General features: G+C 71.4%; 42 protein-coding genes. 9 read left to right on the top strand and 33 right to left on the bottom strand.

Features of this window, described 5'->3' with window-relative positions; genetic code table 11:
• Positions 1 to 283 precede the first annotated feature (283 nt).
• The 14 genes from CIB93_RS28235 to pyrR all read right to left on the bottom strand — a co-directional run bounded on the left by CIB93_RS28235 (position 284) and on the right by pyrR (position 16,953).
• Positions 284 to 2,449: a primosomal protein N' gene (locus CIB93_RS28235; protein ID WP_096630921.1), complete on the bottom strand. Its 2,166-nt coding sequence runs from the start codon at positions 2,447 to 2,449 to the stop codon at positions 284 to 286.
• A 168-nt stretch (positions 2,450 to 2,617) separates the two neighbouring features.
• Positions 2,618 to 3,826, bottom strand: coding sequence for a methionine adenosyltransferase (metK, locus tag CIB93_RS28230; RefSeq protein ID WP_096630919.1), 1,209 nt, complete (start codon positions 3,824 to 3,826; stop codon positions 2,618 to 2,620).
• A 232-nt stretch (positions 3,827 to 4,058) separates the two neighbouring features.
• Entirely contained in the window at positions 4,059 to 5,270 is a 1,212-nt protein-coding gene (coaBC, locus tag CIB93_RS28225; RefSeq protein ID WP_096630918.1) for a bifunctional phosphopantothenoylcysteine decarboxylase/phosphopantothenate--cysteine ligase CoaBC, read from the bottom strand.
• A gap of 143 nt (positions 5,271 to 5,413) precedes the next feature.
• The gene (rpoZ, locus tag CIB93_RS28220; protein WP_003970369.1) at positions 5,414 to 5,686 is read right to left on the bottom strand and encodes a DNA-directed RNA polymerase subunit omega; all 273 of its coding nucleotides are present in this window, start codon (positions 5,684 to 5,686) and stop codon (positions 5,414 to 5,416) included.
• A 44-nt stretch (positions 5,687 to 5,730) separates the two neighbouring features.
• A complete protein-coding gene (gene gmk / locus CIB93_RS28215) occupies positions 5,731 to 6,324 on the bottom strand; it encodes a guanylate kinase (protein ID WP_096630916.1) in 594 nt (197 codons plus the stop codon).
• 38 nt (positions 6,325 to 6,362) lie between these two features.
• The gene (locus CIB93_RS28210; RefSeq protein WP_031515413.1) at positions 6,363 to 6,686 is read right to left on the bottom strand and encodes an integration host factor; all 324 of its coding nucleotides are present in this window, start codon (positions 6,684 to 6,686) and stop codon (positions 6,363 to 6,365) included.
• 255 nt (positions 6,687 to 6,941) lie between these two features.
• Entirely contained in the window at positions 6,942 to 7,781 is an 840-nt protein-coding gene (gene pyrF / locus CIB93_RS28205; protein WP_096630915.1) for an orotidine-5'-phosphate decarboxylase, read from the bottom strand.
• Complete coding sequence (locus CIB93_RS28200) at positions 7,778 to 8,890, bottom strand: quinone-dependent dihydroorotate dehydrogenase (RefSeq protein WP_096630913.1); 1,113 nt, start codon at positions 8,888 to 8,890, stop codon at positions 7,778 to 7,780. Before CIB93_RS28200 ends, pyrF begins: the two co-directional genes overlap by 4 nt.
• 84 nt (positions 8,891 to 8,974) lie before the next feature.
• Positions 8,975 to 12,283: a carbamoyl-phosphate synthase large subunit gene (gene carB / locus CIB93_RS28195; protein ID WP_096630912.1), complete on the bottom strand. Its 3,309-nt coding sequence runs from the start codon at positions 12,281 to 12,283 to the stop codon at positions 8,975 to 8,977.
• Complete coding sequence (gene carA / locus CIB93_RS28190; protein WP_096630910.1) at positions 12,276 to 13,415, bottom strand: glutamine-hydrolyzing carbamoyl-phosphate synthase small subunit; 1,140 nt, start codon at positions 13,413 to 13,415, stop codon at positions 12,276 to 12,278. The genes carB and carA overlap by 8 nt, the downstream gene beginning before the upstream one ends.
• Positions 13,412 to 13,993 (bottom strand): hypothetical protein, encoded by a 582-nt coding sequence (locus CIB93_RS28185; RefSeq protein WP_096630909.1) that lies wholly within the window; start codon positions 13,991 to 13,993, stop codon positions 13,412 to 13,414. The genes carA and CIB93_RS28185 overlap by 4 nt, the downstream gene beginning before the upstream one ends.
• Positions 13,990 to 15,276 carry a dihydroorotase gene (locus tag CIB93_RS28180; RefSeq protein ID WP_096630907.1) on the bottom strand — a complete coding sequence of 429 codons (1,287 nt, stop codon included), beginning with the start codon at positions 15,274 to 15,276 and terminating at the stop codon, positions 13,990 to 13,992. Before CIB93_RS28180 ends, CIB93_RS28185 begins: the two co-directional genes overlap by 4 nt.
• A 2-nt stretch (positions 15,277 to 15,278) precedes the next feature.
• The gene (locus CIB93_RS28175) at positions 15,279 to 16,265 is read right to left on the bottom strand and encodes an aspartate carbamoyltransferase catalytic subunit (RefSeq protein WP_047175695.1); all 987 of its coding nucleotides are present in this window, start codon (positions 16,263 to 16,265) and stop codon (positions 15,279 to 15,281) included.
• Between the two features lie 103 nt (positions 16,266 to 16,368).
• Positions 16,369 to 16,953 carry a bifunctional pyr operon transcriptional regulator/uracil phosphoribosyltransferase PyrR gene (gene pyrR / locus CIB93_RS28170; RefSeq protein WP_096630906.1) on the bottom strand — a complete coding sequence of 195 codons (585 nt, stop codon included), beginning with the start codon at positions 16,951 to 16,953 and terminating at the stop codon, positions 16,369 to 16,371.
• A 221-nt stretch (positions 16,954 to 17,174) separates the two neighbouring features.
• Here pyrR and bldD point away from each other — a divergent pair, with 221 nt between their 5' ends.
• Positions 17,175 to 17,675: a transcriptional regulator BldD gene (gene bldD / locus CIB93_RS28165; protein ID WP_003970358.1), complete on the top strand. Its 501-nt coding sequence runs from the start codon at positions 17,175 to 17,177 to the stop codon at positions 17,673 to 17,675.
• Between the two features lie 231 nt (positions 17,676 to 17,906).
• Here the strand turns inward: bldD and nusB are convergent, their stop codons facing one another.
• The 13 genes from nusB to CIB93_RS28095 form a co-directional block, all read right to left on the bottom strand.
• Positions 17,907 to 18,338 carry a transcription antitermination factor NusB gene (gene nusB / locus CIB93_RS28160; RefSeq protein ID WP_032768166.1) on the bottom strand — a complete coding sequence of 144 codons (432 nt, stop codon included), beginning with the start codon at positions 18,336 to 18,338 and terminating at the stop codon, positions 17,907 to 17,909.
• 2 nt (positions 18,339 to 18,340) lie between these two features.
• Complete coding sequence (efp, locus tag CIB93_RS28155) at positions 18,341 to 18,907, bottom strand: elongation factor P (protein ID WP_096630904.1); 567 nt, start codon at positions 18,905 to 18,907, stop codon at positions 18,341 to 18,343.
• A gap of 50 nt (positions 18,908 to 18,957) precedes the next feature.
• The gene (locus tag CIB93_RS28150) at positions 18,958 to 20,064 is read right to left on the bottom strand and encodes a M24 family metallopeptidase (RefSeq protein ID WP_096630903.1); all 1,107 of its coding nucleotides are present in this window, start codon (positions 20,062 to 20,064) and stop codon (positions 18,958 to 18,960) included.
• A gap of 212 nt (positions 20,065 to 20,276) precedes the next feature.
• Positions 20,277 to 21,236 (bottom strand): AAA family ATPase, encoded by a 960-nt coding sequence (locus tag CIB93_RS28145; RefSeq protein WP_096630901.1) that lies wholly within the window; start codon positions 21,234 to 21,236, stop codon positions 20,277 to 20,279.
• Positions 21,237 to 21,377: 141 nt separating this feature from the next.
• The gene (aroQ, locus tag CIB93_RS28140; protein ID WP_096630900.1) at positions 21,378 to 21,818 is read right to left on the bottom strand and encodes a type II 3-dehydroquinate dehydratase; all 441 of its coding nucleotides are present in this window, start codon (positions 21,816 to 21,818) and stop codon (positions 21,378 to 21,380) included.
• Positions 21,815 to 23,452 (bottom strand): 3-dehydroquinate synthase, encoded by a 1,638-nt coding sequence (gene aroB / locus CIB93_RS28135; RefSeq protein ID WP_096630898.1) that lies wholly within the window; start codon positions 23,450 to 23,452, stop codon positions 21,815 to 21,817. Before aroB ends, aroQ begins: the two co-directional genes overlap by 4 nt.
• The gene (aroC, locus tag CIB93_RS28130) at positions 23,449 to 24,633 is read right to left on the bottom strand and encodes a chorismate synthase (protein ID WP_096630897.1); all 1,185 of its coding nucleotides are present in this window, start codon (positions 24,631 to 24,633) and stop codon (positions 23,449 to 23,451) included. Before aroC ends, aroB begins: the two co-directional genes overlap by 4 nt.
• Positions 24,634 to 24,776: 143 nt before the next feature.
• Positions 24,777 to 25,604, bottom strand: coding sequence for a shikimate dehydrogenase (locus CIB93_RS28125; protein ID WP_096630895.1), 828 nt, complete (start codon positions 25,602 to 25,604; stop codon positions 24,777 to 24,779).
• Entirely contained in the window at positions 25,601 to 27,376 is a 1,776-nt protein-coding gene (mltG, locus tag CIB93_RS28120) for an endolytic transglycosylase MltG (protein ID WP_096630893.1), read from the bottom strand. Before mltG ends, CIB93_RS28125 begins: the two co-directional genes overlap by 4 nt.
• A 101-nt stretch (positions 27,377 to 27,477) precedes the next feature.
• Positions 27,478 to 27,951, bottom strand: coding sequence for a Holliday junction resolvase RuvX (ruvX, locus tag CIB93_RS28110; protein ID WP_179500277.1), 474 nt, complete (start codon positions 27,949 to 27,951; stop codon positions 27,478 to 27,480).
• 8 nt (positions 27,952 to 27,959) lie between these two features.
• On the bottom strand, positions 27,960 to 30,629 hold the full coding sequence (gene alaS, locus CIB93_RS28105) for an alanine--tRNA ligase (RefSeq protein WP_096630890.1): 2,670 nt from the start codon (positions 30,627 to 30,629) through the stop codon (positions 27,960 to 27,962).
• Entirely contained in the window at positions 30,629 to 30,970 is a 342-nt protein-coding gene (locus tag CIB93_RS28100) for a DUF6167 family protein (protein WP_096630888.1), read from the bottom strand. The genes alaS and CIB93_RS28100 overlap by 1 nt, the downstream gene beginning before the upstream one ends.
• 7 nt (positions 30,971 to 30,977) lie before the next feature.
• Positions 30,978 to 31,439 carry a DUF948 domain-containing protein gene (locus CIB93_RS28095; protein ID WP_096630887.1) on the bottom strand — a complete coding sequence of 154 codons (462 nt, stop codon included), beginning with the start codon at positions 31,437 to 31,439 and terminating at the stop codon, positions 30,978 to 30,980.
• 227 nt (positions 31,440 to 31,666) lie between these two features.
• On the opposite strand from CIB93_RS28095, the gene CIB93_RS28090 reads away from it, so the two are divergent.
• Positions 31,667 to 33,871 (top strand): AAA family ATPase, encoded by a 2,205-nt coding sequence (locus CIB93_RS28090; RefSeq protein WP_096630885.1) that lies wholly within the window; start codon positions 31,667 to 31,669, stop codon positions 33,869 to 33,871.
• Between the two features lie 17 nt (positions 33,872 to 33,888).
• On the opposite strand, the gene rpsD is transcribed toward CIB93_RS28090, so the two are convergent.
• Positions 33,889 to 34,503, bottom strand: coding sequence for a 30S ribosomal protein S4 (gene rpsD / locus CIB93_RS28085; RefSeq protein WP_003970343.1), 615 nt, complete (start codon positions 34,501 to 34,503; stop codon positions 33,889 to 33,891).
• Positions 34,504 to 34,694: 191 nt separating this feature from the next.
• Here rpsD and CIB93_RS28080 point away from each other — a divergent pair, with 191 nt between their 5' ends.
• Positions 34,695 to 35,396, top strand: coding sequence for a DUF2470 domain-containing protein (locus CIB93_RS28080; protein ID WP_096630883.1), 702 nt, complete (start codon positions 34,695 to 34,697; stop codon positions 35,394 to 35,396).
• A 28-nt stretch (positions 35,397 to 35,424) separates the two neighbouring features.
• On the opposite strand, the gene CIB93_RS28075 is transcribed toward CIB93_RS28080, so the two are convergent.
• Positions 35,425 to 36,804, bottom strand: a complete 1,380-nt coding sequence (locus CIB93_RS28075) for a replication-associated recombination protein A (RefSeq protein WP_096630882.1) — start codon at positions 36,802 to 36,804, stop codon at positions 35,425 to 35,427.
• 66 nt (positions 36,805 to 36,870) lie between these two features.
• Positions 36,871 to 37,509: a vitamin K epoxide reductase family protein gene (locus CIB93_RS28070; protein WP_096630880.1), complete on the bottom strand. Its 639-nt coding sequence runs from the start codon at positions 37,507 to 37,509 to the stop codon at positions 36,871 to 36,873.
• A 136-nt stretch (positions 37,510 to 37,645) separates the two neighbouring features.
• Here CIB93_RS28070 and CIB93_RS28065 point away from each other — a divergent pair, with 136 nt between their 5' ends.
• Genes CIB93_RS28065 through CIB93_RS28050 form a run of 4 tightly spaced genes read left to right on the top strand, consistent with a single transcriptional unit; the run spans position 37,646 to position 41,179 of the window.
• Positions 37,646 to 38,503, top strand: coding sequence for an ABC transporter ATP-binding protein (locus CIB93_RS28065; RefSeq protein WP_096630926.1), 858 nt, complete (start codon positions 37,646 to 37,648; stop codon positions 38,501 to 38,503).
• The gene (locus CIB93_RS28060) at positions 38,500 to 39,309 is read left to right on the top strand and encodes an ABC transporter permease (protein WP_096630879.1); all 810 of its coding nucleotides are present in this window, start codon (positions 38,500 to 38,502) and stop codon (positions 39,307 to 39,309) included. The genes CIB93_RS28065 and CIB93_RS28060 overlap by 4 nt, the downstream gene beginning before the upstream one ends.
• Positions 39,267 to 40,559 carry a sensor histidine kinase gene (locus CIB93_RS28055; protein ID WP_179500276.1) on the top strand — a complete coding sequence of 431 codons (1,293 nt, stop codon included), beginning with the start codon at positions 39,267 to 39,269 and terminating at the stop codon, positions 40,557 to 40,559. Before CIB93_RS28060 ends, CIB93_RS28055 begins: the two co-directional genes overlap by 43 nt.
• Positions 40,559 to 41,179: a response regulator transcription factor gene (locus CIB93_RS28050; RefSeq protein ID WP_096630876.1), complete on the top strand. Its 621-nt coding sequence runs from the start codon at positions 40,559 to 40,561 to the stop codon at positions 41,177 to 41,179. The genes CIB93_RS28055 and CIB93_RS28050 overlap by 1 nt, the downstream gene beginning before the upstream one ends.
• A 61-nt stretch (positions 41,180 to 41,240) precedes the next feature.
• Here the strand turns inward: CIB93_RS28050 and hisS are convergent, their stop codons facing one another.
• Both hisS and CIB93_RS28040 read right to left on the bottom strand, forming a co-directional pair.
• Positions 41,241 to 42,503, bottom strand: a complete 1,263-nt coding sequence (gene hisS / locus CIB93_RS28045; RefSeq protein ID WP_096630924.1) for a histidine--tRNA ligase — start codon at positions 42,501 to 42,503, stop codon at positions 41,241 to 41,243.
• 15 nt (positions 42,504 to 42,518) lie between these two features.
• On the bottom strand, positions 42,519 to 43,208 hold the full coding sequence (locus tag CIB93_RS28040) for an MBL fold metallo-hydrolase (protein WP_096630875.1): 690 nt from the start codon (positions 43,206 to 43,208) through the stop codon (positions 42,519 to 42,521).
• A 157-nt stretch (positions 43,209 to 43,365) separates the two neighbouring features.
• Between CIB93_RS28040 and CIB93_RS28035 the strand changes: the two genes are divergently transcribed.
• Both CIB93_RS28035 and CIB93_RS28030 read left to right on the top strand, forming a co-directional pair.
• Positions 43,366 to 44,157 carry a peptidylprolyl isomerase gene (locus CIB93_RS28035; RefSeq protein ID WP_096630873.1) on the top strand — a complete coding sequence of 264 codons (792 nt, stop codon included), beginning with the start codon at positions 43,366 to 43,368 and terminating at the stop codon, positions 44,155 to 44,157.
• A 191-nt stretch (positions 44,158 to 44,348) separates the two neighbouring features.
• Positions 44,349 to 45,578, top strand: coding sequence for a DUF349 domain-containing protein (locus CIB93_RS28030; RefSeq protein WP_096630872.1), 1,230 nt, complete (start codon positions 44,349 to 44,351; stop codon positions 45,576 to 45,578).
• 69 nt (positions 45,579 to 45,647) lie between these two features.
• Here CIB93_RS28030 and CIB93_RS28025 read toward each other — a convergent pair.
• The coding region (locus CIB93_RS28025) for a bifunctional (p)ppGpp synthetase/guanosine-3',5'-bis(diphosphate) 3'-pyrophosphohydrolase (protein ID WP_373558814.1) at positions 45,648 to 48,047 on the bottom strand (2,400 nt) is incomplete at its 5' end.

The raw sequence follows: 48,047 nt of genomic DNA, 5'->3' as shown, positions 1-48,047 counted from the left end.
CTCCGTAGGCGCCGGCCTGTCCGGTGGCCCCGCCGCCGGGTCCGGCGCCCCGGTGCCCGCGGTGCCCGCGGCCCGGTCGAGGCCGCCGCAGCCGCCGACGGCCCAGCCTCCGGCCCGCGAGGAACTCCGCCCCGGAGCCTTCCCGGGCCCCCGCAACGGCTGACACCGGGCCGCTCCTCTGCCCCACCGTGCGTGCCGCACGGCGGGGCAGTGTCGCATGGGGGGGCGAGGCAGCGCCGCGTGGGAGCGGGGGTCGCTGGGGTCCTGGGGCGGAAGGGTGGCCTCAGCCGATGTCCGGCGGGTCGATCCGGATGCGCACCTGGTCGCCGCCGCCCTTGGCCGTGCGCGCCGCCTGTGCCGCCTTCAGGGCGCCTGCGAGGGCCGCGCCGCGGCCCGGGACCACCCGGATGAGGACGCGCTCCCAAGTCTCGCCCGGTGGGGCCTCTCCCGGCCTGCGGGGCCTTCCCGGCCCGGTCGGCGGAACCGGCACCGGGCCCAGGATCTCGGCCTCCGGCGGCAGGCCGGCGGTCTGGAGGAACGAGCCGAGGGAATCGGCCGGGCCGGTCACCGAGGCCATCCGGGAGACCGGCGGGAAGCCCAGCTCGGCCCGCTCCGCCAGCTCGCGGCGGGCGAAACCGGCCGGGTCCCAGCGGACCAGGGCCTGCACCGCCCGTTCCGTCGGCTCGGCCACGATGACCACCGTGCCGCCCTCCTCCTGCCCCCGCACCAGCGCGCCCGCGGCCGTCCAGCGACGCAGCGCCTCCTCGCCCGCCCGCAGGTCCGGCCTGCCGAGCATGGCCCAGCCGTCCAGGAGCAGCGCGGCGGCGTAACCGCCCTCGGCCACGGGCTCCGCGCCGGGGGTGCTGACGACCAGCGCGGGCGCGTCCGGCACCGCGTCCAGGATGTGGTCGCGCCCCGAGGTGCGGACCGGCACGGCGGGGAAGGCCCGGCCCAGCTCCTCGGCGGTGCGGCGGGCGCCGACGATCTGGGCGCGGAGCCGGGGGGAGCCGCACTCCGCGCAGTGCCAGGACCGCTCGGCCCGGCCGCACCAGGCGCAGTTCAGATCCTGCTGGTCCGGGGCCTGGAGCGGGCCCGCGCAGTGGCGGCAGCGGGCGGGGGTGCGACAGCGTTCGCAGGCGAGGCGGGGGGCGTAACCCCTCCGGGGGACCTGGACCAGCACCGGGCCGCTGCGCAGGCCGTCACGCACGGTCTGCCAGGCGAGGCTGGGCAGCCGGGCGGAGCGGGCAGCGCCGTCCCGGGCCAGCTCGCCGTCCCCGACCGTACGGATCAGGGGCGCGGCCCGGCGCAGCTGCTCCCGGTCCGCGAGAAGCGGCAGCGCCCAGCCGCTCTCCACCAGCTGGGCCGCCTCCACCGTGCAGCTGGTGCCGCCGAGCAGGAAGCCGCAGCGGCCCTGCGCGGCCCGCAGCTCCAGGACCTCGCGGACATGCGGGAAGGGGGCGTTGTCGTCGCTGTGGCTGGAGTCCCCGTCATCCCAGATGACCACCAGGCCGAGGTGCTGGACGGGGGCGAACATCGCGGCCCGGGTCCCCACGACCGCCCGCACGGAGCCCCGGCGCACCGCGAGCCACTGGCGGTAGCGCTTCTCCGGGCCGGAGTCGGCGGTGAGCAGCGCGTGCCGGCCCGCGCCGAGCAGCTCGGTCAGCGCCGCGTCGACCCGTCCGGCGGCCCGCCCGTCGGGGACCACGACGAGGGCGCCCCGCCCCGAGGAGAGCGTCGCCGCGACGGCCCCGGCGATCTCGGCGGGCCAGTGCGGCCCGGGCAGGGCGGTCCACACCGCGCGCGGGGCGCCGCCCTCGGCCAGTGCGCGCAGGAAGGCCGGGCCCTGGGCGTACCGCTCCCAGGTGCCCGCCTCGGGGGCCGGGGGCGGGGGCAGTGGTTCCGGGGAAGGCTTGGACTCGGCGCGGCCGTTGCGGGGCGGGACGGCGAGCTGGAGGACGTCGGCGAGGCTGCCCGCATACCGGTCGGCGACCGCGCGGGAGAGGGCGAGCAGCTCGGGCCCGAGGACCGGCTCCGGGGAGACCACGTAGGCCAGGGCGGCCAGCGCGCCCTGGTAGTCGGAGTCGGCGCGGCGCTCGATGATGAAGCCGTCGATCAGGCCGCCGCCCTCGCGCCGCCCGCCCTGGACATTGCGCCCGCCCGCCCCGAACCGCACCCGCACCCGCACACCCGGCTGGGCGTCGGCGTCCAGCTCCTCGGGGACCGCGTAGTCGAAATACTGGTCGAGATGGAGGACGCCCTTGTTGACCAGGACGCGGGCGACGGGCAGCTCCCCGGCGAGCGCGGCGCCGCGCCAGGTCCGCGGCTTGGCGCGCGGCACCTTCGCCCGGCGCACCGTCTCCCGGATCAGCGCAAGCTGCTCCGGCGCCCCGGTCCCGGGCTCGGCCGCCCCGGTCCCGGGCTCGGCGGACTGCTCGTTCTCGCTGCTCACAGCCAAATTCCTACCAGACGGCACTGACAGCGGCGGCCGCGCGCAGAGCGGCGGGGCCCGGCCACCGTGCTCGGTGTCCGGGCCCCGCTGTCGTCACTGTGCGGTACTGCTGATGCCGCGACCGGCGAGGCCGGCCCGACGGGACGAGCCCGCCGGGAGGGGCACTGACTAGAGACCGGCTGCCGCGCGCAGGGCGTCCACCCGGTCCGTGCGCTCCCAGGTGAAGTCCGGCAGCTCACGGCCGAAGTGGCCGTACGCGGCGGTCTGGGCGTAGATCGGGCGCAGCAGGTCGAGGTCCCGGATGATCGCGGCCGGGCGGAGGTCGAAGACCTCACCGATGGCGTTCTCGATCTTCTCGGTGTCCACGGCCGCGGTGCCGAAGGTCTCGACGAAGAGACCGACCGGCTCGGCCTTGCCGATCGCGTACGCGACCTGGACCTCGCAGCGGGTGGCGAGCCCGGCGGCCACCACGTTCTTGGCGACCCAGCGCATCGCGTACGCCGCGGAACGGTCGACCTTGGACGGGTCCTTGCCCGAGAAGGCACCGCCGCCGTGGCGGGCCATGCCGCCGTAGGTGTCGATGATGATCTTGCGCCCGGTCAGACCCGCGTCGCCCATCGGGCCGCCGATCTCGAAACGGCCGGTGGGGTTCACCAGGAGGCGGTAGCCCTCGGTGTCCAGCTTGATGCCGTCCTCGACGAGCTGCGCGAGCACGTGCTCGACGACGAACTCACGGATGTCGGGCGCGAGCAGCGAGTCCAGGTCGATGTCGGAGGCGTGCTGCGAGGAGACCACCACGGTGTCCAGGCGGACCGCCTTGTCACCGTCGTACTCGATGGTGACCTGGGTCTTGCCGTCGGGACGGAGGTAGGGGATGGTCCCGTTCTTCCGCACCTCGGACAGCCGCCGGGAGAGGCGGTGGGCGAGGTGGATCGGGAGCGGCATCAGCTCCGGGGTCTCGTCGCAGGCGTAGCCGAACATCAGGCCCTGGTCGCCCGCGCCCTGCTTGTCGAGCTCGTCCTCATCGCCCTCGACCCGCTTCTCGTAAGCGGTGTCGACGCCCTGTGCGATGTCCGGCGACTGCGCTCCGATGGAGACCGAGACGCCACAGGAAGCACCGTCGAAGCCCTTTTTGGAGGAGTCGTAGCCGATCTCCAGCACCTTGTTGCGCACGAGGTTGGGGATGTCGGCGTAGGCCTTGGTGGTGACCTCGCCCGCGACATGCACCAGACCAGTGGTGATCAAGGTCTCGACGGCGACGCGCGAGGCGGGGTCCTCGCGCAGGAGCGCGTCGAGAATCGTGTCGCTGATCTGGTCAGCGATCTTGTCGGGGTGACCCTCGGTGACGGATTCCGAGGTGAAGAGACGGCGGGACACATCGCTCCCTGGGGTTGCAGCGGCTGCTGGCTGATCATGGGTGGTACGTCCGAGAGCTGCGCTCGGAGCGTGCCGTCGACCAGTTTATCGGTCGTATCCGGCGGCCGGGCCAGGTGTCTCGCCCTTTGGAAGTCCCGTGACCTGCGCCACAGGGGGCTCCAGTAGGACAATCCACCCTTCCCGGCGACCTGTTTACACCCTATAGGGCCTTTTCAGTCGCCCGGAGGGTTGATTACGAAATCGGCTGGAACCTTCCCGAAACCAGGTCCCAGACCGTGTCGGCGAGCGCTTCCTTGGGACCGTACGGAACCGGTGTCTCCTGGCCGTCGGCCGCGAGGACGACCGCTTCGTTCTCCTCGGAGCCGAAGGTCTTGCGCTCCCCCACCTCGTTGACCACGAGCAGGTCGCAGCCCTTGCGGCGGAGCTTCTCACGGCCGTTGGCCAGCACATCATCGGTCTCGGCGGCGAAGCCCACGACGATCTGGTCCGGCCGAGCCCGCTCGGCGGCGACCTCGGCGAGGATGTCGGGGTTACGGACCAGCGGGACGGCGGGGGCCTCCTCGCCGTCCTTCTTCTTGATCTTGCCCGGGGCGTAGTCGGCGGGCCGGAAGTCGGCCACCGCGGCCGCCATCACCACGGCGTCCGCGTCGGCGGCCGCCTTCAGCACGGCCTCCCGCAGCTGTACGGCGGTGCCGACCCGCAGGACGTCGGCCCCGGCCGGGTCGGGCAGCCCGGTGTTGGCCTCGATCAGGGTGACCCGGGCGCCGCGGGCGACCGCCGTGCGCGCCAGCGCGTACCCCTGCTTGCCGGAGGAGCGGTTGCCGAGGAAGCGCACCGGGTCCAGCGGCTCGCGCGTGCCGCCCGCACTGATCACCACATGGCGGCCCGCGAGGTCGGGCTCGGTGACCCCGCGCGCCAGCACCCGGCGGCAGACCTCGAAGATCTCGCCCGGGTCGGGCAGCCGGCCCTTGCCGGTGTCGACGCCGGTGAGCCGCCCGACTGCGGGCTCGATGACGACGGCGCCCCGGCGGCGCAGCGTCGCGACGTTCTCCCGGGTGGCCGGGTGCTCCCACATCTCGGTGTGCATGGCGGGCGCGAAGACCACCGGACAGCGGGCGGTCAGCAGGGTGTTGGTGAGCAGATCGTCGGCGAGCCCGTGGGCCGCCCTGGCCAGCATGTCGGCGGTCGCCGGGGCGACCACCACGAGGTCGGCCTCCTGCCCGATCCGTACGTGCGGGACTTCGTGCACGTCGTCCCAGACCTGGTCGGAGACGGAGTGCCCGGAGAGCGCCGACCAGGTCGCGGCGCCCACGAAGTGCAGCGAGGAGGCGGTCGGGACGACCCGTACGTCATGGCCGGACTCGGTCAGCCGGCGCAGCAGCTCGCACGCCTTGTAGGCGGCGATGCCCCCGCTGACCCCCAGGACCACCTTCGGCTTGTCCACTGCGTCTCCCCGCACTCGGCAACGTAACGGCTATGTGTGCGGTCCCATGCTGCCTCACCGTGCGGAACGCGTTCACCCGGCCCCGGACACACCTCAGGCCCGGCGTACGGGCCGCCGGGCCTGAGGACGAGGTGCTGTTCTGCCTACTGCGCGGGGCCCTCGATGGCCTCGGAGGTCAGCAGACCCGCGTTGATCTCGCGGAGCGCGATCGACAGCGGCTTCTCGTGCACGTGGGTGTCGACGAGCGGACCGACGTACTCAAGGAGACCCTCGCCGAGCTGCGAGTAGTACGCGTTGATCTGGCGGGCGCGCTTGGCCGCGTAGATCACCAGGCTGTACTTCGAGTCGGTGGCCTCAAGGAGCTCATCAATCGGCGGGTTGATGATGCCCTCGGGCGTGGTGATGGAAGAGGACACTCTCTGCCTTCCGAAGGGGGTAAAGATCAAAGATCACAGTAGATCTAAGCCTGAAGCATCAAGGCTAGCAGCTCGCGGGCCACGTCCTCGACGGAGGTGTTGACCAGCGTCGTATCGAACTCGGCCTCGGCGGCCAGCTCGACCTTCGCGGCGGCGAGCCTGCGCTCGATGACCTCGGGCGCCTCGGTGCCCCGGCCGGTGAGCCGGCGCACCAGCTCCTCCCAGCTCGGCGGCGCCAGGAAGACCAGGCGCGCGTCGGCCATCGACTCGCGGACCAGCCGGGCTCCCTGGAGGTCGATCTCCAGCAGGACCGGTTCCCCGGCCTCCAGGCGGTCCAGCACGGCGCGGCGCGGCGTGCCGTAGCGGTTGCCCGCGAACTCGGCCCACTCCAGCAGCTCGCCGTTGGCGACGAGCTTGTCGAACTCCTCGTCGTCCACGAAGAAGTAGTGCACGCCGTTGCGCTCCCCGGGACGCGGCTTGCGTGTCGTCGCCGACACGGAGAGCCAGACCTCGGGGTGCACTGTGCGCATATGAGCGACGACCGTGCTCTTGCCGACCCCCGAGGGGCCGGAGAGCACGGTCAGCCGCGGACGTACGTCCGGGGGTACGGGGGACGTCCCCCGGGATGTTGCAGCCATGAGGCGATTATCCAGGTTCTCAGGGGTGCCTGAGAACGTCAGGCGGCGGTGCCGCCGAACTCACGCTCCAGGGATGCGATCTGGTTGGAGCCAAGACCCCTGACCCGGCGGCTCTCGGAGATGCCGAGACGCTCCATGATCTGCTTGGCGCGGACCTTGCCGACGCCCGGCAGGGATTCCAGCAGTGCGGAGACCTTCATCTTCCCGATGACGTCGTTCTCCTGGCCCTGCTTGATGACCTCGTGGAGGGAGGCGCCGGAGTGCTTGAGTCGATTTTTGACCTCGGCCCGCTCCCGGCGAGCCGCGGCGGCCTTTTCGAGCGCGGCTGCGCGCTGTTCAGGGGTAAGGGGCGGAAGAGCCACGCCTACGTCACCTCGGATGTCGATCTGTCGGATACGGACCGGCGGGGAAGCTGGACGCCACCCACCAGGTGAGCGACGAACACACTGTGCTCGGCCGCTCTCGACGGAGACTAGCGGCCTGGGCCGCCGTAGTCAGCGAGAACAGACGAAAAGTCCTGGTCAGCTGTGCCCGACCAGGACTTTCCAGACATATCGACCAGGTTTCCGGTCAGTAACTCGTCAGTGATTCGTCAACACGCTGTAAACGTGTCAGGGTCAACTGCCGGATACGGCACGACGGACTTCGTCCGCGAACCGTTCGGCCGCTTCGCGCAGCCCGGACGCGTCCGGACCGTGGCGCAGCACGCCCCGGCTCACGCTGGGAACCACGTTGCCGACGGCGTCGCCGAACACCGTCGGCAGGTCCGCCGGGGTCGCCCCCTGGGCGCCGATGCCGGGCGCGAGGAGCGGCCCGTTGATCGCCAGGTTCACCCCCGCGTCGCCGAGCGTCGCGCCTACCACCGCGCCGACCGAGCCGAGCGGGGCCGCCCCAGTGTTCTCGGCGGCCATGTGGTCGAGCATCAGCTGGGCGAGCGAGCGGCCGTCGGCGGCCGTGGCGCGCTGGACCTCGGCGCCCTCCGGGTTGGAGGTGAGGGCGAGGACGAAGACACCCGCGCCGGAGACGGCGGCCGCGTCGAGCGCCGGTCGCAGCGAGCCGAAGCCGAGGTACGGGGAGACGGTGACCGCGTCGGAGAAGAGCGGGGAGTCCTTGTCCAGGTAGGTCGCCGCGTAGGCGGCCATGGTGGAGCCGATGTCGCCGCGCTTGGCGTCCATCAGGACGAGCGCCCCGGCGGCCCGTGCCTCTTCGACGGCTTTCTCCAGGACGGCGACGCCGCGCGAGCCGAAGCGCTCGAAGAAGGCGGACTGCGGCTTGAGGACGGCGACCCGGTCGGCCAGCGCCTCGACCACGGTGCGGGTGAAGCGCTCCAGGCCCGCGATGTCGTCGTTGAGGCCCCAGGAGGTGAGCAGCGAGGCGTGCGGGTCGATGCCGACGCAGAGCGGGCCGCGGGTGTCCATGGCGTGGCGCAGGCGGGCGCCGAAGGGTTCGGGGGTCACAGGGCGGCCTTCTTCCGGGTCTCGGCGCCGACGGCCTCGGCGAGGGTGGCGTACGGGGACGCGGCGAGCCGGGCGGCGAGGCCCTTGTGGATGCCGCGGGCGTAGAAGGGGCCTTCGTAGATGAAGGCGCTGTAGCCCTGGACGAGGGTGGCCCCGGCCAGGATGCGCTGCCAGGCGTCCTCGGCGTTCTCGACGCCCCCGACTCCCACCAGGGTGATCCGGTCCCCCACACGGGCGTACAGACGGCTCAGGACCTCCAACGAGCGCTCCTTGAGGGGTGCGCCGGAGAGTCCGCCGGTCTCTCCCACCAGGGCGGGGTCAGATTTCAGGCCCAGGCCCTCGCGGGCGATGGTGGTGTTGGTGGCGATGATGCCGTCCAGGCCCAGTTCCACGGCGAGGTCGGCGACGGCGTCGACGTCCTCGTCCGCGAGGTCCGGGGCGATCTTGACGAGGAGCGGGACCCGCCGGGTGGTGACGGTGCGGTCGGCGGCCTCGCGTACGGCGGTGAGCAGCGGGCGCAGCGACTCGGTGGCCTGGAGGTTGCGCAGGCCGGGTGTGTTGGGCGAGGAGACGTTGACGACCAGGTAGTCGGCGTGGGCGGCGAGGGCCTCGGTGGACTTCACGTAGTCGGCGGCGGCCTCGGCCTCGGGCACGACCTTGGTCTTGCCGATGTTGACGCCGACGGTGGTGCGGAAGACCGGGTTGCGGGCGGCCAGGCGGGCGGCGACGGCGGCGGAGCCCTCGTTGTTGAAGCCCATGCGGTTGATCAGCGCACGGTCGGCGACGAGCCGGAAGAGCCGCTTCTTGGGGTTGCCGGGCTGGGCTTCGCCGGTGACGGTGCCGATCTCGATGTGGTCGAAACCGAGCATGGCCATGCCGTCGATGGCGACCGCGTTCTTGTCGAAGCCTGCGGCGAGCCCGAAGGGGCCGTGCATCCGCAGGCCGAGGGCCTCGGTGCGCAGCTCCTTGAAGCGGGGGGCGAGGGCGGCGGCGAGGAAGGTGCGCAGGACGGGGATACGGGCGGCGAGGCGGATCCAGCGGAAGGCGGCGTAGTGGGCCTGCTCGGGGTCCATCCGCTTGAAGACCAGCCGGAAGAAGAACTTGTACATGAGGAGGTGTCCTTGGTGCTCGGTGTGCTCGACGGGGCTCGCAAAGAGGGGGACACCGTTTCCGGTGTCCCCCTCTCCGGGCGGCTAGTCGCGGGCCGCTGTCAGATGCTCGGCGTGTTCCTGGAGGGAACGGACGCCGACGTCGCCGTGGTTGAGGGCGTCGATGCCCTGGACGGCGGCGGCGAGCGCCTGGACCGTGGTCAGACAGGGGACCGAGCGGGCGACGGCCGCGGTGCGGATGTCGTAGCCGTCGAGCCGGCCGCCGGTGCCGTACGGCGTGTTGACGATGAGGTCGACCTCGCCGTCGTGGATGAGCTGGACGATGGTCCTCTCGCCGTTCGGTCCGGTGCCCTCGGACTGCTTGCGCACCACGGTGGCGTTGATGCCGTTGCGCTTGAGGACCTCCGCGGTGCCGGAGGTGGCCATCAGCTCGAAGCCGTGGGCGACCAGCTCGCGGGCCGGGAAGATCATCGAGCGCTTGTCCCGGTTGGCGACCGAGATGAACGCGCGGCCCTTGGTGGGCAGCGGGCCGTAGGCGCCGGCCTGCGACTTGGCGTACGCCGTGCCGAAGACCGAGTCGATGCCCATGACCTCGCCGGTGGAGCGCATCTCCGGGCCGAGGACGGTGTCGACGCCGCGGCCGTGGATGTCGCGGAAGCGCGACCACGGCATCACGGCCTCCTTGACCGAGATCGGCGCGTCCAGCGGCAGGGTGCCGCCGTCGCCGGTCTTCGGCAGCAGGCCCTCCTCGCGCAGCTCGGCGATGGTCGCGCCGAGCGAGATGCGCGCGGCGGCCTTGGCGAGCGGCACCGCGGTCGCCTTCGAGGTGAAGGGGACCGTGCGGGAGGCGCGCGGGTTGGCTTCGAGGACGTAGAGGATGTCGCCGGAGAGCGCGAACTGGATGTTGATCAGTCCGCGGACGCCGACGCCCTTGGCGATGCCCTCGGTGGAGGCGCGCAGCCGCTTGATGTCGAAGCCGCCGAGGGTGATCGGGGGCAGGGCGCAGGCCGAGTCGCCGGAGTGGATGCCTGCTTCCTCGATGTGCTCCATGACGCCGCCGAGGTACAGCTCGGTGCCGTCGTAGAGGGCGTCCACATCGATCTCGATGGCGTCGTCGAGGAAGCGGTCGACCAGGACCGGCCGGGTGGGGCTGATCTCGGTGGACTCGGCGATGTACGCGGCGAGGCGCGTCTCGTCGTACACGATCTCCATGCCGCGCCCGCCGAGGACGTAGGACGGCCGCACGAGGACGGGGTAGCCGATCTCGTCGGCGATGGCCTTGGCCTCGCCGAAGGTGGTGGCGGTGCCGTGCTTGGGCGCGGGCAGTCCGGCCTCGGCCAGCACCCGGCCGAAGGCGCCGCGGTCCTCGGCGGCGTGGATGGCCTCCGGGGAGGTGCCGACGACGGGCACGCCGTTGTCCTTGAGCGCCTGGGAGAGGCCCAGCGGGGTCTGGCCGCCGAGCTGGACGATGACTCCGGCGATCGGGCCCGCCAGTGACTCGGCGTGCACGATCTCCAGGACGTCCTCCAGGGTGAGCGGCTCGAAGTAGAGCCGGTCGGAGGTGTCGTAGTCGGTGGAGACGGTCTCCGGGTTGCAGTTGACCATGACGGTCTCGTAGCCCGCGTCGCTGAGCGCGAAGGAGGCGTGCACACAGGAGTAGTCGAACTCGATGCCCTGGCCGATGCGGTTGGGGCCCGAGCCGAGGATGATCACGGCGGGCTTGGTACGGCTCGCGACCTCGCTCTCCTCGTCGTACGAGGAGTAGAAGTACGGGGTCTTCGCGGCGAACTCGGCGGCACACGTGTCGACGGTCTTGTAGACCGGGCGGATGCCCAGCGCGTGCCGGACCTCGCGGACGACGTCCTCGCGCAGCCCGCGGATCTCACCGATCTGGGCGTCGGAGAAGCCGTGCCGCTTGGCCTCGGCGATCAGGTCGGCGTCCAGGCGTTCGGCGGAGGCCAGCTCGTCGGCGATCTCCTTGATCAGGAACAGCTGGTCGACGAACCAGGGATCGATCTTCGTGGCGTCGAAGACCTCCTCCTGGGTGGCTCCGGCCCGGATCGCCCGCATGACGGTGTTGATGCGGCCGTCGGTGGGCCGGACCGCCTCGGCCAGCAGCTCGGCCTTGTCACCGGCCGGGCCGGTGAAGGCGAACTGCGAGCCCTTCTTCTCCAGCGAGCGCAGGGCCTTCTGGAGGGCCTCGGTGAAGTTCCGGCCGATCGCCATGGCCTCGCCCACCGACTTCATGGTGGTGGTGAGGGTGGAGTCGGCGGAGGGGAACTTCTCGAAGGCGAAGCGCGGGGCCTTGACGACGACGTAGTCGAGGGTCGGCTCGAAGGAGGCCGGGGTCTTCTCGGTGATGTCGTTGGGGATCTCGTCCAGCGTGTAGCCGACGGCCAGCTTGGCGGCGATCTTGGCGATCGGGAAGCCGGTGGCCTTGGAAGCGAGCGCCGAGGAGCGGGAGACGCGGGGGTTCATCTCGATGACGATGACCCGGCCGTCGGTGGGGTCGATGGCGAACTGGATGTTGCAGCCGCCGGTGTCGACGCCGACCTCGCGGATGATCGCGATGCCGATGTCGCGCAGCCGCTGGTACTCGCGGTCGGTGAGCGTCATCGCGGGGGCGACGGTGATGGAGTCGCCGGTGTGGACGCCCATCGGGTCGAAGTTCTCGATGGAGCAGACGACCACGACATTGTCGTTCCTGTCGCGCATCAGCTCCAGCTCGTACTCCTTCCAGCCGAGGATGGACTCCTCAAGGAGCACCTCGGTGGTCGGCGAGAGTGTGAGGCCCTGTCCGGCGATACGGCGCAGCTCCTCCTCGTCGTGGGCGAAGCCGGAGCCGGCGCCGCCCATGGTGAAGGAGGGGCGGACGACGACGGGGTAGCCGCCCAGGGTGTCGACACCCGCGAGGACGTCGTCCATGGAGTGGCAGATGACCGAACGGGCGGACTCGCCGTAGCCGGTCTTCGCCTTGACGGCTTCCACGACGCCCTTGAAGAGGTCGCGGTCCTCGCCCTTGTTGATCGCCTCGACGTTGGCGCCGATGAGCTCGACGCCGTACTTCTCCAGGACACCGTTCTCGTGCATGGAGATCGCGGTGTTCAGCGCGGTCTGGCCGCCGAGGGTGGGCAGGAGCGCGTCGGGGCGCTCCTTGGCGATGATCTTCTCGACGAACTCGGGGGTGATCGGCTCCACGTAGGTCGCGTCGGCGATCTCCGGGTCGGTCATGATCGTCGCCGGGTTGGAGTTCACCAGGATGACGCGCAGGCCCTCGGCCTTGAGGACGCGGCAGGCCTGGGTGCCGGAGTAGTCGAACTCGGCTGCCTGGCCGATGACGATCGGGCCGGAGCCGATGACCAGGACGGACTGGATATCGGAGCGCTTAGGCACGCTGGCCCTCCATCAGGGATACGAAACGGTCGAAGAGGTACGCGGCGTCGTGCGGGCCCGCGGCCGCCTCGGGGTGGTACTGGACGCTGAAGGCGGGCCGGTCCAGGAGCTGGAGGCCCTCGACCACCTGGTCGTTCAGGCAGACGTGGGAGACCTTGGCCCGCCCATAGGGGGTCTCGGAGTCCTGGTCGAGCGGCGCGTCGACGGCGAAGCCGTGGTTGTGCGCGGTGACCTCGACCTTGCCGGTGGTGCGGTCCTGCACCGGCTGGTTGATGCCGCGGTGGCCGTACTTCAGCTTGTAGGTGCCGAAGCCGAGCGCGCGGCCGAGGATCTGGTTGCCGAAGCAGATGCCGAAGAGCGGGGTGGACCGCTCAAGGACGCCCTGCATGAGGGCGACCGGGTGGTCGGCGGTGGACGGGTCGCCGGGGCCGTTGGAGAAGAAGACGCCGTCGGGCTGGACCGCGTACACCTCCTCCAGGGTGGCGGTGGCGGGCAGCACGTGGACCTCGATGCCGCGCTCGGCCATCCGGTGCGGGGTCATGCCCTTGATGCCGAGGTCGATCGCGGCGACGGTGAACTTCTTCGTGCCGATCGCGGGGACGACGTAGGCCTCCTTGGTGGCGACCTCGGCGGAGAGGTCGGCACCGGCCATCTCGGGGGCCTGGCGGACCTTGGCGAGGAGCGTGCCCTCGTCGGCGATCGCGTTGCCGGAGAAGATCCCGACGCGCATCGCGCCGCGCTCGCGCAGATGGCGGGTGAGGGCGCGGGTGTCGACGCCGCTGATACCGACGACGCCCTGCGCGACCAGCTCCTCGTCCAGCGAGCGCTGCGAGCGCCAGTTGGAGGGCTTGCGGGCGGGGTCGCGGACGACGTAGCCGGAGACCCAGATGCGGCCCGACTCGGGGTCCTCGTCGTTGACGCCGGTGTTGCCGACGTGCGGGGCCGTCATGACGACGACCTGGCGGTGGTACGAGGGGTCGGTGAGGGTTTCCTGGTAGCCGGACATGCCGGTGGAGAACACCGCCTCGCCGAAGGTCTCCCCCACGGCCCCGTAGGCGCGGCCGCGGAAGGCGCGGCCGTCCTCCAGGACGAGTACGGCGGGGGTCTGGGCCCCCCGGGTGGAGATCGTCATCGTGCGGTGCCTTCCGTAGTGGTGCTGGTGAGGTGGTTGACGGCGTCGACCCAGGCCTGGTGCTCAGCGGCGTGGTCGGAGCGGAAGCCGGAGTCGATCAGCGTCCCGCCGTGCGCCCAGGTGATGATCAGCAGGCCGCCCTCGGGGAGGACCTTGCCCGCGAGCGCCTTGTCGAGGCGAGCCTCGCGCAGGGCCTCGGCCGGGACGAAGAAGTCGGCCGCCCCGGGGCGTACGACCTCCAGGCCGCGGGCGGTGAGCGTGAGCTCGGTACGGCTGCGGGTGCCGAGGCCGTGCGCGACGATCCGGTCGAGCCACTGCCCGGCGGTGGTGGAGGCGTGGTAGCGCCCCTGAAGCGTCAGGAGCACCTCGTCGCCGGCGAAGCCCTCGGGCGTGGCCGGGAGCTCGGGCAGGCCGGACTGGAGGCTGGCGCGCCACTTCCAGCCCTGGCGCATCAGCCAGTAGACGAGGGCGATGAAGACGAACAGGCCGACCACCCAGGCGATGCGGGCGGCCCAGTCCGTCACTTCCGCCGACTTCTGCTCGGCGGCCAGGTGGTACAGGGGGGTCAGAGTTGTCACGCGAGCTTCCCGTCGACGACCGTGGCACGGCCCCGCAGGAAGGTATGGGTGACGCGGCCCGGCAGCTCACGGCCCTCGTAGGGGGTGTTGCGGCTGCGGGACGCGAAGCCCGCGGGGTCCACGGCTCCACGGTATGCCGGATCGACCAGGGTGAGGTTGGCGGGCTCACCCGCCGAGACGGGACGGCCGTGTCCGACGAGTCGGCCGATGGCCGCGGGGCGGAAGGACATGCGGTCGGCGACGCCCGCCCAGTCGAGCAGACCGGTGTCCACCATCGTCTGCTGGACGACGGAGAGCGCGGTCTCCAGGCCCACCATGCCCATGGCGGCCGCGGCCCACTCGCAGTCCTTGTCCTCGTGCGGGTGCGGGGCGTGGTCGGTGGCGACGCAGTCGATCGTGCCGTCGGCGAGCGCCTCACGCAGGGCCATCACGTCGGCCTCGGTGCGCAGCGGCGGGTTCACCTTGTAGACCGGGTTGTAGGTGCGGACCAGCTCGTCGGTGAGGAGGAGGTGGTGCGGGGTGACCTCGGCGGTGACGTTCCAGCCCTTGGACTTGGCCCAGCGCACGATCTCCACGGACCCGGCGGTGGAGAGATGGCAGATGTGGACGCGGGAGCCGACGTGGGCGGCGAGGAGGACATCGCGGGCGATGATCGACTCCTCCGCGACGGCGGGCCAGCCGCCCAGACCCAGCTCGGCCGAGACGATGCCCTCGTTCATCTGGGCGCCCTCGGTGAGGCGGGGCTCCTGGGCGTGCTGGGCGACGACGCCGTCGAAGGCCTTCACGTACTCCAGGGCGCGGCGCATGATCACCGCGTCGTCGACGCACTTGCCGTCGTCGGAGAAGACCTTCACTCCGGCGGCCGAGTCGTGCATGGCGCCGAGCTCGGCGAGCTTCTTGCCCTCCAGGCCGACGGTGACGGCGCCCACGGGCTGCACGTCGCAGTAGCCGGACTCCTTGCCGAGCCGCCAGACCTGCTCGACGACGCCCGCGGTGTCGGCGACGGGGAAGGTGTTGGCCATGGCGTGGACGGCGGTGAAGCCGCCGACGGCCGCGGCCCTGGTGCCGGTGAGGACGGTCTCGGAGTCCTCGCGGCCGGGCTCGCGCAGATGGGTGTGCAGGTCGACCAGGCCAGGCAGCAGGATCTGCCCCTCGGCATCGATCACGGTGGCGCCGGCGGCGTCGAGGCCGGTGCCCACCTCGGTGACGGTCTCGCCGTCGATGAGTACGTCCTGCGGCTCGCCGCCGAGGATCCGCGCACCGCGAATGATGATCTTGCTCATGGTTACTTGTTCTCCTCGGTACGGGCGGGGGCGGCGGACAGCGCGGTGTCGGAGCCGCCGAGCAGCAGGTAGAGCACGGCCATGCGGATGGAGACGCCGTTGGCGACCTGCTCGACGACGGTGCAGCGGTCGGAGTCGGCGACCTCGGCGGTGATCTCCATGCCGCGGACCATCGGGCCGGGGTGCATGACGATGGCGTGTTCGGGCATCTTCGCCATCCGCTCGCCGTCCAGGCCGTAGCGGCGGGAGTATTCGCGCTCGGTCGGGAAGTACGCGGCGTTCATCCGTTCGCGCTGCACACGCAGCATCATCACCGCATCGGACTTCGCCAGCACGTCGTCGAGGCTGTAGCTGACGTCACAGGGCCACTTCTCGACGCCCACGGGGACGAGGGTGGGCGGGGCCACCAGGGTGACGTGCGCGCCGAGCGTGGTCAGCAGGTGGACGTTGGAGCGGGCGACGCGGCTGTGCAGGATGTCGCCGACGATCGTGATGCGGCGGCCGTCCAGGTCCCGGCCGAGCCCGGCGTCGGCTCCGACGAGCCGACGGCGCATCGTGAAGGCGTCCAGCAGGGCCTGGGTGGGGTGCTCGTGGGTGCCGTCCCCCGCGTTGACGACGGCCCCGTCGATCCAGCCGGAGGTGGCGAGCCGGTAAGGAGCACCGGAGGCGCCGTGCCGGATGACGACGGCGTCGGCGCCCATCGCCTCCAGGGTCAGGGCGGTGTCCTTGAGGGACTCGCCCTTGGAGACCGAGGAGCCCTTGGCGGAGAAGTTGATGACGTCGGCGGACAGCCGCTTGGCGGCCGCCTCGAAGGAGATGCGGGTCCGGGTCGAGTCCTCGAAGAAGAGGTTGACGACGGTTCGGCCGCGCAGGGTGGGGAGCTTCTTGATCGGCCGGTCCGCGACCCGGGCCATCTCCTCGGCGGTGTCGAGGATCAGGACGGCGTCGTCGCGGGTGAGGTCGGCGGCCGAGATGAGGTGACGCTTCATCTGGGGGTTCTCCGGGTGGCTGGAGGGAGTTTCAGGCGTGCGGGCGCGCGGGAGTCGCCGTACGGCCCTTCAGCGGCGCAGGGGCGTACGGAAAGGGCTCGGGCTACTGCGCGTCCGCCGGGGCGGCCTGCTGGACACCGAGCAGCACGGCGTCGCGGCCGTCCTCCTCGGCGAGCTGGACCTTGACCGTCTCCCGCAGCGACGTGGGGAGGTTCTTGCCGACGTAGTCCGCGCGGATCGGGAGTTCCCGGTGACCGCGGTCGACGAGGACCGCGAGCTGTACGGCGCGGGGGCGGCCGATGTCGCCGAGCGCGTCGAGCGCGGCGCGGATCGTGCGGCCGGAGAAGAGCACGTCGTCGACCAGGACGACCAGGCTGCCCTCGATCCCCTCGCCGGGGATCTCGGTGCGGGCCAGGGCGCGCGCCGGGCGTAGCCGCAGGTCGTCTCGGTACATGGTGATGTCGAGGGAGCCGACCGGCATCTTCCGGCCGGTGATCTCTTCGAGCTTGTCGGCGAGCCTGCGGGCGAGGAAGACGCCTCGCGTCGGGATGCCGAGCAGCACCACGTCGTCGGCGCCCTTGGCGCGTTCGACGATCTCGTGGGCGATACGGGTCAGTACACGGGCGATGTCGGGGGCCTCCAGAACGGGGCGTGCCGCGTTGCCAGTGTCGTCGTGCTGTGCGTCCATAAGAAACGGACCTCCTTCTCCGCCTCACGGGACGGACCTTAAAGGACGTCGAAATTGCGTCATCCACGTTACCAGGGCTTGCACGGCGCCCTGGTACCGCCCCCGGGAGGTGCCGGTCCGGATCATTCGGCTTGACGCATCCAAGTAACGCTGCGTAACCTCACAGTGAGTTACCAGCCACGCGGCGCAGCCGCACACTGTTCCAGCGTCCGGGGAGCCATATGTCCAGCGAATACGCAAAACAGCTCGGGGCCAAACTCCGTGCCATCCGCACCCAGCAGGGCCTTTCCCTCCACGGCGTGGAGGAGAAGTCCCAGGGTCGCTGGAAGGCGGTCGTGGTCGGTTCGTACGAGCGCGGCGACCGTGCCGTGACCGTGCAGCGCCTCGCCGAGCTGGCGGACTTCTACGGGGTCCCGGTGCAGGAGCTGCTGCCCGGCACGACGCCGGGCGGGGCCGCCGAGCCGCCGCCGAAGCTCGTCCTGGACCTGGAGCGCCTCGCCCACGTCCCGCCGGAGAAGGCCGGTCCGCTCCAGCGCTACGCGGCCACGATCCAGAGCCAGCGCGGTGACTACAACGGCAAGGTGCTCTCGATCCGCCAGGACGACCTGCGCACGCTGGCCGTGATCTACGACCAGTCGCCGTCCGTGCTCACGGAGCAGCTGATCAGCTGGGGCGTGCTGGACGCGGACGCGCGGCGCGCGGTCTCCCACGACGAGGGCTGAGCGAGCGGAAGCGGGGCCGGAAGGCCTCAGCAGCCCCCCAGCAGAAACGTACCGCCGGGCCGGCGGGGACCTGAACGGGTCCCCGCCGGCCCGGCGTTCTTCGTCTCTCCTCCGTCACGGTCTCGCCTCCGTCGCGCTTTCGTCCCTCCCGCCCGGGGACGCCGAAGGGGCCCACGGTCGACCGTGGGCCCCTTCGATGCGAGGTGCGCGACCGAACCGTCGCGGCCGGGGCTACTGCTCCCGGCGGAGGTTCGGCTTGAGATCCTTGAAACGGGCCAGCAGGCCGTTCACGAAGGACGGGGAGTCATCGGTGGAGAACTCCTTGGCGAGCTGGACGGCCTCGTCGATCACCACGGCGTCCGGGGTCTCGTCCAGCCAGATCAGCTCGTATGCACCGAGCCGCAGGATGTTCCGGTCGACGACCGGCATGCGGTCGATCTCCCAGTCCACGGCGTAGGTGACGATGAGGTCGTCGATGCGGTCCGCGTACTGCGCGTACCCCTCGACGAGCTCCATCGTGAATTCGCCGACCGGCGGCTGACGGTCGTCGGTCCGCGAGTGCCGAACCCAGTCCGCGAGGACGCTCTGCACGGACTCACCGCGCTGGTCGGCCTCGAAGAGGATCTGGAAGGCGCGCTTGCGGGCCTTGTTCCGGGCAGCCACGGTTAGCTGTTCACCCGGCCGAGGTAGTCGCCCGTACGGGTGTCGACCTTGATCTTCTCGCCGGTGGTGATGAAGAGCGGCACGCCGATCTCGTAGTCCGTCTCCAGGGTGGCGGGCTTGGTGCCGCCGGTGGAGCGGTCGCCCTGGACGCCCGGGTCGGTGTGCTTGACGGTGAGCTCGACGGCGGCGGGCAGCTCGACGTAGAGCACCTCGCCCTCGTACTGGGCGACGGAGGCGGTGAAGCCCTCGATCAGGAAGTTGGCGGCGTTGCCGACGGCCTTGCGGTCGACCATGAGCTGGTCGTAGGTGTCCATGTCCATGAAGACGAAGTACTCGCCGTCCATGTACGAGAACTGCATGTCGCGGCGGTCAATGGTGGCCGTCTCGACCTTCACGCCGGCGTTGAACGTCTTGTCGACGACCTTGCCGGAGAGCACGTTCTTGAGCTTGGTGCGCACGAAGGCAGGGCCCTTGCCGGGCTTGACGTGCTGGAACTCGACGACGGACCAGAGCTGGCCTCCGTCGAGCTTGAGCACCATGCCGTTCTTGAGGTCGTTCGTGGAAGCCACGGTTGCGGAATCTCCTGGGCTGAAGCTGGTGGAACGACCGAGGATCCGCGCTAGAGCGCGAGCAGCTCCTTGGTCGTCATGGTGAGTAGCTCGGGTCCGCCGTCCGCCTCGGGGCGCACGACGAGCGTGTCATCGATCCGGACACCGCCCCGGCCCGGGAGGTGGACCCCCGGTTCGACGGTGACCGGCACACAAGCGTCCAGTTTACCCATGGCTGTCGGTGCCAGTTGCGGGTCCTCCTCGATTTCGAGCCCCACACCGTGCCCGGTCCGGGGTACGAGGCCCTCCCCATGCCCGGCGGAGTCCAGCAGATGGCGGGCCGCGTGGTCCACGTCCCGGTAGGCGGCCCCCGGTGCCAGCGCCTCCCGCCCGGCCCGCTGAGCGGCGAAAACAAGGTCGTAGAGCTCGATCTGCCACTCGGCCGGGGCGGTGCCGATGACGAAGGTGCGGCCGATCTCGCACCGGTAGCCGTGGTAGCTCGCACCCAGGCTGACGGAGAGGAAATCTCCCTCCTCCACCCTGCGGTCGGACGGGCGGTGCCTGCCCTGGCCGGAGTTGGGGCCGGTGGCTACGGAGGTGGCGAAGGCGGGGCCGTCCGCCCCGTGGTCGACGAGGCGGCGTTCCAGTTCGAGCGCGAGGTGCCGCTCGGTGCGGCCGACCAGGATCGATTCCAGGAGCTCACCCAGGGCCTGGTCGGTGATCTCGGCGGCGATCCGGAGGCAGCCGATCTCCTCCTCGTCCTTGACGACCCGCTGCTGCTCCACGGTGAAGCCCAGATCGGCGAGTTGGAGGCGGGGGGCGGCCTGTCCCATAGCGCGGTGGCGGGCCACGGTCAGATCGTGTTCCTCGACGGCGAGCGAAGCGGCGCCCGACGAGGCGGCGAGGGCCGCGGCGGCCACCACCGGGTCCCCGTCCGGGGCGGGCAGGAGCTCGATGCGGAGCGCCTCGTCGGGCCGCCCGTGACCGGGCTCCCCCGTCGGGGCGCGGGGGCAGAGCAGGACGTCCTCGCCGGGGCCGAGCAGCAGCACGGCGCCGGGAGGCGCTCCGCCCGCGAGATAGCGGACGTTGGCGGGGCGGGAGACCAGGGCGGCCGCGGAGCCCGCGGCGGCGCACCGGTCGCGGAGCAGCCCGCGTCGGACGGCGTGCACCTCTGACATGCTCCGAGCGTACGAGCGGGGGCGCCGCACCGCCCGGTCAGCGCATCCGACCGGGGGCCGGAAGGCCGGGGAGCACGGACGGACAGCACCGACGGCAGGGGCGGCGCGGGACGGCGCGGGACGGGCCGGCATACAGGCCTGTCAGCTGGCCCCGCGTGGGGCCAGCGGCCGTGCGGGCATGCCTGTCGGACAAGCGGCTGTCGGGCAGGCGGCTACCAGGTGGGCGGGCTCGCGATGGAGCGGGCGAGGACGTCGTCCAGGACGCGGGCCGTGGTCTCGACGTCGTAAGTGGAGTTGTCGATGATCGGAAGGCCGGAGCCGTACCAGCCCGCCATCCGGCCGTGGATGCGGGCGACCTCCTCGTCGGAGAGGCGGCGGTTGCCGCTGCGCGCCGCGTTGCGCTCCAAGACGATCTCCAGGCCGGGCAGCAGCACGACGGGCAGCAGGCCGGGGCCCACATGCCGCTTCCAGCCGCCGAGGCCGACGACCGGGCGGTCGGGGAAGACCGCGTCGTCGAGGATGCAGGAGATGCCGTTGGCGAGGAAGTTGCGTGCGGCGAAGCCGCAGGTGCGGCGGGCCAGGCGGTACTGGGCTTCTGAGTGGTCGTTCCAGCCTGCCTGCGGGTCGGCGAAGCCGGAGCAGACCCACTCGCGGACGTCGTCGAGGGAGACATGGGCGGTGGGCACCCGGCGGCGGGCCGCCCAGAGCCTGGCGACGGTGGTCTTGCCCGCGCCCGCGGGGCCGATCAGAAGCACGGCGAGGGTCGCGCTGCCGGTGCCGGGCTCGGCGGGGGGCGCGGGCAGCCCGACGGGGCCGCCGGGGGGCAGCTGGACGTACCCGGTCGCCTGGCCGCCGGAGGGCGGCGGCGTGGGTCCGGTGCCGCTCCAGCCGTGCTGGGGGGCCTGTCCGGGGGCTGGAGGCTGCGGCCCCTGGCCATGGGCCGAGGGCTGGGGGGCCTGGCCCGGGGCCGGAGGCTGGGAGGCCTGGCCCGGGGCCGGAGGCTGCGGAGCCTGGCCGTGAGCCGAGGGCCGGGGGGCCTGGCCCGGGGCCGGAAACCGGGGTATCGGGGGCGGGCCGGGGTGACCGGGGTGCTGGGCCTGGTGCGGCCGGCCGACAGACCCGTTCCCGGGGCCGTGGGGCGGCGGCAGCGGGGCCCCCACTGCGTGCTGCATCCGGTGCCACTCCGTCTCGTCACTGCAACTGGCGCTGATGGGACGGCTACCGTACCTTCCCGGGCCGCCCTGGGGTGAACGGCCCGGGAGGGCACGAAGTGCCCGCCGCCCGGAGGGAGATCCGGACGGGTCGCGCGGGTGTCAGCCCGGCAGTTCGTCGGCCAGAGCCCGCAGCGCGAGCCGGTAGGAGCCGATGCCGAACCCGGCGACCGTGCCGCTGGCCACCGAGGCGATCACCGAGGTGTGCCGGAACTCCTCCCGGGTGTACGGGTTGGAGATGTGCACCTCGATCAGCGGAGCGGTGCGCTGGGCGGCCGCGTCCCGCATCCCGTACGAGTAGTGCGTGAAGGCACCCGGGTTGAGAACGACCGGAATCGAACCGTCCGCCGCCTCGTGGAGCCAGCGGATCAGCTCGCCCTCGTCGTTGGTCTCCCGCACCTCGACGTCGAAGCCGAGCTCCTTGCCGAGGGTGGTGCAGACCTCGACGAGTCCGGCGTAGGAGGTGGCTCCGTAGACGTCGGGCTCGCGGGAACCGAGTCGGCCGAGGTTGGGGCCGTTCAGGACGAAGACCGTGCGGGTCACGCGGAGACCTCCCCGTAGGCGGCGAGCAGGACGGCCGGGTCGGGGCCCTCCAGGACCGTGGGCTTGCCGATGCCGTCCAGGACGATGAAACGCAGCAGGTCGCCACGGGACTTCTTGTCGACCTTCATGTTCTCCAGCAGCTTGGGCCACTGGTCGCCGCGGTAGGCCAGCGGCAGGCCCACCGACTCCAGGACGGTCCGGTGCCGGTCGGCGGTGGCGTCGTCCAGGCGTCCGGCGAGCCGGCCCAGCTCGGCGGCGAAGACCATGCCGATGGAGACGGCCGCGCCGTGGCGCCACTTGTAGCGCTCGTTCTTCTCGATGGCGTGGCCCAGGGTGTGACCGTAGTTGAGGATCTCGCGGAGTCCGGACTCCTTGAGGTCGCTGGAGACGACCTCGGCCTTGACCCGGATGGACCGCTCGATCAGCTCGGCGGTGTGCGGTCCGGCGGGCGTACGAGCACCCTCGGGGTCGGCCTCGATCAGGTCGAGGATGACGGGGTCGGCGATGAAACCGGCCTTGATGATCTCGGCCATGCCGGAGACGTAGTCGTGGACCGGCAGCGAGTCGAGCGCGGCGAGGTCGCAGAGCACGCCTGCCGGAGGGTGGAAGGCGCCGACGAGGTTCTTGCCCTCGGCGGTGTTGATGCCGGTCTTGCCGCCGACGGCCGCGTCGACCATGCCGAGGACGGTGGTGGGCACCGCGATCCACCGCACCCCGCGCAGCCAGCTGGCCGCGACGAAACCGGCCACGTCCGTGGTCGCGCCGCCGCCGACACCGACGATGACGTCCGTGCGGGTGAAGCCGGTCTGGCCGAGCGCCTTCCAGCAGTAGGCGGCGACCTCGACGGTCTTGGCCTCCTCGGCGTTCGGCAGCTGGATGGCGATCGCCTCGTAGCCCTGGTCGGCGAGGTCCTGGCGAACCGCCTCACCGGTCTCGGCGAGCGCCTCGGGGTGCAGCACGGCGACCCGCTTGGCGCGGTCGCCGATGAGCTGGGGCAGCTCGCCGAGGAGCTGGTGGCCGACGAGGACCTCGTACGGGTCGGAACCCGCCGTGCCGGCGACCTGGATACGGGTGGTGCCCTGCTGCGTCATGCCGGTGTTCTCCACGCCGGGGGCCGCTGGGCCCTCCGGCAGTTCCAGTGCGTCGATGATCGCCTGGGCGACCTCTTCGGGGGTGCGGCCGTCGGTGGGGACGACCGTACGGGCGACCTCTTCGTACAGGTGGCGGCGGGCGTCCATCAGCTCGCGCCACTGCTTGCGCGGGTTGACCGCGAGGAGCGGGCGGGCCGCGCCCAGCCCGACGCGGCGGACGGCCTCCTCCACGTTCATGGAGAGGTAGACGACCGGGCGGTCCGCCAGCAGCTCCCTGGTCGTCCCCTCCAGGACGGCCCCGCCGCCGAGGGAGAGGACGCCCGAGTGTTCGGCGACGGCCGCGGCGACGGCCCGGCGCTCCAGGGCGCGGAAGTGCTCCTCGCCCTCGTCGTAGAAGATCTCCGCGATCGGTTTGCCCGCCTCGGCGACGACGTCCGCGTCGGTGTCCCGGTAGGTGGTGCCGAGCCGGGCGGCGAGCAGTTCACCGACGCTGGACTTGCCGACGCCCATCGGGCCGACGAGGACGACCAGGGGGCCGCTCATCGGATCTGGAGGTGGTCGAGGTACGAGCGGACGTTGCGGTGGGTCTCGGCCACGCTGTCGCCGCCGAACTTCTCCGCCACCGCGTCGGCGAGGACCAGGGCGACCATCGCCTCGGCGACGATGCCCGCGGCCGGAACGGCGCAGACGTCGGAGCGCTGGTGGTGGGCCTTGGCGGCCTCGCCGGTGACGACGTCCACGGTGGCCAGGGCGCGCGGAACGGTCGCGATGGGCTTCATCGCGGCGCGGACCCGCAGCAGCTCGCCGGTGGTGAGCCCGCCCTCGGTGCCGCCGGAGCGGCCGGAGGTGCGCTTGATGCCGTCGTCGGTGGCGACGATCTCGTCGTGCGCCTTGGAGCCGGGGACCCGGGCCAGCTCGAACCCGTCACCGACCTCGACGCCCTTGATGGCCTGGATGCCCATGAGCGCGGCGGCGAGCCGGGCGTCCAGGCGGCGGTCCCAGTGCACGTGCGAGCCCAGCCCGACGGGCACGCCGTACGCCAGCACCTCGACGACGCCGCCGAGGGTGTCGCCGTCCTTGTGGGCCTGGTCGATCTCGGCCACCATCGCCTTGGAGGCGTCGGCGTCGAGGCAGCGGACGGGGTCCGCGTCCAGCTGGTCCACGTCGGCGGGAACCGGGTAGACGCCGTACGGCGCCTTCGCGGCGGCCAGTTCGACGACATGGCTGACGATCTCGATGCCCGCGGTCTCCTTGAGGTAGGAGCGGGCGACGGCCCCGAGGGCGACGCGCGCGGCGGTCTCCCGGGCGCTGGCGCGCTCCAGGACCGGCCGGGCCTCGTCGAATCCGTACTTCTGCATCCCCGCGAGGTCGGCGTGGCCGGGGCGGGGCCGGGTCAGCGGGGCGTTACGGGCCAGCTGGGCCAGCTCGTCGGGGTCGACCGGGTCGGCCGACATGACCTGCTCCCACTTGGGCCACTCGGTGTTGCCGACCATGACGGCGACCGGGGAGCCCATGGTGAGGCCGTGGCGTACGCCACCGAGGAAGGTCACCTCGTCCTGCTCGAACTTCATCCGAGCGCCGCGGCCGTATCCGAGCCGCCGCCGGGCGAGCGCCTCCGCCACCATCTCCGTCGTGACGGGGACGCCGGCGGGAAGCCCCTCCAGCGTCGCGACGAGTGCGGGGCCGTGCGACTCCCCCGCGGTCAGCCAGCGCAACCTGCTCAACGGGTCTCCTCATGCTCGCGCCTGGAATCCAGCGGCGCGACCGGGTGCGCGGCCCTGGCCCGCCGCCTTGATCCTCCCATGACCGGGGGCGCGGTCCGGCCGCCGGTCCAGCAGACGGACGGCCGGGCCCGCCGTGCGGTGCGTCAGCGGGCCGCGAGCGCGGCTTCCCCGGCCTGCCGCATGGCGACCAGCGGGCCCGGAACCCGGCCGGTCATCTGCTCCACCTGCAACAGGGCCTGGTGCACGAGGAGGTCGAGCCCACCGACCACCGCCCCGCCGCGCGCCGACCAGGCTGCGGCGAGCGCGGTGGGCCACGGCTCGTAGAGCACGTCGAAGAGGATTCCCGGGGCGTCCGGCACGCCTTCCCCCAGGGCGTCGGTGCTGCCCGCGGGGGTGGTGGCGATCACCAGCGGCGCGTCCAGCGCCTGCGCCGCGTCCGCCCAGTCGGCGATCACGACGTCGACCCCGAGCCGCTCCCCCCAGGCCCGCATCTCCGCCGCGCGCTCGGGGCTGCGCACGTAGGCCGTGACCGGTCCGGCGCAGATCACGGCGAGTGCGGCGAGTGCGGAGGAGGCGGTGGCCCCGGCGCCGAGGACGGCGGCGGATTCGACTTTGTCGACGCCGCGTTCACGCAGTGCGGCGATCATGCCGGGGATGTCCGTGTTGTCGCCGACCCGTCGGCCGTCGGCCGTGAACACGACCGTGTTGACGGCCTCCACCGCGGCGGCCGTCGCGCTGACCTCGTCCAGCAGCGGGATGATCGCCCGCTTGAGCGGCATGGTCAGGGACAGCCCCGCCCAGGAGGAGTCCAGTCCTTCGACGAAGCCGGGCAGCGCCGCCTCGTCGATCTCGAACCGGTCGTAGGACCAGTCGTCGAGGCCGAGCTCGGCGTAGGCGGCGCGGTGCAGGACCGGGGAGAGCGAATGGGCGATGGGCGAGCCGAGAACGGCGGCCCTGCGCGTCGGGGTCACTGGCTGGCCTTCTCCTCTTCGTACCTACGCCGGTTCTTCTCGTGCTCCTCGTTGGTCACCGCGAAGACCGTCTTGTCCTCGTTGATCGAGACGAAGTAGTACCAGGGACCCGGCGTGGGGTTCATCGCCGAGTGCAGGGCGTCCGCACCCGGGTTGCTGATCGGGCCCGAGGGCAGGCCAACGATCTTGTACGTGTTGTAGGGGTCGTCGATCAGCCGCAGGTCGTCGACGGCGCCGATGTCCAGGGTGCTCTGACCCTTTATGTAGTTGATCGTGGAGTCGAACTCCAGTCGGCCGACCGTCTCCATGTTGCCCGGCTTGAGGCGGTTGTAGACCACCCGCGCGACCTTGTCGAAGTCGTGCTTGTACTTGCCTTCGACCTGCACGAGGCTCGCCACGGTGACGAGCTCCCACGGGTTCTTCAGGCCGAGTTTCGTCGCCGTGGCTTCCAGGTCGAGCTTCTCGTACTCCTTGTTCGCCCGCTCGACCATCCGCTTCAGCGCGGTCTCCGGCTTCGTCCCCTTGGCCACCGGATACGCCGCCGGGTACAGGAAGCCCTCCAGCGGATCCTTGACGTCCGGGTTGTTGTCGGCCCAGTCGGGCAGGCCCAGAGACTCCGCCTTGGTCTTGGCGACCTTCGCCGTGGTGCCCTTCTCCAGCCCGAGCCGCTTGTCGAGGTTGGCGTAGACCGTGGCGTTACGGGTGCCCTCGGGGATCACGAAGATGTTCTGGCTCTTGGGGTCGAGCATCGTCTTGACCGCGTTGGCCGCCGACATCTCCTGGTTCAGGAGGTAGACGCCCGCCTGGATCGACTTGCCCTTGGGGTTCGCGTTCTGCGCCGAGACGAAGGCGTCGACGGACTTGATGACGCCCTTCTTCTGGAGGGTGTTCGCGATGTCGTAGCCGAGTGCGCCCTCGGGGATCTCGACCTCGACCTGAGGGCCGGTGCCCGTGCCCGCGTAGTCGGCCGGGGCGCCGAACTGCTTCTTCCAGAAGGTGTAGCCGACGTACGACACGCCCCCGAGGCCGCCGATCAGGACGGCGGAGACCACCAGGCAGGCGCAGCCGCTGCGGTTCTTTCTCTTCTTCTTGCCCTTGCCGCCACGGCGGTCACTGCCGTCCCGGTCCCGGCGCGAGGCGCGCGATCCGTCGTCGTCCGGGTCATCGTCGCCGTCACGCGGCTCGCGGCTCGCGGGCTCGTCGGCACCCGTGAAGAAGGGGTGCGTCTCCTCCTGCGGCTTGTCCGGGTCCCAGTCCGTCGACGGCTGCTGCTGTTGCTGCTCCTGCTGGTGCTGGTGCTGGTGCTGGTGCTGTTGTTCGGAGTCGCGGCGGCCCGGGGGCTGCGGGGGCGGATAGGCCTCCGGCGTGCCGTAGTAGTCGTGCGACGCGTCGTAGCCGACGGGCTGCTGCGCGTACGGGTCCTGGGGCTCGGCCCCGTACGGCATGGCGGTCTGCGGGCCGGTGTCCCAGCCGCCGTTGTACTGCGGCTGGGACACCGGCTGCTGCGCGTACGGGTCCTGGTGGGGCGTCCCGTACTGCTGCTGGTACTGCTGCGGCTGCTGCGCGTACTGCTGCTGGTGCTGGTCGTACGGCTGCTGCTGCTGGTGGTTCTGGTGCTGCTGCGCGTACGGGTCCTGCGGATAGGACTGCTGCTGGTCGCCGTACTGGCTCTGGCCGTGGGCAGCCTGCTGGCCTCCCCATCCCTGGTCCCCGTACAAGGGGTCCTCGGGATGCCACGGTTCGGAGCCGGGGCCCCGGCCATACTCAGTCATCGATCCCCTAGAGCCGCGAGACGACGTTCCGTCTCTTCGCTTCGCTGTGCGGTGTTTGTTCGAACCACCGACGCATCGCGCGGAACGTTACCGTATCGCGATCAGACAACCACTTCGACGCCCTCGCCCGGGGGATTGCCTGACGCCCGTTCGGACTCCAGAGCGTTCTGGAGAATCACCACAGCGGCAGCCTGGTCGATGACAGACCGGCCCTTCTTGGACTTCACGCCCGAGGCGCGCAGTCCTTGACTGGCCGTCACTGTGGTCATCCTCTCGTCCACGAGCCGCACCGGAACGGGTGCGATCGAGCGGGCGAGCACCTGGGCGAAGTCCCGGACCTTGGCGGCAGCGGGGCCCTCTCCCCCGCCGAGGGAGCGGGGCAGGCCGACGATGACCTCGATCGGCTCGTACTCCTCGACGATGGCCGCCAGTCGCCGGTGGGCGGCCGGGACGTCGCGTCCCGGCACGGTCTCCACCGGCGTGGCCAGGATCCCGTCGGGGTCGCACGAGGCGACCCCGATCCGGGCGTCCCCGACGTCGACGGCGAGCCGTCGGCCGCGGCGCATCCGCGTCATCGCGCTCGTCACGCCGTCTCGGTGACGAGGCGCTCGACCGCGGCGACGGCGTCGCCGATGGCGGCCGGGTTCGTGCCGCCGCCCTGGGCGACGTCCGGCTTGCCGCCGCCACCGCCGCCGAGCGTCTTGGCGGCGGTGCGGACGAGGTCACCGGCCTTGAGGCCGCGCTCGCGGGCGGCCTCGTTGGTGGCGATGACCGTGAGCGGGCGGCCGTTGGCCGTGGTGAACAGGGCCACGACGGCCGGGCGGCCGCCCTGGATGCGCCCGCGCACGTCCAGGACCAGCTTGCGCAGGTCGTCGGCAGAGGTGCCGTCGGGGACCTGGCCGGTGACCAGGGCGACGCCCCGGACGTCCTTGGCGGAGTCGACGAGCCCGGCGGCGGCCGCGAGGACCTTCTCCGCGCGGTACTTCTCGATCTCCTTCTCGGCGTCCTTGAGCTTGCCGAGCATGCCCGCGATCTTCTCCGGCAGCTCCTCGGGACGGCCCTTGACCAGCTCCTGGAGCTGGGCGACGACCGTGTGCTCCCTGGCGAGGAAGTTGTAGGCGTCCACGCCGACGAGGGCCTCGATGCGGCGCACGCCGGAGCCGATGGAGGACTCGCCGAGCAGCTTGACCAGGCCGAGCTGGGCGGTGTTGTGGACGTGGGTGCCGCCGCACAGCTCCTTGGAGAAGTCCCCGATGGTGACGACGCGGACCCGCTCGCCGTACTTCTCGCCGAACTCGGCGATGGCACCCTGCTTCTTGGCCTCGTCGATCGACATGACCTCGGCCTGGACGTCGAGTTCGCGCGAGAGGACCTCGTTGATCCGCTGCTCGACATCGGTGAGGACCGTGCCGGGGACGGCGGCGGGCGAGCCGAAGTCGAAGCGGAAGCGGCCGGGCGAGTTCTCCGAACCGGCCTGGGCGGCCGTCGGGCCGAGCGCGTCGCGCAGCGCCTGGTGGGTGAGGTGCGTGGCGCTGTGGGCGCGGGCGATGGCCCGGCGGCGGGTGGCGTCGATGGAGGCGAAGACGGGGGCCCCGACCGTGACCTCTCCGACCTGGACCACGCCCTTGTGGACGTGAACCCCCGGGACCGGCTTCTGGACGTCGCGGACCTCGATCACCGCGCCGGTGTCGAGCCGGATGCGGCCGGTGTCGGCGAGCTGGCCGCCGCCCTCGGCGTAGAAGGGGGTGCGGTCGAGGACGACCTCGATCTCATCGCCCTCGGTGGCGGCGGGCGAGGGCACACCGTCGACCAGGAGGCCGACGATGGTGGACTCGCCGGCGATCGAGGTGTAGCCGGTGAACTCGGTGGCGCCTGAGGTGTCGGCGACCTCGCGGTAGGCGGACAGGTCGGCGTGACCGGTCTTCTTGGCGCGGGCGTCGGCCTTGGCCTTGTCGCGCTGCTCCTGCATGAGGCGGCGGAAGCCGTCCTCGTCCACGGAGAGCCCCTGCTCGGCGGCCATCTCCAGGGTCAGGTCGATCGGGAAGCCCCAGGTGTCGTGGAGCAGGAACGCCTTGTCCCCGGCGAGGACCTTGCCGCCGGCGGCCTTGGTCTCGGTGACCGCGGTCTCCAGGATGTTGGTGCCGCCCTTGAGGGCCTTGAGGAAGGCGGCTTCCTCGGCGAGCGCGACCGTCTCGATGCGCTTGCGGTCGGTGATCAGCTCGGGGTACTGGAGCCCCATCGTGTCGATCACGACGTCGACCAGGGCCTTGACGACCGATCCGGTGGCGCCCATGAGGCGCATGTTGCGGATGGCTCGGCGCATGATGCGGCGCAGGACGTAGCCGCGGCCCTCGTTGCCCGGGGTGACCCCGTCGCCGATGAGCATCACCGACGTACGGATGTGGTCGGCGACGACACGGAGCGAGACGTCGGTGGACTGCTCGGCGCCGTAGCGGACGCCGGTCAGCTCGGTGGCCTTGTCCATGACGACGCGCAGGGTGTCGGTCTCGTACATGTTCTGTACGCCCTGGAGGATCATGGCGAGGCGTTCGAGGCCGAGACCGGTGTCGATGTTCTTCGACGGCAGCTCCCCGAGGATCGGGAAGTCCTCCTTGCCGTCACCGGCACCGCGCTCGTACTGCATGAAGACCAGGTTCCAGATCTCCACGTAGCGCTCGTCGTTGACGGCCGGGCCGCCCTCGACGCCGAACTCGGGGCCGCGGTCGTAGTTGATCTCGGAGCAGGGGCCGCAGGGTCCGGGGACGCCCATGGACCAGAAGTTGTCCTTCTTGCCCAGGCGCTGGATGCGTTCGGCCGGCACGCCGATCTTGTCGCGCCAGATGGCCTCGGCCTCGTCGTCGTCGAGGTAGACCGTGATCCAGAGCTTCTCCGGCTCCAGGCCGAATCCGCCGTCCTCGACGGAGTTGGTCAGGGCCTCCCAGGCGAGCTGGATGGCCCCTTCCTTGAAGTAGTCCCCGAAGGAGAAGTTGCCGCACATCTGGAAGAAGGTGCCGTGGCGGGTGGTCTTGCCGACCTCTTCGATGTCCGGCGTACGCACGCACTTCTGCACGCTGGTGACGCGCGGGGCGGGCGGCTTGACCTCGCCGAGGAAGTACGGCTTGAAGGGAACCATGCCCGCGGGGACCAGCAGCAGAGTCGGGTCGTCCGCGATGAGCGACGCCGAAGGCACGACGGTGTGACCGCGCTCCTCGAAGAAGCTCAGCCAGCGGCGGCGGATTTCAGCCGACTCCATTAGTGGTCCTCATTCCGGTTGTTCGACTTGTAGGGGAGCTTGCGGTGCGTGGTGGCGGCGGGCTCGGCCGCCTCGACGGCGTAGAGCCGCTGTACGGGGAGTTCGGGGTCGGCCGGTGCCTGAAGGCCCAGGGCGCCGCCCAGTTCGGCTTCGCGCCGGACCATGCCCGCACGGACGTCGAGGGCGAAGTCCTTGAGCTTGTGGCCGGTCTCGATCGCCTTGTCCGCGGCCTGCGCGGCGAGGCTCTCGGGGGTCAGCTGCCTGAGCTTGCGGTTGACCTTGGTGGTGGCCCAGACGCCGGCGGCTGCGCCGGCGGTGAACCAGAACGTGCGGCGGAACATCGCTCGATCAGTCCTTCTGTCCGCGGGGGTTTCGGCGGTCGCGCCTGCGTCCGCGCGCGGACGGCACGGTCCGGCCGACGATCACCGTACGGCGGGCGGAGGAGCGGCCACGCGCCGGTTCCGGTTCGGGCTCGGGGGCGGTGCGGCGGCCGAGGGCCTGCCGTACGCCGTAGCCGAACGCGGCGACCTTGACGAGCGGCCCGCCGAAGGTGGAGGCGACGGTGGTGGAGAGCGCGGAGGCGTTGGAGGTGACCTCCTGGACGTCGCTCGCGATGGCGTCGACCTTGTCGAGCTGGGTCTGCGCGGAGCGCACCGTCGCCGAGGCGTCGGCGAGCAGCGGGACGGCCTGGTCGGTCACGTCCGCCACCAGCTTGGTGGTCGCCCTGAGCGTCTGGGCGAGCCTCACCAGCACCACGGCGAGGAACGAGACCAGGATCGCCCAGAAGACGGCCACGAGGATCCCGGCCACCTCTCCACCGGACACTGTGCACCGCTCTCTGCTCGTCGATCGGCCCCGGAGCCGGGGCCTGTCTCCGTCGGTACGGCCGGGTTCCCGCTCCCGCGCGCGCCCGATCGTCGTCCCACGAGCCTATCGCGCCGTGCATCACCTCCCCTACCGCATTCTCGGCGGCCAGGGCGGGAGTTGCCATAACGAGATTGTACGGAGAGCTTTCAAGCAAGTACCCTCCGTGTTCCATGCGACGCCTGCAGGACCCCTGCCCCCAGCCCGACGATCCTGGTGACAACACCTCCGCCGCCTCCGGCCGCCTCCCGGCCGAACTGAACCGGTTCGTGGGACGCGAGTACGAACTGGCCGAGGTGGCCGGGCTCCTGGAGGAGTCCCGGCTCGTCACGGTCGCCGGAGTGGCGGGGGTGGGCAAGACCCGGTGCGTCACCCGGGTCGCCGCGCTTGTGGAGAAACGGTACTGCGACGGGGTCCGGCTGGCCGAGCTCTCCACCGTCCACCACCCCGAGCTGCTGGAACACGCCCTGATCGACGCACTGGGGCTGACCGATCACACGAGCAGGCCGCCCCGAGCCACCCTCATCGAGCATCTGTCCGGCCGCCGGATGCTGCTGGTCATCGACGGCTTCGAACACCTCGTGGACGGCTGCGCCGACCTCGTACGCGAACTGCTGCGCCGGGCCCCGGAACTCCAGGTGCTCACGGCCGGGCGCTGCCCCCTCCGGGTGGACGGGGAGCGGACGTTCCCGCTCGCCCCGATGTCCGACGAGGACGCGGTGGAGCTGTTCACGGAACGGGCGCGCGCGGTGCGGCCGGGCTGGGCGCCCTCACCGGGCGAGCAGGCGGCCTCGCTGGAGCTGTGCCGCCGCCTCGACGGGATTCCGCTGGCGCTCGAACTGGCCGCCGGGCGACTGCGGGCCCTGTCGGTGGATCAGGTACTGCTGCGGCTGGACGACCGGTTCCGGCTGCTGACCGGCGGCCGTCGCGGTGCGCCGCCCCGACATCAGACGCTGCGTACGGCCATCGGCTGGAGCCATGAGCTGTGCACGCCCGAGCAGCGGCTGCTGTGGGCGCGGCTCTCCGTGTTCGCCGGACAGTTCGACCTGGAGGCCGCCGAGTACATCTGCGGCGGGGTGGATCTGCCCGCCGAATCGGTGCTGGACGTGCTCGACGAGCTGCTTGCCCAGTCGGTGGTGGAGCGCGAGGACGGGGCGACCGGGACCCGTTACCGGCTGCTGGACACGGTCCGTGAGTACGGGGCGGAGTGGCTGGCGGCCACCGGGGACGCCCAGCGGCTGCGGCGGCGCCACCGGGACTGGTTCCTGGGGCTCGCGACCTGGTGCGAGCTGGACTGGTTCAGCCCCCGGCAGGCCGAGGTGGCGGCGCGGATCGACAGCGAGCTGCCCAATCTTCGCCGGGCGATGGAATGTTCGATGGAAAGCCCCGACGAGGTGCATCTGGCCCAGTACCTTGCGGGCACTCTGTGGTTCTACTGGGCCGGCTGCGGGCGGCTGTCCGAAGGCCGGCACTGGCTGGACCACGTACTGGAGGAGCCGTCCCCGCACGATGCCGCCCGGCTCAAGGTGCTGTGGGTGCTGGGCTATGTCGCGGTCCTCCAGGGCGATGCGGTGGGCGCGATCTCGGCGCTCCAGGAGTGCCGTGAGGAGGCCGAGCGCTCCGGTGACGCGACGGCGCTGGCGTACGCGGTGCACCGCACGGGCTGCCTGGCGATCGTGACGGACGACATGCCGCGCGCCGAGGAACTGCTGCGCGACGCGCTCGGCCGGTACCGCGAGATCGGCGAGCTGAACAGCAATGTGCTGATGGCGCAGGTCGAACTGGCCATGGCGGTGGCGTTCCTGGGCGATCTGGACGCGGCGGCGGTGATCTGCGACGAGGTCCGGGAGATCTGCGAGGACCACGGGGAGCGGTGGGCGCTGGCGTACGCGCTGTACGTCCTGGCGTTCGCGGCCCTCCAGCGGGGACGGCCCGCGCGAGCCCGGCAGATGCTCGGGGAGTGCCTGACGATCGGCCGGACGTTCAACGACCTGCTGGGCACCGTGCTCTCGCTGGAGCTGCTGGCGCTGGTGACGGCGGTGGAGGGCGACGCCGGTGAGGCGGCGGTGCTCCAGGGTGCCGCGGAGCGCATCTGGCCCTCGGTGGGACTCCAGCTGTTCGGCTCGGTCCACTACGGGCGGCCACGGGTCGAGTGCGAGCAGCAGGCACGCAGGGAGCTGGGGAACGCCGCGTACGAGGAGGGGCTGCGGGCGGGCCGGCGGCTGGATCCGGACGCCGCGGTCGACCGGGCCCTGGCCGGCGGCGGGGCGTCCGAGGCGCGGGGCCGGGGCGGGGTGCCCGCGGCGGGCGAGTCCGGGGGAACGCGAAGGCCCGCCGCCTCCCGGATGAGCGGAAGGGGCGGGCCGGAGCGCTGGTGAGAGCGACTACGCCTGGATCAGCGGGCGTAGTACTCGACGACGAGCTGCTCGTCGCAGATCACCGGGATCTCCTTGCGGTTCGGGTCCCGGTCCAGGCGGAAGGCCAGGGCCTTCAGGTTCACCTGGAGGTAGCGCGGGGTCTCACCGTCGGTGTCGTAACCACCCTCGCGGGCCACCTGGAAGGGGACCTTGGAGCGGCTGCGCTCGCGGACCTGGACGATGTCGTCGGGGCGCACGCGGAAGGACGGCTTGTCGACCTTGCCGCCGTTGACCTCGATGTGGCCGTGGACGACCATCTGACGGGCCTGGTAGATGGTGCGGGCGATGCCCGAACGCAGGACCAGGGCGTCGAGGCGGCGCTCCAGCTCGACGACCAGCGCCTCGCCCGTCTTGCCCTCGGCCTTCTTGGCACGGTCGTAGGCGCGCGCCATCTGGCGCTCGCTGATGTCGTACTGCGCACGCAGGCGCTGCTTCTCCAGCAGACGGACCTTGTAGTCCGAGTTCTGCTTGCGGCCACGGCCGTGCTCACCCGGCGGGTACGGACGAGCTTCGAAGTACTTGACAGCCTTGGGCGTCAGGGCGATGCCGAGGGCACGCGACTTCTTGACCTTGGGACGCGACTGGTTAGGCACGTTCTCCAGACCTCCGTTGTAGGTTAGGTTAGGCTTACCTTACTCAAGGAGATCGCATGTCTCGCCCTGGGAACACCACTCACGTCACGGACAGCACAGACAGCGGCAGCACCTCTTCTGGGGGTGCTGCTACGACGGAAGGCCGATCTGATCGTGGTCAGCCGCGTCCCAGCGGGCTTGATACCACTCGGATGCCGTCAGCAGCCGAGCGCACACGAACTCTCGTACAGAGTACCTGCTCCGCGCTGCTGGTCGTACCGGGGCTCGATCTGGCCCACGCCGAACCCCTGGTCCCGGACAGCAGGAGCGTGGGGCCGGAGGGGGATCTGTTCCTCGAATTCCCCGCGGATTCCCCGGCAGTACGGGCCGCGACGCACGCCCAGGGGGACGAGCTGACAGCTGTGCTGGAGCTCACGGACGTCGCCCCCGTCTCCGTCCCGCACCGGATTCGGGGCCGCGCCTGGGTCTCCGGCTGGCTCACCTCCGTACCCGGCATCGCCGAGCCGGGCCGGATGATGCTGCGCCTGGAGTTCGGCGAGGCGTACGTGGACGATCTCTGGGGCGCCGAGGACATCGAGCCGGAGGGCTTCCGGGACGCGGCCCCCGACCCCCTGGTCCCCCACGAGGCGGAGCTGCTCCAGCATCTGCACTCCGCCCACGACGAGCAGATGCGCGCCCTGTGCGGACTGCTCGGCGAGCGGACCGCCCGGGCCTGCTCCTCCCACCAGCCGAGCGCCGTACCCGTGGCGCTGGACCGCTTCGGGCTGCGGGTCCGCTTCGTCGAGGACAAGGGCTCGTCCTTCGACGCCCGCTTCGAGTTCCCCGAGCCCGTGCGGGACGTCACCGAACTGCGCCGCGCGATGCACACCCTCTTCGAAGCGGCCTCCCACTGACCCGCGCCCGGAAGCGGGGCGGGTCCGGTCAGGACGCGCCCTCGGCCGGCTCCTCGCCGCCCGCGCGGCCCAGCCGCTCGCGGACCCGCTCGACCACGTCCGCGTACCGCGCCTCGGCGCCGTAGCGGGTGGGGGTGTAGTAGTGCCGGTCGCGGACCGCGTCGGGGGCGTACTGCTGGGCGGCGATGCCGCCCTGGACGTCGTGCGGATAGACATAGCCCTGGGCGTGGCCGAGCTTGGCGGCGCCCTTGTAGTGCCCGTCGCGCAGATGCGCCGGGACGGGTCCGGCGAGCCCCTTGCGTACGTCCTCCTGGGCGGCGGAGATCGCGAGCGTCGCCGCGTTGGACTTGGGCGCGAGCGCCAGGGCGATGGTGGCGTGGCTGAGGGTGAGCGCCGCCTCCGGGAAGCCGATCATGGCGACGGCCTGGGCCGCGGCCACCGCGGTCGGCAGGGCGGTGGGATCGGCCAGGCCGATGTCCTCGCTGGCGGAGATCATCAGCCGCCGCGCGATGAACCGCGGGTCCTCGCCCGCCTCGATCATCCGGGCCAGATAGTGCAGCGCGGCGTCGACGTCGGAGCCGCGGATGGACTTGATGAGCGCGCTGGCCACGTCGTAGTGCTGGTCGCCGTCGCGGTCGTACTTCACGGCGGCCCGGTCGACGGTCTCCTCGACCGTCTCCAGGGTGATGTCCGCCTCATGCTTCGCCAGCGCAGCGCCCGCCGCCGCCTCCAGCGCGGTCAGCGCCCGGCGCGCGTCGCCGCCCGCGATGCGCAGCAGATGCGCCTCGGCGTCCTCGGGCAGGGTGACCGCCCCGCCGAGGCCCCGCTCCTCGGCCAGCGCCCGGCGCAGCAGCGCCCGCAGGTCGTCGTCGGTCAGCGGCTCCAGGGTGAGCAGCAGGGAGCGCGAGAGCAGCGGGGAGATGATCGAGAAGTAGGGATTCTCCGTGGTGGCGGCGATGAGGGTGACCCAGCGGTTCTCCACGGCGGGCAGCAGGGAGTCCTGCTGGGCCTTGGAGAAGCGGTGGATCTCGTCGAGGAAGAGGACGGTCTCCTTGCCGAAGCCGCCGGTGGCGCGGCGCGCGCCCTCGATGACGGCCCGGACCTCCTTGACGCCCGCGGTGATCGCGGAGAGCTCGACGAAGCGCTTGTTGGTCGCCTTGCTGACCACGTACGCCAGGGTCGTCTTGCCGGTGCCGGGCGGGCCCCACAGGATCACCGAGGAGGCGCCGGCCGGGCCGCCGCTCCCCTCGCCGACGAGGCGGCGCAGCGGCGAGCCCGGCTTGAGCAGATGCTGCTGGCCGACGACCTCGTCGAGGATGCGCGGACGCATCCGGACAGCGAGGGGGCTGCTGGACGGGTCCTTCTCCTGGCGGTCTTCGGCGGCTGCGGTAAAGAGGTCGGGCTCCACGTCATGAAGCCTATGCGACCCCACTGACAGCGCCCCGAGGAGCACCTGCCGAGGCGGTGGGTGGGGTCAGCTGGTCCAGAAGTCCCACCAGCGGGTCAGGATCAACATGCCGATGATCCCGATCCACATCACCGGGAGCACCCAGGGGAACTCGGTGAGGCCGCTGCGCAGCCAGGCCGGGGCCGGGAGGATGCGGTGCTTGACGTTGTGCGTGGTCACGTAGGAGAACATGACGATCGTGGCGACCCAGGCCAGGCAGCACCACAGGCACAGCGAGTTGATGTTGTACAGCGACTGGTACTGGAGCCAGGTGCAGAAGCCGACGCCGAACAGCATCCCGGCGTTCAGGCCGAGCCAGAACCAGCTGCGGTAGCGGGCTCCGGCGAGCAGGCCCATCCCGATGGCGATGACCATGCCGTACGTGACCAGCCCGAGCATCGGGTTGGGGAATCCGAACGCGGAGGCCTGCTCGCTCTTCATGATGTTGCCGCACGCGACGACCGGGTTGAGGCTGCACCCGGGGGTGAAGGAGGGGTCCTCCAGCAGCTTGAACTTGTCGAGCGTGATGACCCAGGAGGCCAGGAGTCCGGCCGCGCCGGTGATCACCAGGAGCAGGGCCAGACCGCGTCCGGCCCCGAAGGTGCGCTTCCGGCCGCCCTCGTCCTGGTCCGAGGAGAGGTCGTGGTCTACCGCTGCAGTCGTCATATCGCCGTTCCATCACCGAGTGGTCAACCGGGCAAGGTCATTGTGCCGCACCCCCGCACAGGTCAACCGTTCGATGGACATAAAGGTGTACGCCCGGTGGGCGGGAGACGGCCCGCTCCGCGGGATGCTCGGGTCCATGACAGAACTCGTGGTGAACGTGCGCGGTCTACGGAAGCGCTATGGCGATGTGACCGCGCTGGACGGCCTGGACCTGGGCATCCGGCGCGGTGAGGTGTGCGGACTGCTCGGCCCCAACGGTGCCGGGAAGAGCACGTGCGTGGGCGTGCTCCAGGGGCAGCGGGACCGGGACGGCGGGAGCGTGGATGTCCTCGGGGCCGACCCCGCGACCGCCGGCCGGCGCTGGCGGTCCCGCGTCGGGATCGTCTGGCAGGATGAATCCGCGCCCGCCGAGTTGACGGTACGGGAGACCGTGCGGCACTTCGCCCGCTACTACCCGCGTCCGCGCGACCCCGACGAGACCATCGCCCTGGTCGGTCTGGAGGCGAAGGCGGGGGCCCGGACCAAGGCTCTCTCGGGCGGGCAGCGGCGACGTCTCGATGTGGCGCTCGGCGTGATCGGCGCCCCCGAACTCCTCCTCCTCGACGAGCCGACCACCGGCTTCGACCCGGCTGCCCGGCGGCAGTTCTGGGAGCTGATCCGGCTGCTCGCCGACGGCGGCACCACCATCCTCCTCACCACCCACTACCTGGAGGAGGCGGAGGCGCTCGCCGACCGCCTCGTCGTCGTCGCCTCGGGCACCGCCGTCGCCGAGGGCAGCCCCGGGGAGTTGCGCTCCCGCTACGGCGCCCTGGCGACGGTCCGGTGGACGGCGCCCGACGGCACCCCTCGCGCCGAGGAGACCGCGACCCCGACCCGTACCGTCGCCGCGCTCGCCGACCACTTCGACGGGGAGGTCCCCGGCCTGCTGGTCACCCGGCCCACCCTGGAGGACGTCTATCTGCGGCTCACCGGACAGCGGGAGGTGACCAGGTGAAGGAGAGCCTCCCCGGGGCCTGGGGACTCGGAGTGCTGCGCGGCGGTCTGGAGCTGAAGCAGTTCTTCCGCCAGCGCGACCAGGTCGTCTTCGCCTTCGCCTTCCCCGTCGTCTTCCTGGTGCTGTTCGCCTCGATCTTCAGCGGCACGGTGGAGGGTACCGATGTGGCTGTCTCCCAGCTCTATGTGGCCGCGATGCTGGGGGCGGGCATCATGGCGACCAGCTTCCAGTCCCTCGGCATCTCCATCGCGGTCGAGCGCGACGAACGGCAGTTGCGCCGGCTGATCTCCACCCCGATGCCGCCCGCCGCCTACTTCCTGGGCAAGGTGTGGCTGGTCCTGGTCACCGGAGTCCTGGAGGCGGCCGTCCTGCTGCTGGTGGGGGTGGGTATGTTCGGTCTCAAGCTGCCCACGGACCTCCTCACCTGGCTGACGTTCGGCTGGATCTTCCTGCTCGGGGCGACGGGGTGCGCGCTGCTCGGCATCGCGATCAGCAGTGTGCCCCGGTCGGGGCGGAGCGCGGGGTCGGTGGTGATCCTGCCGTTCCTGGTGCTCCAGTTCATCTCCGGGGTCTACATCCCGGCGAGCGAACTGCCCGACTGGATGCTGAACATCGGCGCCCTGTTCCCGCTCAAGTGGATGTGCCAGGGCTTCCGCGGGGTCTTCCTGCCCGAGTCGGCCGCCGTGCTGGAGCAGGCGGGCAGCTGGGAGTTCGGCCGGATCGCCCTGGTGTTGGGCGCGTGGTGCATCGGAGGATTGCTGCTGTGTCTGCTGACGTTTCGCTGGAAGAACCGGCGCGACGGCTGACCGGGGCGGGCGGAGCGCGCGACTCCGACGTCTGGGTCCGGTCGCTGCGCCCCTGGGACGCGTATTTCGCCGTCGTCTGGGCGGTCACGCTCGCGGTGGTCCTCGGGGCCGCCGACCCCTCGTGGCCGTTGCGGGCGGTGGCGGCCTCGATCGTGGCGCTGAACCTGCCGTGGTACGTCCTGATGGGCCGCCCGGCCATGCTGGACGACACCGGCGACGAGGGACCTGCCCTCCGCTACGTGGTGGGGGCGATGCTGCTGTTCCTGCCCACGTCGGTGCTGGTGAACGAGACGCAGCTCGTCACGTTCGCGCTGGCCCCGCAGTGCTTCATGCTGCTGCGGCTGCGGGGCGCGCTGTGGGTGCTGGGCATCATGGGCGCGGTGCCGTTCGCGGGCTGGACGCTGCTGTGGCGGCCGTCGGCGGGCGAGACGGTCTTCCGGCTGCTACTGGCGGTGGCGACCTTCGCGTTCAGCGCTTTCCTGGGGCAGTGGACGATGCGGATCATCGCCCAGAGCCGGGACCGGGCCGCGCTGATCGCCGAGCTGGAGGCGGGTCGCGAGGAGATCGCCCGGCTGTCGGCGGCGCACGGGGCGCTGGCGGAGCGGGAGCGGATGTCCCGGGAGATCCATGACACGCTGGCCCAGGGGTTCACCAGTCTGCTGATGCTGTCGCAGGCCGTGGAGTCGGAGCTGGAGCACGACCTGCCGCAGGCCCGGCGGCACGTGGCGCTGATGACACGGACCGCGCGGGAGAACCTCGCCGAGGCCCGGGCGCTGGTGGCCGGAGGCTCCCCCGCGGACCTGGCGGGTACGTCGCTGGCGGACGCCCTGCGGCGGCTCACCGACCGGCACACCGCGCAGACCGGGTCCCCGGCGCGGCTGTCGGTGGGCGGCGGTGTCCGCCCGCTGCCGACCGCGTACGAGGTGGTGGCCCTGCGCGCCTGCCAGGAGGCCCTCGCCAACACCCGTAAGCACGCGGGCCCGTCCGTACCGGTTACGGTGCTGCTCGCGTATGCCCCGGACGCCCTGACCCTGTCCGTTCGCGACGAGGGGTGCGGGTTTGATCCCCGGGCGCCCCGCGAGGGCTACGGTCTGGACGGGGTACGGGCCCGGGCCGAGGAGGCCGGCGGCAGTGCGGAGGTCCGCAGCGCCCCGGGCGCGGGGACCTCGGTGACCGTGGCCCTGCCGCTGCCCCCGGTTGTCCCGTCCCCTGCCGTCCCGTTCCCGGACGCCCCCCGAAGGAGTGCCTGATGATCCGTGTCCTGCTGGCCGACGACCACCCCGTCGTACGGGAGGGACTGCGCGGGATGCTGGAGGCCGAGGCGGACCTCGACGTGGTGGGCGAGGCCGGCAGCGGCCCCCGCGCCGAGGCCCTGTGCGCCGAGCTGCTTCCGGACATCGTGCTGATGGACCTGCGGATGCCGGGCGGCGGGGGCGTCGAGTCGATCCGCCGCATCCGGGCGGCGGGGCTGCCGTGCCGGGTCGTGGTGCTGACCACGTACGAGAGTGACGGCGACATCCTTCGGGCGGTGGAGGCCGGGGCGTCCGGCTATCTGCTCAAGGACCTGGGGCGCGGGGAGCTGGCGGAAGCGATCCGGGCTGCGGCGCGGGGCGAGACGGTGCTCGCGCCGACGGTGGCGACACGGCTGGTGGACCGGCTGCGCGGGGTGCCGGAGCTGCCGCGGCTCTCGGAGCGGGAGACGCAGGTGCTGCGGCTGGTGGCGGAGGGGTGCACCAACGCGGAGATCGGACGGAAGCTGTTCATCGGGGAGTCGACGGTGAAGACCCATCTGCTGCGGATCTTCGGCAAGCTGGGCGTGAACGACCGGACCGCCGCGGTGACCGGGGCGATGCGCCACGGGCTGCTGTGACGACTGCGGCGCGTGCGGGAGGACCTGGGGTCCTTCCGCCCGCGCCGCTTTCACCAGCGGCTCAGCCGAGCCGCTTCGTCAGCTCCGCGACGGCCTCCGCCAGCGGCACCGCGCTCTGCTCGCCGGACTCCATGTCCTTGAGCTGGACGACGCCCTCGGCGAGATCGCGCTCGCCCGCCACCAGGGTGTAGCGCGCGCCCGAGCGGTTGGCGCTCTTCATCGCACCCTTCAGGCCCCGGCCGCCGAACGCGAAGTCGGCGGCGACGCCCGCGCGGCGCAGCTCGGTGACGACGCCGAACAGCACCCGGCGGGCTTCCTCTCCGAGCGGGACCGCGTACACGCTGGTGGTGACGGGCAGGTCGAGCTCGACGCCCTCGGCCTCCAGAGCGAGGACCGTGCGGTCCACGCCGAGCGCCCAGCCGACGGACGGCAGCGCGGGGCCGCCGATCATCTCGGACAGGCCGTCGTAGCGGCCGCCGCCGCCCACCGCGGACTGGGAGCCCAGTCCGTCGTGGACGAACTCGAAGGTGGTACGGGTGTAGTAGTCGAGGCCGCGGACGAGCTTCTCGTCGTCCTCGTACACGACTCCGGCCGCCGTCAGCAGCGCGCGGACCTCCTCGTGGTACGCCTTGCAGGCGTCGCAGAGGTGGTCGCGGAGCTTGGGCGCGTCGGTGAGCTGCTTCTGTACGTCGGCCCGCTTGTCGTCCAGGACGCGCAGCGGGTTGATCTCGATGCGGCGGCGGGTCTCCTCGTCGAGGTCGAGGTCGCGCAGGAAGGTCTGGAGCGCTTCCCGGTAGACGGGGCGGCACTCCTTGTCGCCGAGCGAGTTCAGCAGGATGCGGAACTGGCGCAGGCCGAGCGAGCGGTACGCCTGATCGGCCAGGATGATCAGCTCGGCGTCCAGGACCGGGTCCTCGGTGCCGATGGCCTCGGCACCCACCTGCGAGAAGTGGCGGTAGCGGCCCTTCTGCGGGCGCTCGTAGCGGTAGTAGGAGCCGGAGTACCAGAGTTTGACGGGGAGGTTGCCCGCCTTGTGGAGGTTGGCCTCCAACGCGGCGCGCAGCACGGAGGCGGTGCCCTCGGGGCGCAGCGCCAGCTGGTCGCCGCCCTTGGTGGTGAGGGTGTACATCTCCTTGGTGACGATGTCGGTGGACTCACCGACACCGCGCGCGAAGAGCTCGACGTTCTCGAACCCGGGCGTCTCGATGTAGCCGTAGCCGGAGTCGCGCAGGGGCGCGGAGATGGCCTCGCGCACCGCCAGGAACTTCGCGGAGTCCGGCGGGGTCAGGTCGTACGTGCCCTTGGGGGCCTGAAAGGTGCTCACGATCACGTCTCTCGTCTACAGTCCTCGGCGCGGCGCCGCGTCCAGACCGTTCAGGAACGGGTTGGAGGCGCGCTCGCGGCCGATGGTCGTCTGGGGGCCGTGGCCGGACAGCACCACGGTCGAGTCGTCGAGCGGCAGGCACACGCGGGCCAGCGACTCCAGCAACTCGGCGTGGTCGCCGCCGGGCAGGTCGGTACGTCCGACGGAGCCGGCGAAGAGCAGGTCGCCCGAGAAGAGGACCGGCGGGATGTCCGCGGCCTCGGGCATCCCGAACGTCACCGACCCCTTGGTATGGCCGGGCGCGTGCGAGACGCCGAACTCCAGACCGGCCAGGCTCAGCTTCGCCCCGTCGGTCAGCTCCTTGACGTCGTCGGGCTCCCCAACGGTCAGCTCGCCCATGAGCGGCATCCCGATGGAGCGGCCGAGCGCCTTCTCCGGGTCGCTCATCATGTAGCGGTCCTCGGGATGGATCCAGGCGGGTACGTCGTGGGAGCCGCAGACGGGGACGACCGAGGCGACGTGGTCGATGTGGCCGTGGGTGAGGACGACGGCGACGGGCTTGAGCCGATGCTTCTTCAGCGTTTCCTCGACGCCCTGGGCGGCCTGGTGGCCCGGGTCGATGATCACGCACTCCTCACCGGCGGCGGGGGCGACCAGATAGCAGTTGGTCCCCCAGGCCCCGGCGGGGAACCCGGCAATGAGCACGATCGTCCTTAATGTTCGTCCGGTGGAAGCGGCCGCAGTACAAGGATGCGGCGGATCAGAGCCTACCGGCGCTCCTCATGACACAGGTAACCCATATACGGTACGGGCAGCTCAGGCCCTCATCCGACGACCCACGACGTAACAAGGAGCCCCACCGGTGTCCAGCAGCGAACAGCGGCGACGGCAGCTCGCCCGGGAAAAGTTCGAGCGCCAGCAGAAGCGCCGGGAGGAGGCCCGCCGCAGGACCAGGCGCATCACCGCGATCGTCGCGGCCTCGGTGGCCGTGGTCGCCGTCATCGGAGTGAGCGCCTTCGTCGTGGCCGGCAAGGACGACGACAAGGACAAGGCGAGCGACGCGGCGTCGAGCCAGAGCCCCACTCCGGAGCCCTCGGAGAGCGAGAGCAAGGCTCCGCTGCCCCCGATGAAGATCGACAAGAAGGCGACGTACACGATGTCGCTGAAGACCACCCAGGGCGACATAGCGTTCTCGATGGACGCGGCGAAGACCCCGCAGACGACGAACTCCTTCAAGGCGCTCGCCGACAAGGGCTACTTCGACACCACCAAGTGCCACCGGCTGACCACCCAGGGCATCTTCGTGCTCCAGTGCGGCGACCCGGACGGCAACGGTATGGGCGGCCCGGGCTACACCATCCCGGACGAGAACCTGGACGCGCTCGGCAAGGCGGGCGAAGACGGCAAGGTGACCTTCCCGCCGGGCACGGTGGCGATGGCCAACACCGGTCAGCCGGACTCCGGCGGCAGCCAGTTCTTCCTGGTCTACAAGGAGACGAAGCTCCCGCCGACCTACACCCCGTTCGGCACGATGGACGAGGCCTCCCTGAAGGCCGTCGAGAAGATCGGCGAGGCCGGGGTGGAGGGCGACCAGCCCGACGGCGCTCCGAAGAAGACCGTGACGATCGAGAAGGCGTCGGTCGAGAAGGACTGAACAGGCCGGGCGGCGACCGGCCCGGCCCGAACCGGCCCCGAGCGGAGAATTTCGGCCGCGCGGAGTGCGGACAGCCGGGCGGCCGGTCGCCTAGATTGGCGTTGTGGAGGGCGGGCGATGCCCGCCCCAGGAAACTGTGGACGATGCCCGGGGGGCGAACCCCCTCGCAGGCATCAGGTGGAGGAGGCGCTGTGAGCAGCGACCCGTGGGGCCGCGTCGACGAGACGGGCACCGTGTACGTGCGTACAGCCGACGGCGAGCAGGTCGTCGGATCGTGGCAGGCCGGTTCGCCTGAGGAGGCTCTGGCCTATTTCGAGCGCAAGTACGACGGCATGGTGGTCGAGATCGGCCTCCTCGAACGGCGGGTGAAGACCACCGATCTGTCGGCGAAGGACGCGACGACGGCGATCGGCCATCTGCGCCAGCAGGTCGACGAACACCATGCGGTGGGCGACCTCGACGCGCTGCGCAAGCGGCTGGACGCGCTGGTGGCGACGGTCGAGGCGCGGCGCGAGGAGCGCAAGGCGCAGAAGGCCAAGCAGACCGACGAGGCCAAGCACGCCAAGGAGGCGCTCGTCGCCGAGGCGGAGGAGCTGGCGAAGAGCGAGCAGTGGCGGTCGGCCGGTGAACGGCTGCGGGCGCTGGTGGACACCTGGAAGGGTCTCCCCCGCCTGGACCGCAAGTCGGACGATGAGCTGTGGCACCGCTTCTCGCACGCGCGCTCGGCCTTCTCCAAGCGGCGCAAGGCCCACTTCGCCGCGCTGGACGCCCAGCGCGAGGACGCCCGCAAGGCCAAGGAGAAGCTGGTCACCGAGGCCGAGGCGCTGTCCGGCTCCACGGACTGGGTCGGCACGGCCGCGCGCTACCGCGATCTGATGACCGAGTGGAAGGCGGCGGGCCGCGCCCAGCGCGAGGCCGAGGACGATCTGTGGAACCGCTTCCGCGGCGCCCAGGACGTCTTCTTCGCCGCCCGCAGCGAGGTCTTCGCGGAGCGGGACGCCGAGCAGGGCGAGAACCTCAAGCTGAAGGAGGAGCTCGCCACCGAGGCCGAGAAGCTGGTGCCGGTGAAGGACCTGAAGGCGGCCCGTGCCGCGTTCCGGTCCGTCAACGAGCGCTGGGAGGCCATCGGCCACGTACCGCGTGACGCCCGGCCCAAGGTCGAGGGCCGGATGCAGGCGGTGGAGCGGGCGCTCCAGGAGGCCGAGGAGTCCGAGTGGCGCCGGACGAACCCGGAGGCGCGGGCCCGCGCCGAGGGTCTGACCGGGCAGCTCCAGTCGGCCGTGGACAAGCTGCGCGGCCAGATCGACACCGCGCGCGCTTCGGGCAACAACGCCCGCGCGGACAAGCTGGCCAAGGAGCTGGAGGGCCGTCAGGCGCTGCTGGACCAGGCGCTGAAGGGCCTGGAGGAGTTCGGCGGCTGAGAAGCCCGTAAAAGGGAGGGGCCCCGGTACGCGATCCTCGATGCGTACCGGGGCCCCTCCCTTTCGCTCCTACGGCCTGCGGGCCGAGGTGACGCGGTAGACGTCGTAGACGCCCTCCACGCCGCGTACGGCCTTCAGGACGTGCCCCAGGTGCTTGGGGTCGCCCATCTCGAACGTGAAGCGCGAGGTGGCCACGCGGTCGCGGGAGGTCTGGACGGCCGCCGACAGGATGTTGACGTGCTGGTCGGACAGGACCCGGGTGACGTCGGACAGCAGCCGGGAGCGGTCCAGCGCCTCGACCTGGATGGCGACCAGGAAGACCGACGACTGGGTCGGAGCCCACTCGACGTCGAGAATGCGCTCGGGCTGCTGGGACAGCGAGTCCACGTTGACGCAGTCGGCGCGGTGCACCGAGACGCCGCTGCCCCGGGTGACGAAGCCGATGATCGGGTCGCCGGGGACCGGCGTACAGCAGCGGGCCAGCTTGACCCAGACGTCCTCGACGCCCTTGACGACGACGCCGGGGTCGGCGTTGGCGCGGCGCTTGCTGCGGCCGCCGTGCGAGGGCGGGGTGGATTCGGCCAGGTCCTCGTTGGCCTCGTCGTGGCCGCCGAGGGCCTGCACCAGCTTCTGCACGACGCCCGCCGCGGCGACATGGCCCTCGCCGATCGCCGCGTACAGCGAGGAGATGTCGGGGTAGCGCATCTCGTGGGCGAGGGTGACCAGTGAGTCGCCGGTCAGGATGCGCTGGATCGGCAGGTTCTGCTTGCGCATGGCCCGCGCGATGGCGTCCTTGCCCTGCTCGATGGCCTCGTCGCGGCGCTCCTTGGAGAACCAGGCGCGGATCTTGTTGCGGGCGCGCGGCGACTTGACGAAGCCGAGCCAGTCCCGCGAGGGGCCTGCGCCTGCCGCCTTGGAGGTGAAGACCTCGACCAGGTCGCCGTTGTCGAGGGTCGATTCGAGCGGGACGAGCCGCCCGTTGACGCGTGCTCCTATGGTCCGGTGGCCGACCTCGGTGTGGACGGCGTACGCGAAGTCGACGGGGGTGGCGCCGGCGGGCAGCGCTATCACGTCGCCCTTCGGCGTGAAGACGAAGACCTCGTTGCGCGAGAGGTCGAAGCGCAGGGACTCCAGGAACTCGCTCGGGTCCTCGGTCTCCTTCTGCCAGTCAAGGAGCTGGCGCAGCCACGCCATGTCGTTGACGGTGTCCTGGCCGCGGCCGGTGTTCTTGGGGACGTCGGTACGGACCTTGGAGGCGCCCGCGACGGCCTCCTGCTTGTACTTCCAGTGGGCGGCGATGCCGTACTCGGCGCGGCGGTGCATGTCGAACGTACGGATCTGGAGCTCGACGGGCTTGCCGCTGGGACCGATCACCGTGGTGTGCAGCGACTGGTACATGTTGAACTTGGGCATCGCGATGTAGTCCTTGAACCGCCCGGGCACCGGGTTCCACCGGGCGTGGACGGTGCCGAGCGCCGCGTAGCAGTCGCGGACCGTGTCGACAAGTACCCGAATTCCCACCAGGTCGTAGATCTCGGCGAAGTCGCGGCCTCGCACGATCATCTTCTGGTAGACGCTGTAGTAGTGCTTGGGGCGGCCGGTGACGGTGGCCTTGATCCGGGCGGCGCGCAGGTCGGCCTGGACCTCGTCGGTCACTATGGCGAGGTATTCGTCACGCTTGGGGGCCCGCTCGGCGACGAGGCGGACGATCTCGTCGTACATCTTGGGGTAGAGGATCGCGAAGGCGAGGTCCTCCAGCTCCCACTTGATGGTGTTCATGCCCAGCCGGTGCGCCAGCGGGGCGTAGATCTCCAGCGTCTCGCGGGCCTTCTTCTCCTGCTTCTCCCGCTTGAGGTAGCGCATGGTGCGCATGTTGTGCAGGCGGTCGGCGAGCTTGATGACGAGGACCCGGGGGTCCTTGGCCATGGCCACGACCATCTTGCGCACGGTCTCGGCCTGGGCGGCCTCGCCGAACTTGACCTTGTCCAGCTTGGTGACGCCGTCGACGAGCAGGGCGACCTGGTCGCCGAAGTCGCGGCGCAGGGTGTCCAGGCCGTACTCGGTGTCCTCGACGGTGTCGTGGAGCAGGCCCGCCATCAGGGTGGCCGGATCCATGCCCAGCTCGGCCAGGATCGTGGTGACGGCCAGCGGATGCGTGATGTACGGGTCGCCGCTCTTGCGCTTCTGGCCCCGGTGCCAGCGCTCGGCGACCTGATAGGCCTTCTCGATCTGACGGAGCGTGGCCGACTCGATCTTGGGGTCGTTGCCCCGGACCGTACGCAGGAGGGGTTCCAGAACCGGGTTGTACGGGCTGGAGCGCTGGACGCCGAGGCGGGCGAGGCGGGCTCGCACCCGGTTGGAGGAGCCACCGGAGCGGGAGGCGGACCCGGCCGGGGCGGCCGGCTTCGCCGGGGCCTGCGGCGCGGGGGCCGGGGGCTTGGGCGCCGCGGCGGCCGGTTTCGCGGCGGG

The sequence above is a fragment of the Streptomyces sp. WZ.A104 genome (assembly GCF_002382885.1).
In the GTDB taxonomy this organism is placed as follows: Bacteria; Actinomycetota; Actinomycetes; order Streptomycetales; family Streptomycetaceae; genus Streptomyces.
The sequence above is the reverse complement of the archived record's forward strand: the minus strand, read 5'-3'. Positions and strand labels throughout refer to the sequence as shown.

Coding starts and splice junctions, on each gene's coding strand:
- carA (WP_096630910.1), bottom strand. CDS start 13,415: ATGACGATCTCCACCCGGGGGGCCCAGACCCCCGCCGTACTCGTCCTG.
- aroB (WP_096630898.1), bottom strand. CDS start 23,452: ATGAGCGGCCCCCTGGTCGTCCTCGTCGGCCCGATGGGCGTCGGCAAG.
- CIB93_RS28180 (WP_096630907.1), bottom strand. CDS start 15,276: ATGAGCAAGATCATCATTCGCGGTGCGCGGATCCTCGGCGGCGAGCCG.
- CIB93_RS28145 (WP_096630901.1), bottom strand. CDS start 21,236: ATGCAGCACGCAGTGGGGGCCCCGCTGCCGCCGCCCCACGGCCCCGGG.
- CIB93_RS28070 (WP_096630880.1), bottom strand. CDS start 37,509: ATGACGACTGCAGCGGTAGACCACGACCTCTCCTCGGACCAGGACGAG.
- CIB93_RS28200 (WP_096630913.1), bottom strand. CDS start 8,890: ATGTACAAGTTCTTCTTCCGGCTGGTCTTCAAGCGGATGGACCCCGAG.
- CIB93_RS28050 (WP_096630876.1), top strand. CDS start 40,559: ATGATCCGTGTCCTGCTGGCCGACGACCACCCCGTCGTACGGGAGGGA.
- CIB93_RS28080 (WP_096630883.1), top strand. CDS start 34,695: ATGCCGTCAGCAGCCGAGCGCACACGAACTCTCGTACAGAGTACCTGC.
- CIB93_RS28090 (WP_096630885.1), top strand. CDS start 31,667: ATGCGACGCCTGCAGGACCCCTGCCCCCAGCCCGACGATCCTGGTGAC.
- pyrR (WP_096630906.1), bottom strand. CDS start 16,953: ATGGACGCACAGCACGACGACACTGGCAACGCGGCACGCCCCGTTCTG.
- CIB93_RS28100 (WP_096630888.1), bottom strand. CDS start 30,970: ATGTTCCGCCGCACGTTCTGGTTCACCGCCGGCGCAGCCGCCGGCGTC.
- ruvX (WP_179500277.1), bottom strand. CDS start 27,951: ATGACGCGGATGCGCCGCGGCCGACGGCTCGCCGTCGACGTCGGGGAC.
- CIB93_RS28175 (WP_047175695.1), bottom strand. CDS start 16,265: ATGAAGCGTCACCTCATCTCGGCCGCCGACCTCACCCGCGACGACGCC.
- CIB93_RS28065 (WP_096630926.1), top strand. CDS start 37,646: ATGACAGAACTCGTGGTGAACGTGCGCGGTCTACGGAAGCGCTATGGC.
- gmk (WP_096630916.1), bottom strand. CDS start 6,324: ATGGCTGCAACATCCCGGGGGACGTCCCCCGTACCCCCGGACGTACGT.
- mltG (WP_096630893.1), bottom strand. CDS start 27,376: ATGACTGAGTATGGCCGGGGCCCCGGCTCCGAACCGTGGCATCCCGAG.
- bldD (WP_003970358.1), top strand. CDS start 17,175: ATGTCCAGCGAATACGCAAAACAGCTCGGGGCCAAACTCCGTGCCATC.
- alaS (WP_096630890.1), bottom strand. CDS start 30,629: ATGGAGTCGGCTGAAATCCGCCGCCGCTGGCTGAGCTTCTTCGAGGAG.
- CIB93_RS28150 (WP_096630903.1), bottom strand. CDS start 20,064: ATGTCAGAGGTGCACGCCGTCCGACGCGGGCTGCTCCGCGACCGGTGC.